Origin of the sequence: Gluconobacter thailandicus F149-1 = NBRC 100600 (genome assembly GCF_000964465.1) — a bacterium.
In the GTDB taxonomy this organism is placed as follows: domain Bacteria; phylum Pseudomonadota; class Alphaproteobacteria; order Acetobacterales; family Acetobacteraceae; genus Gluconobacter; species Gluconobacter thailandicus.
This window is the reverse complement of record NZ_BANH01000023.1, coordinates 1-52,199: the sequence shown is the minus strand read 5'-3', so window position 1 is coordinate 52,199 and position 52,199 is coordinate 1. Positions and strand designations below refer to the sequence as shown.

At 56.8% G+C, this 52,199-nt stretch carries 53 protein-coding genes and 2 tRNA genes; 29 read left to right on the top strand and 26 right to left on the bottom strand.

The window, feature by feature from the left end; all coding sequences use genetic code 11:
• The 7 genes from B7444_RS07720 to B7444_RS07695 all read right to left on the bottom strand — a co-directional run.
• Positions 1–188 (bottom strand): hypothetical protein (locus B7444_RS07720; protein WP_048855147.1); only part of this gene is annotated, 188 nt, incomplete at its 3' end.
• A 174-nt stretch (positions 189–362) separates the two neighbouring features.
• Positions 363–518: a hypothetical protein gene (locus B7444_RS16595; RefSeq protein ID WP_007281842.1), complete on the bottom strand. Its 156-nt coding sequence runs from the start codon at positions 516–518 to the stop codon at positions 363–365.
• Positions 479–1,417 (bottom strand): tyrosine-type recombinase/integrase, encoded by a 939-nt coding sequence (locus B7444_RS07715; protein ID WP_035730434.1) that lies wholly within the window; start codon positions 1,415–1,417, stop codon positions 479–481. Before B7444_RS07715 ends, B7444_RS16595 begins: the two co-directional genes overlap by 40 nt.
• Positions 1,418–1,575: 158 nt before the next feature.
• Positions 1,576–1,666: transfer RNA gene (locus tag B7444_RS07710), tRNA-Ser, on the bottom strand.
• Between the two features lie 40 nt (positions 1,667–1,706).
• Positions 1,707–2,342, bottom strand: a complete 636-nt coding sequence (locus B7444_RS07705) for a phosphoribosylanthranilate isomerase (protein WP_007281844.1) — start codon at positions 2,340–2,342, stop codon at positions 1,707–1,709.
• Positions 2,339–3,049 carry an orotidine-5'-phosphate decarboxylase gene (pyrF, locus tag B7444_RS07700; RefSeq protein ID WP_007281845.1) on the bottom strand — a complete coding sequence of 237 codons (711 nt, stop codon included), beginning with the start codon at positions 3,047–3,049 and terminating at the stop codon, positions 2,339–2,341. Before pyrF ends, B7444_RS07705 begins: the two co-directional genes overlap by 4 nt.
• Before the next feature lie 8 nt (positions 3,050–3,057).
• Complete coding sequence (locus B7444_RS07695) at positions 3,058–3,396, bottom strand: lipopolysaccharide assembly protein LapA domain-containing protein (protein WP_007281846.1); 339 nt, start codon at positions 3,394–3,396, stop codon at positions 3,058–3,060.
• Positions 3,397–3,933: 537 nt separating this feature from the next.
• Between B7444_RS07695 and B7444_RS07685 the strand changes: the two genes are divergently transcribed.
• The 5 genes from B7444_RS07685 to B7444_RS07665 are packed head-to-tail and all read left to right on the top strand — an operon-like array spanning position 3,934 to position 10,872.
• On the top strand, positions 3,934–4,497 hold the full coding sequence (locus B7444_RS07685; protein WP_007281848.1) for a protein-export chaperone SecB: 564 nt from the start codon (positions 3,934–3,936) through the stop codon (positions 4,495–4,497).
• A gap of 47 nt (positions 4,498–4,544) precedes the next feature.
• Complete coding sequence (locus tag B7444_RS07680) at positions 4,545–7,751, top strand: glycosyltransferase (RefSeq protein ID WP_007281849.1); 3,207 nt, start codon at positions 4,545–4,547, stop codon at positions 7,749–7,751.
• A 4-nt stretch (positions 7,752–7,755) separates the two neighbouring features.
• A complete protein-coding gene (locus B7444_RS07675; protein WP_007281850.1) occupies positions 7,756–9,174 on the top strand; it encodes a M20/M25/M40 family metallo-hydrolase in 1,419 nt (472 codons plus the stop codon).
• Between the two features lies 1 nt (position 9,175).
• On the top strand, positions 9,176–10,174 hold the full coding sequence (gene pdxA, locus B7444_RS07670) for a 4-hydroxythreonine-4-phosphate dehydrogenase PdxA (protein WP_007281851.1): 999 nt from the start codon (positions 9,176–9,178) through the stop codon (positions 10,172–10,174).
• Positions 10,171–10,872 (top strand): pyridoxine 5'-phosphate synthase, encoded by a 702-nt coding sequence (locus B7444_RS07665; RefSeq protein WP_007281852.1) that lies wholly within the window; start codon positions 10,171–10,173, stop codon positions 10,870–10,872. Before pdxA ends, B7444_RS07665 begins: the two co-directional genes overlap by 4 nt.
• 31 nt (positions 10,873–10,903) lie before the next feature.
• Here the strand turns inward: B7444_RS07665 and B7444_RS07660 are convergent, their stop codons facing one another.
• A complete protein-coding gene (locus B7444_RS07660; RefSeq protein ID WP_007281853.1) occupies positions 10,904–11,503 on the bottom strand; it encodes a hypothetical protein in 600 nt (199 codons plus the stop codon).
• 188 nt (positions 11,504–11,691) lie between these two features.
• Between B7444_RS07660 and B7444_RS07655 the strand changes: the two genes are divergently transcribed.
• Positions 11,692–11,916, top strand: coding sequence for a DUF3126 family protein (locus B7444_RS07655; protein ID WP_007281855.1), 225 nt, complete (start codon positions 11,692–11,694; stop codon positions 11,914–11,916).
• A gap of 9 nt (positions 11,917–11,925) precedes the next feature.
• Here B7444_RS07655 and B7444_RS07650 read toward each other — a convergent pair whose 3' ends face one another.
• On the bottom strand, positions 11,926–12,456 hold the full coding sequence (locus B7444_RS07650; RefSeq protein WP_007281856.1) for a DUF2939 domain-containing protein: 531 nt from the start codon (positions 12,454–12,456) through the stop codon (positions 11,926–11,928).
• Between the two features lie 98 nt (positions 12,457–12,554).
• Between B7444_RS07650 and B7444_RS07645 the strand changes: the two genes are divergently transcribed.
• The 4 genes from B7444_RS07645 to pyk all read left to right on the top strand — a co-directional run bounded on the left by B7444_RS07645 (position 12,555) and on the right by pyk (position 16,173).
• Positions 12,555–13,328 carry a HesA/MoeB/ThiF family protein gene (locus B7444_RS07645; protein ID WP_007281857.1) on the top strand — a complete coding sequence of 258 codons (774 nt, stop codon included), beginning with the start codon at positions 12,555–12,557 and terminating at the stop codon, positions 13,326–13,328.
• Positions 13,325–13,702 carry a DsrE family protein gene (locus B7444_RS07640; protein WP_007281858.1) on the top strand — a complete coding sequence of 126 codons (378 nt, stop codon included), beginning with the start codon at positions 13,325–13,327 and terminating at the stop codon, positions 13,700–13,702. The genes B7444_RS07645 and B7444_RS07640 overlap by 4 nt, the downstream gene beginning before the upstream one ends.
• A gap of 79 nt (positions 13,703–13,781) precedes the next feature.
• A complete protein-coding gene (locus B7444_RS07635; RefSeq protein WP_186810558.1) occupies positions 13,782–14,717 on the top strand; it encodes an SH3 domain-containing protein in 936 nt (311 codons plus the stop codon).
• Positions 14,718–14,742: 25 nt separating this feature from the next.
• Positions 14,743–16,173, top strand: coding sequence for a pyruvate kinase (gene pyk, locus B7444_RS07630; RefSeq protein ID WP_035730402.1), 1,431 nt, complete (start codon positions 14,743–14,745; stop codon positions 16,171–16,173).
• Positions 16,174–16,227: 54 nt separating this feature from the next.
• On the opposite strand, the gene B7444_RS07625 is transcribed toward pyk, so the two are convergent.
• Positions 16,228–17,106 carry a prephenate dehydrogenase/arogenate dehydrogenase family protein gene (locus tag B7444_RS07625; RefSeq protein WP_007281861.1) on the bottom strand — a complete coding sequence of 293 codons (879 nt, stop codon included), beginning with the start codon at positions 17,104–17,106 and terminating at the stop codon, positions 16,228–16,230.
• The gene (locus tag B7444_RS07620) at positions 17,106–18,275 is read right to left on the bottom strand and encodes a lysylphosphatidylglycerol synthase domain-containing protein (protein ID WP_007281862.1); all 1,170 of its coding nucleotides are present in this window, start codon (positions 18,273–18,275) and stop codon (positions 17,106–17,108) included. Before B7444_RS07620 ends, B7444_RS07625 begins: the two co-directional genes overlap by 1 nt.
• A 138-nt stretch (positions 18,276–18,413) precedes the next feature.
• Between B7444_RS07620 and hpnA the strand changes: the two genes are divergently transcribed.
• The 3 genes from hpnA to hpnC are packed head-to-tail and all read left to right on the top strand — an operon-like array spanning position 18,414 to position 21,408.
• Positions 18,414–19,409, top strand: coding sequence for a hopanoid-associated sugar epimerase (gene hpnA, locus B7444_RS07615; RefSeq protein WP_007281863.1), 996 nt, complete (start codon positions 18,414–18,416; stop codon positions 19,407–19,409).
• Positions 19,409–20,551, top strand: a complete 1,143-nt coding sequence (locus B7444_RS07610) for a glycosyltransferase (RefSeq protein WP_007281864.1) — start codon at positions 19,409–19,411, stop codon at positions 20,549–20,551. Before hpnA ends, B7444_RS07610 begins: the two co-directional genes overlap by 1 nt.
• Positions 20,548–21,408: a squalene synthase HpnC gene (gene hpnC, locus B7444_RS07605; protein ID WP_007281865.1), complete on the top strand. Its 861-nt coding sequence runs from the start codon at positions 20,548–20,550 to the stop codon at positions 21,406–21,408. The genes B7444_RS07610 and hpnC overlap by 4 nt, the downstream gene beginning before the upstream one ends.
• Positions 21,409–21,444: 36 nt before the next feature.
• On the opposite strand, the gene B7444_RS07600 is transcribed toward hpnC, so the two are convergent.
• Entirely contained in the window at positions 21,445–22,620 is a 1,176-nt protein-coding gene (locus tag B7444_RS07600; RefSeq protein ID WP_007281866.1) for a pyridoxal phosphate-dependent aminotransferase, read from the bottom strand.
• 83 nt (positions 22,621–22,703) lie between these two features.
• Positions 22,704–23,147 carry a cupin domain-containing protein gene (locus B7444_RS07595; protein WP_007281867.1) on the bottom strand — a complete coding sequence of 148 codons (444 nt, stop codon included), beginning with the start codon at positions 23,145–23,147 and terminating at the stop codon, positions 22,704–22,706.
• A gap of 135 nt (positions 23,148–23,282) precedes the next feature.
• On the opposite strand from B7444_RS07595, the gene hpnD reads away from it, so the two are divergent.
• The 4 genes from hpnD to B7444_RS07575 all read left to right on the top strand — a co-directional run bounded on the left by hpnD (position 23,283) and on the right by B7444_RS07575 (position 28,152).
• The gene (hpnD, locus tag B7444_RS07590; RefSeq protein ID WP_035730409.1) at positions 23,283–24,158 is read left to right on the top strand and encodes a presqualene diphosphate synthase HpnD; all 876 of its coding nucleotides are present in this window, start codon (positions 23,283–23,285) and stop codon (positions 24,156–24,158) included.
• Between the two features lie 4 nt (positions 24,159–24,162).
• Positions 24,163–25,458 carry a hydroxysqualene dehydroxylase HpnE gene (hpnE, locus tag B7444_RS07585; RefSeq protein WP_007281869.1) on the top strand — a complete coding sequence of 432 codons (1,296 nt, stop codon included), beginning with the start codon at positions 24,163–24,165 and terminating at the stop codon, positions 25,456–25,458.
• A 73-nt stretch (positions 25,459–25,531) separates the two neighbouring features.
• Entirely contained in the window at positions 25,532–27,520 is a 1,989-nt protein-coding gene (shc, locus tag B7444_RS07580) for a squalene--hopene cyclase (protein ID WP_007281870.1), read from the top strand.
• Positions 27,520–28,152: a phosphorylase family protein gene (locus tag B7444_RS07575; protein WP_007281871.1), complete on the top strand. Its 633-nt coding sequence runs from the start codon at positions 27,520–27,522 to the stop codon at positions 28,150–28,152. Before shc ends, B7444_RS07575 begins: the two co-directional genes overlap by 1 nt.
• Here the strand turns inward: B7444_RS07575 and B7444_RS07570 are convergent.
• The 3 genes from B7444_RS07570 to B7444_RS07560 form a co-directional block, all read right to left on the bottom strand.
• Positions 28,120–29,481 (bottom strand): sodium:solute symporter family transporter, encoded by a 1,362-nt coding sequence (locus tag B7444_RS07570; protein ID WP_007281872.1) that lies wholly within the window; start codon positions 29,479–29,481, stop codon positions 28,120–28,122. The genes B7444_RS07575 and B7444_RS07570 overlap by 33 nt on opposite strands.
• Positions 29,482–29,565: 84 nt before the next feature.
• Positions 29,566–30,366: an RlmE family RNA methyltransferase gene (locus B7444_RS07565; protein WP_007281873.1), complete on the bottom strand. Its 801-nt coding sequence runs from the start codon at positions 30,364–30,366 to the stop codon at positions 29,566–29,568.
• Positions 30,363–31,487 carry a Ppx/GppA phosphatase family protein gene (locus B7444_RS07560; RefSeq protein ID WP_007281874.1) on the bottom strand — a complete coding sequence of 375 codons (1,125 nt, stop codon included), beginning with the start codon at positions 31,485–31,487 and terminating at the stop codon, positions 30,363–30,365. The genes B7444_RS07565 and B7444_RS07560 overlap by 4 nt, the downstream gene beginning before the upstream one ends.
• A gap of 157 nt (positions 31,488–31,644) precedes the next feature.
• On the opposite strand from B7444_RS07560, the gene B7444_RS07555 reads away from it, so the two are divergent.
• From B7444_RS07555 to B7444_RS07545, 3 genes are all read left to right on the top strand, one after another.
• Positions 31,645–31,718: transfer RNA gene (locus B7444_RS07555), tRNA-Gln, on the top strand.
• A gap of 148 nt (positions 31,719–31,866) precedes the next feature.
• A complete protein-coding gene (gene guaB, locus B7444_RS07550; protein WP_007281875.1) occupies positions 31,867–33,360 on the top strand; it encodes an IMP dehydrogenase in 1,494 nt (497 codons plus the stop codon).
• 56 nt (positions 33,361–33,416) lie between these two features.
• Entirely contained in the window at positions 33,417–34,745 is a 1,329-nt protein-coding gene (locus B7444_RS07545) for an RsmB/NOP family class I SAM-dependent RNA methyltransferase (protein WP_007281876.1), read from the top strand.
• On the opposite strand, the gene B7444_RS07540 is transcribed toward B7444_RS07545, so the two are convergent.
• The gene (locus B7444_RS07540; protein ID WP_007281877.1) at positions 34,714–35,217 is read right to left on the bottom strand and encodes a GNAT family N-acetyltransferase; all 504 of its coding nucleotides are present in this window, start codon (positions 35,215–35,217) and stop codon (positions 34,714–34,716) included. The two genes, B7444_RS07545 and B7444_RS07540, sit on opposite strands and share 32 nt — an antisense overlap.
• Before the next feature lie 98 nt (positions 35,218–35,315).
• Between B7444_RS07540 and B7444_RS07535 the strand changes: the two genes are divergently transcribed.
• Positions 35,316–37,139 (top strand): cation:proton antiporter, encoded by a 1,824-nt coding sequence (locus tag B7444_RS07535; protein ID WP_007281878.1) that lies wholly within the window; start codon positions 35,316–35,318, stop codon positions 37,137–37,139.
• On the opposite strand, the gene B7444_RS07530 is transcribed toward B7444_RS07535, so the two are convergent.
• Positions 37,136–37,645 (bottom strand): L,D-transpeptidase family protein, encoded by a 510-nt coding sequence (locus B7444_RS07530; RefSeq protein WP_035730412.1) that lies wholly within the window; start codon positions 37,643–37,645, stop codon positions 37,136–37,138. The genes B7444_RS07535 and B7444_RS07530 overlap by 4 nt on opposite strands.
• Before the next feature lie 155 nt (positions 37,646–37,800).
• Here B7444_RS07530 and B7444_RS07525 point away from each other — a divergent pair, with 155 nt between their 5' ends.
• Positions 37,801–38,535 (top strand): response regulator transcription factor, encoded by a 735-nt coding sequence (locus tag B7444_RS07525; RefSeq protein WP_007281880.1) that lies wholly within the window; start codon positions 37,801–37,803, stop codon positions 38,533–38,535.
• Positions 38,536–38,552: 17 nt separating this feature from the next.
• Here the strand turns inward: B7444_RS07525 and B7444_RS07520 are convergent, their stop codons facing one another.
• Positions 38,553–39,350 carry an exodeoxyribonuclease III gene (locus tag B7444_RS07520; protein ID WP_048855148.1) on the bottom strand — a complete coding sequence of 266 codons (798 nt, stop codon included), beginning with the start codon at positions 39,348–39,350 and terminating at the stop codon, positions 38,553–38,555.
• An 80-nt stretch (positions 39,351–39,430) separates the two neighbouring features.
• Between B7444_RS07520 and B7444_RS07515 the strand changes: the two genes are divergently transcribed.
• From B7444_RS07515 to B7444_RS07500, 4 genes are all read left to right on the top strand, one after another.
• The gene (locus tag B7444_RS07515; RefSeq protein WP_007281882.1) at positions 39,431–40,438 is read left to right on the top strand and encodes a dipeptidase; all 1,008 of its coding nucleotides are present in this window, start codon (positions 39,431–39,433) and stop codon (positions 40,436–40,438) included.
• 351 nt (positions 40,439–40,789) lie between these two features.
• Positions 40,790–42,673 (top strand): excinuclease ABC subunit UvrC, encoded by a 1,884-nt coding sequence (gene uvrC / locus B7444_RS07510; protein ID WP_007281883.1) that lies wholly within the window; start codon positions 40,790–40,792, stop codon positions 42,671–42,673.
• A gap of 108 nt (positions 42,674–42,781) precedes the next feature.
• Entirely contained in the window at positions 42,782–43,384 is a 603-nt protein-coding gene (gene pgsA / locus B7444_RS07505) for a CDP-diacylglycerol--glycerol-3-phosphate 3-phosphatidyltransferase (RefSeq protein ID WP_035730418.1), read from the top strand.
• Positions 43,385–43,485: 101 nt separating this feature from the next.
• The gene (locus tag B7444_RS07500; RefSeq protein ID WP_007281885.1) at positions 43,486–44,091 is read left to right on the top strand and encodes a hypothetical protein; all 606 of its coding nucleotides are present in this window, start codon (positions 43,486–43,488) and stop codon (positions 44,089–44,091) included.
• Positions 44,092–44,143: 52 nt separating this feature from the next.
• Here B7444_RS07500 and lexA read toward each other — a convergent pair whose 3' ends face one another.
• Positions 44,144–44,869: a transcriptional repressor LexA gene (gene lexA, locus B7444_RS07495; protein WP_029495768.1), complete on the bottom strand. Its 726-nt coding sequence runs from the start codon at positions 44,867–44,869 to the stop codon at positions 44,144–44,146.
• Positions 44,870–45,176: 307 nt separating this feature from the next.
• On the opposite strand from lexA, the gene rpmG reads away from it, so the two are divergent.
• Positions 45,177–45,344 carry a 50S ribosomal protein L33 gene (gene rpmG, locus B7444_RS07490; protein WP_007281888.1) on the top strand — a complete coding sequence of 56 codons (168 nt, stop codon included), beginning with the start codon at positions 45,177–45,179 and terminating at the stop codon, positions 45,342–45,344.
• A 118-nt stretch (positions 45,345–45,462) separates the two neighbouring features.
• On the opposite strand, the gene B7444_RS07485 is transcribed toward rpmG, so the two are convergent.
• Both B7444_RS07485 and eno read right to left on the bottom strand, forming a co-directional pair.
• Positions 45,463–45,792, bottom strand: a complete 330-nt coding sequence (locus B7444_RS07485; RefSeq protein WP_007281889.1) for an FtsB family cell division protein — start codon at positions 45,790–45,792, stop codon at positions 45,463–45,465.
• A gap of 138 nt (positions 45,793–45,930) precedes the next feature.
• The gene (eno, locus tag B7444_RS07480; RefSeq protein ID WP_007281890.1) at positions 45,931–47,211 is read right to left on the bottom strand and encodes a phosphopyruvate hydratase; all 1,281 of its coding nucleotides are present in this window, start codon (positions 47,209–47,211) and stop codon (positions 45,931–45,933) included.
• A 101-nt stretch (positions 47,212–47,312) separates the two neighbouring features.
• Between eno and B7444_RS07475 the strand changes: the two genes are divergently transcribed.
• Positions 47,313–47,798, top strand: coding sequence for a DUF3429 domain-containing protein (locus B7444_RS07475; protein WP_007281891.1), 486 nt, complete (start codon positions 47,313–47,315; stop codon positions 47,796–47,798).
• Here B7444_RS07475 and kdsA read toward each other — a convergent pair.
• From kdsA to tpiA, 4 genes are all read right to left on the bottom strand, one after another.
• The gene (kdsA, locus tag B7444_RS07470; protein ID WP_007281892.1) at positions 47,786–48,610 is read right to left on the bottom strand and encodes a 3-deoxy-8-phosphooctulonate synthase; all 825 of its coding nucleotides are present in this window, start codon (positions 48,608–48,610) and stop codon (positions 47,786–47,788) included. The two genes, B7444_RS07475 and kdsA, sit on opposite strands and share 13 nt — an antisense overlap.
• On the bottom strand, positions 48,607–50,238 hold the full coding sequence (locus B7444_RS07465; protein ID WP_007281893.1) for a CTP synthase: 1,632 nt from the start codon (positions 50,236–50,238) through the stop codon (positions 48,607–48,609). The genes kdsA and B7444_RS07465 overlap by 4 nt, the downstream gene beginning before the upstream one ends.
• Positions 50,239–50,300: 62 nt before the next feature.
• The gene (secG, locus tag B7444_RS07460; RefSeq protein WP_007281894.1) at positions 50,301–50,651 is read right to left on the bottom strand and encodes a preprotein translocase subunit SecG; all 351 of its coding nucleotides are present in this window, start codon (positions 50,649–50,651) and stop codon (positions 50,301–50,303) included.
• A complete protein-coding gene (gene tpiA / locus B7444_RS07455) occupies positions 50,648–51,448 on the bottom strand; it encodes a triose-phosphate isomerase (protein ID WP_035730425.1) in 801 nt (266 codons plus the stop codon). Before tpiA ends, secG begins: the two co-directional genes overlap by 4 nt.
• A 123-nt stretch (positions 51,449–51,571) precedes the next feature.
• Between tpiA and B7444_RS07450 the strand changes: the two genes are divergently transcribed.
• Positions 51,572–52,199 (top strand): SurA N-terminal domain-containing protein (locus tag B7444_RS07450; RefSeq protein ID WP_048855146.1); only part of this gene is annotated, 628 nt, incomplete at its 3' end.

Sequence of the window (52,199 nt, the reverse complement as noted above, 5' to 3'; positions counted from 1 at the left end):
GTTGTTTTGTTCAGGCGCGCATACCAGGGTGCGATATGGCCTGGGTTGACGCCCGAGGCGAGCCCTTGAGGATCAGCGTTCTGCCCCCCAACACCTACACCGAGTTGTTCGAGAGCCATTCCGATCAAATCAGAGGCAAGATAACCGGTATTTGCAGCTGGCGTGCCGCCATTATTGGTTTCGGACATTAGGTGTGCGCCCCTTGCGCCTCATGACAGGCTTGGGCGGCGCGTCCCGGCCCGAAGGCTCAGGACGGCCAGACATACGGGCTCGCACCCGCTCTTCTTCTGCCTCGTCCCGAACGGTCACGGTTTCGTAGCCGTTCGGGTGGTGCAACGTTTTGGGATACCCCTTCACCAGCATCAGCCAGCGTCAACGATATCCGGAACGATGCAGAGCCATTCAGGGCGCAGCACACCAATCCCGAACAGCACGTCGAGGCGCGTGCCAAGCGTATCGTCAGTGCCGTTGTAGTAGGTTACCCAAGTGCGTTCTCCGACATTGGCTTGTGCGCCCATCGGGCATTGGGAAAAACTAAAGGACCACGCCCCGTCAACGGGCGAATAACCTCCAAAACTGCACGAGCCTGAGCGGATAACGGGACAATATGTTCCCGCTTCATTTTCATTCGTTCAGCGGGGACAATCCACATATCACCATGGATCTCATCCCACAGCATCCCCCGAACCTCTCCAGATCGAACAGCAGTCAGGACAAGGAAGCGAAGGGCAAGTTGCGTAACAGGGTGCGAAGGAGTGTGCTCAACCTGACGAAGCATCCTTGAGAGCGGCCCTATGTGCACTATCGCTGGTTGGCGGCCCTTAATCAAAGGAGCCATGGCCCCTTTGATGTGTTCGGCTGGATTTGACGCGCCCAACCCACAAGCGATGCCAAACGTAAAAATAGCGCTCATGCGCTGTCGAACCCTGCGCGCAGTTTCTCCTGCTTGCGCTTTCTCTATTGAGCGCACCACTTCAAGAGCAATTGGTGGCGTAATGGCATCCAAGGCCATGCTGCCAATTTTAGGAAAAGCAAATCGTTGAAGTGTGCTGGTGACCTCTGATCGGTGCTGGGGTGTCCATATTTTACCCTGCGCCGTTATCCACGCCATCGCGACAGTCTTGAACTGGTTGTCAGTACGCACAGCTTCAGCACGCTTCTGCTGGCGAGTGAGAGACGGATCTTGCCCATTCCGCAGCTCGTCCCGAGCGCTTTCACGCGCGCGCCTGGCATTGATGAGGCTAACTTCAGGATAACTCCCAAAAGACAACGTCTTCTCTTTGCCACCAAAGCGGTATTTCAGCCGCCATAGTTTCGTGCCGTTTGGCTTCACCAAAAGATAGAGCCCTTGCGCATCTGACAGTTTGTATTGAGATTCTTTTGGTGCGGCTTTCCGCACGGCAACGTCTGTCAGCACCGATACCCCCACTCCAAAAACGATACCCCCACTGGTACCCCCATTCGCATTGCAGTTCATGGTTTGTTCTCGTCATTAATGGACGCAAACCAGATGAACGAAAAGTGCGGAAATTGCACTCGTTGGTCAATAATGGTCACTAATGGTGGGGGTATCGCTGGCGGAGAGAGAGGGATTCGAACCCTCGGTACGCTATTAACGTACACACGCTTTCCAAGCGTGCGCCTTAAGCCGCTCGGCCATCTCTCCTGTCGAGCGAGGTGGTGTTTACGAAAAGGCCTTCAGGAGATCAACCCCCCAAACGAACTTTTTCGACAAATTTTTTGATTAAATCGTGAGACTTATGACCGGGACTATCTTCCACACCTGAAGAGACATCGACGGCAGGCGCTCCACTCGCATTCAATGCCTCGCGGACGTTGAAAGGATTCAATCCGCCCGCCAACATCCAGAATGCAGGCGCAGACCATTCTTTGGTCAACGTCCAGTCAAATGTACGCCCTAACCCCCCGGGACGATCGTCCCCCTTCTTGTGAGGGGCCTCGATGACATAACCGTTGACTTCGGCGGATGCAGGAAGATCAGATGATGATGCCACACCACGCGCAAGCCACGTCGGGAGACCAAAACGGTTCTTGATTGTCGTGGCTCGTTCTTCGGTGTCGTAGATCTGAAGAATATCAAGGGGAACGGACTGGAGTGTCCGTTCTATTGTTTCATCATCCGCTTTGACGAAAAGGCCAACTCGCTCAGGCCCGCCATCCCGGTAGGAAAGAGTGCTGTCATTAAGGACGCGCGCCTGTTCAGGCTGTACGTACCGAGGGGAGGCCTGATAAAAAACAAACCCAACCCAATCGACATGCAGATCAGCACAGACCTGCATGGTAGCGACATCACGTACCCCACAGATTTTGATGCCGGTCATGCGCTGGCAAGCTCGGCCATGATGTCCTGAGCAGCCAGGGCAGGGTTGGCTGCACGTGTAATAGGACGCCCTACGACAATCCAGTCGGCACCGGCCTGTGCAGCCTGAGCAGGCGTCATGATTCGTTTCTGATCATTGGATGCACTGCCGGCAGGACGAATGCCAGGGACAACAAGTACAGGCTTGTCACCCAATGCATCGCGCAAAAGTCCGATTTCATGAGCAGAACAGACCAGCCCGTCTGCACCCGATGCAATTGCCAGTTTTCCAAGTCGGAGCACCTGCTCACGCGGTGTCGCGTCCACACCTGTCTCACGAAGACCGGCCTCATCCATGCTCGTCAGCACAGTCACGGCGAGCAGGCGAGGGCGCTGTGCCTCATCCGGAAATGACTTTTCCAGAGCCTCTCGTGAGCGGGCGATCATTTCAGACCCACCACAGGCGTGAATGGTTGTCAGCGCGGGCCGTAGCGGCGCAAGGGCCGCCAAACCTGACGCTACAGTATTCGGGATGTCATGTAGCTTGAGGTCCAGAAAAAGCTCATGACCTGCCGATACCTGCCTGACAGCATCCAGGCCACAGGCATAGGTGAACTCAAGCCCAAGCTTGATGGCATCAACCGTGTTTCCAAGGGTTGAAGACCACTCCTCTGCCTGAGATCGGCTATTGGTATCAAAAGCAGCAATCAGCTTGGTACGCTTGGCCATGATGATAATCAGATCCGGTTTTCAGGTAAGGGGACTGTTGTCTTTTCTGTCGCTGCAACAGGTGGCGTCTGAAGGCGGTCAAGACGCTGATGCAACTCCACCAGCTGGCTCTCCAGCGTGCGGACATGGGCTTCCGAACGGCGTGCCCTTGAGCGCTGACGCCATTCGCCGACCCAACCAGTCAGGAAGCCGAAGATCATGCCGGCAACACCGACACCGAGCACCAGCGTTCCCACAGAAAGATGCCAGCCGAAGGAAATCAGCCAGATTGGCTCGAGATCTGTATTGCTCAAGGCAAAAACGATCAGAACAGCCAGGAAAATAACGATGAAAAGAAGTCTCAGCATAGGGAAGTCCTATCGTGCTGCCTGCAGGGCGACAAGACACCCGCAGGAGGATTGATTTCCTGTCAGCACTCATGGTGTGCTCTTGTCTTGGACCTAACCAAGCACCGATGCTGACGTTCCGTTAAGGCGATAACATTCCCCGTATCTTACTGAAAGGGACCGCCGTGCCTGAAATCATACCACTGCGCCCGTCATTGCCCAAAGCTGATACTTTATGGGCGGTGATCGCATCGCAGGGGAAACGTACCATCATCGCTGATATTCATCTTTCGCGGGAAGCAGCAGAATCAGATTGCCAATGGCGCACATCGCAGGTCAGGGCTTACGCCCATTTTCTGATCGGGGAACAACAGCCTCCACCCAGCTATCATGTCCGAAAAATTGCACGGGCAGAACTGCCGAGACGCTGGACACCGCTTCCAGCGCTCGGAATGCTTCGTGGACGCTTCATATAGGCTGATTTAAACAGCCTCTGGGTAGCCAAGATGCCACCCTCATGACACAAGATAGCGTTATGTCATTGTTCTGCGTTTTCAAATGACAACGCAGACTGTTCTTGTGCAGCTTACAGGTAAGGTCAGGATGAACGATCACAATCACGCAGATACACTTCAGGGCGCGTCTGGCAGTTCTGCCCCCTCTGAGGCCAGCGCTACGCTGGTTGTTGGTTCCCAGTACCTTCGTACGTTGTCCATTGACGTTCAGAATACTCCCGACATCTACCGCGACATCCCGGCACAGCCGCATGTGGGCATGACAGTTGATGTCACTGCCCGCCAGCTTCCAGGGGGGCAGCCAAGCTTCGAAGTCACGCTCGTCATCCGTGCTCAGGGACTGGATGCGGCTCCCTTGGAGAATGCTCCTGCGCCTCGGGTGCTGTATGAGGTGCACATCGCGTACGCAGGCCTCTTTGGTCTGTCAGGCGAGATCTCACAGGCCACGGCAGAACCACTCCTTCTTGTCGAGGCTCCGAAATATCTGTTTCCCTCGGCACGTGCAGCAATGCTGAATGTCGTTCGGGAGGCAGGTTTCCCTGTCGGAAATATCCAGCCCATCAATTTTCATGACCTCTGGCAGAGCCGTCGGCTTCAGCAGAGCTGATAGACCCTGACCTTCAAAGACCAAGACGCGCACAGGAAAAGGTCCTCATGAGCCTGAAAGACTATATCCTCGCTTCCCCGGCCTTTTCAGGCAGCAGGCCTCCCGTCTGGGGCCGCTTCGATGCAGAATGGTATCGGACCCGGTATGCGCGTCTTCTTCGCGAGGAAAAGCTTCTCCAGAGCAATGGATCGGTTCTGGACCTCAGCAATGAGTCCCTAGAAAAACACTGGCTGGAACAGGGCGCAAGCCAGGGTCTGTCGCCTAACAGGTTTTTTGATGAAGAATGGTATCTGAGACAGAACCCCGATGTTCGCGATGGCATCAGTTACGGGGTCTTCAGTTGCGGTTTCCTGCATTACTGTGAGAGCGGCTTTCGTAGCCGCTCTCCGCACTGGCTCTTTTCGGAAACGGACTATTTTACCCGCAATACCGACCTGAGCCTTCCCGTCCTGATCTCCCAGGGCTTCTGCAACGGATACGACCATTACCTGACGGACGGCGAACAGGAACAGAGACAGGCACACGCTTTTTTCAAAACATCCGTGTTCCGGATGGCCAGCCTGACGCGCGGACTGTCCTATGATTTCGGGAAAGGTGATTTCCGCCAGTTCCTGATGTCGTCAGAGGCAGGGCTTTGCCGGAGTTCCTGGTATTTCGACCCTGAGTGGTATCTCGCCACTTACCCGGAAGTCGAAAGTGCCATCCAAGAAGGCATTTTTCTCAATGCCCTGCATCATTATCTGACAAACGCCGACCCAAGTGCCTACAACCCCAACCAGTGGTTCAGCGAAGCCCATTACGCCCATCTTTATCCCGATGTTGCACAGATTGTGGCGGGCGGTGGCTTTCGGAATGGGTATGATCATTTCGTTCGCTATGGCGCCCGTGAAATGCGGACTCCCCAAATTGACGTCGATCTGAGAACCTTCTCGGAACAACCGGGAATTCAGCGTAAGCTCAGAGAAGGTCAGTTCAGAGACGTATTCGCGCTCTGGGTCCAGTCGCAGGGCAATATCGCGGTGAACCAGGTCATTCCTGATGCCTCGGCAGAGCAGTACAGAAATCTGGATCTACAAAGAGCTGGGACGCTTATTCCGTCCATTGTACGCTCTCCTCTGGATTTCCGTTTGATCCGGCCTCCCGAAATCAGTGTGGTCATCCCGGTGACCAATCAGTTTCTGGAAACGCTCTCTACTCTGGCGGCTCTACACGCGAATGGAGCAGGCGCACTCGATATCATTATTGTCGATAGTGGATCGAGTGATGAAACGACCCAGATTGAGCGCCTTGTAAGAGGGATCAGAGTCGTTCGTCCAGCATCCCGGACGACTACGACAGATCAGGTCGGTCACGGTGTGGAACTGGCCCGGGCCGGAATTGTTCTCCTGATGGAGCCCGGTACACAGCCATTTCCGAATACCCTACGCGTTGCACTGCGGGCATTCGACTCTCCGAACGTATGGGCTGTCGGAGGGCAATCCCTGGGCCTTGATGGTCGAGTTCTGGAAGCCGGCACCATTGTCTGGCGAGATGCATCAACCCTGAGGTTTGGTACAGGTCAGCGAGCGAACGAGTCTGAGATCGGGTTCTGCCGTCAGGTGGATGCCATCTCTGTTGGCATGCTGTTTTGTCGCCGCGAGAAGCTCATTGAATGTGGCGGCATCGACCAATTCTGTATTGGTTCGGAAGCCCGGCTTCTTTCCCTCTGTCTCGCCCTTCGTCAGGCAGGCGGAAAAATCGTGTACGATCCCTCCATTCTGGACCGGACACGGCCGCCAACCCCATTCCCAGAAGAATTTCTAAAACGAAACCAGACCTGGTTGAAACGACGGTTTTCAGCCATGCTGTCCCGCTGTCCCATGACCGGCACCTCTCTCTTCAGAGCGCGTTTTGCGTCCGGCGTACCGACTGTGCTCGTTCTCTGCGAGACATTGCCTCATCGTTTCCTCGGGTCACCCCATCTTCGGACTCAGGAACTGATTCTGTCGCTCAGCAGGAAAGGCTACCACGTTACGGTCTTTCCCCTGGACGTGGGCCTAACGGACCCCGTAACGGTGGCACTTGATTTTCCGTCGAATGTGGAAATCATGAATGAGAGCGATATTTCAGAACTTCCAGAGTTTCTGAACGATCGCGCGGGCTCTTTCGACTTCGTCTGGGTCACGGGAGGCAATACTCTGCACCGCACAGGCGCCATTCTGCGAGCGCATGCTGCTGTACTTCCCAGACTGAACATGGTTCTGGACCTGGACGGAACTGCTGCCGCGGAAAGTTATCTCCGCCGACGCATTGGGCTGCATGATGATCGCGAGCAGATGCTTGATGACCTTGATCGTGAACTGACAGACGCATGGATGTGCCAGGCGCTGGTCTGCTCTCACGCAGAGGAAGCGGAAAACCTGCGCGCTCTGGGGTACAGCAACGTGCTTGAACTCACACATGCGCCGCGCTCTATTCCAGCAACGGTACCGGGCTTTCATGATCGTGCCGGTATTCTTTTCGCGCTGCCCTGTGAGGCATCTGGTAGTGCGGCACATGATGGACTGGACTGGTTTGTCCATCAGGTGCTTCACGAACTGTCCAACCGCCTTCCGCCAGACGCAACAGTTCTGTTTGCGGGTCATCGTGGCCGCGACATCGATCTGACGCCATATACGCGGGCACCTGGAATCGAGCCGCTACCGGATAGCGTCGACATGAATGCGCTCTATCGCTCGCGCAGAATCATGATTGATCCTTCTCGCGTCATGGGCGCACCGGCCCAGGAAATTCTGGAAGCCGCAGCCGCTGGCCTTCCGGCGGTTCTGACAGACACAACAATGCATCAGCTTGGCTGGACAGCGGAGGCTGAAAACTGTGTTGCAGGAGGGTATTGCAATCCGGTTCTTTTCGCAGAGGCCATAATACGCCTTTACAACAATGAAGACCTCTGGAACCACGTCAGCCACAACGCCAGAAAATTTGTGGCAAACCTGTCCGAAACAGGCGTTGCTGATCGACAGCTTGATGACATTCTTGCTCTGGCTTCCGGTCAGGTACCGGTTGCAGTTCCAGCACATCTCCCTCGAATGATCAGACAGGACAAGCCACTTGTTCCTGTTGCGCCTGCACCCATCCGGCTTCAACCACGCAAAACAACAGACGAACAGCCGACACCCGCAACTCCTGAGCCTTATGAGCCACAGGAAGACACATCCGCCCCCACAACACTAGCTCCGCGCCTTGGCATTTCATTACCGCTTTCGGAACTTTGATCCCATGACGACTTCTCTGATCACCACTCTTGACGCAGTTCTGGATCACGTTGACAGCTCACTGGATAGTGCAGTGGAACGACTGTTTGATCTGCTGCGTATTCCCAGCATTTCCACCCAGCCCGCCCATGCGGCAGACTGTCGCAAGGCTGCGGAATGGCTTCGTCAGGGTCTGACAGCAATGGGCCTGTCTGCGGATGTCAGGAACGTTCGTTGGGCAGCACCCGGGCATCCGATGGTTGTGGCACATGACGGAACACAGACGGGCAAGCCGCATGTCCTGTTTTACGGACACTATGACGTTCAGCCGACTGATCCGGAGGAGCTGTGGAAAGCACCGCCTTTCGAGCCAAAACTGGTGGAAGACGCTACGGGTCGAAAGGTTATCGTCGCCCGTGGCGCTAGTGACGACAAGGGGCAGGTCATGACCTTCCTTGAGGCCTGCCGCGCGTGGAAAACGGTGCATGGTTCCATTCCAGTTCAGGTGAGCGTGCTCCTTGAAGGGGAAGAAGAATGTGGAGGAGCCAATCTGTTTCCATTCCTCAAGGAACACGCAGACGAACTGAAAGCAGATGTTGCTCTCGTTTGCGATACGTCCATGGCAGACCGCACGACACCGGGCATCACGACCTCACTGCGCGGGATGATGGCGGAAGAGATCGTCATTGAATGTGCCTCGCACGACCTGCACTCAGGTATTTACGGAAACGCCGCCGCAAATCCGATCGCACTTCTCTGCCAGATTCTGGCAACGCTGCGAGATGCCGACGGACGGGTAACGCTCCCCGGCTTCTATGACGGTATTCAGGATCCTTCTCCAGAAACACGCGCCCAGTGGAAAACCCTTTTCCCGGATGATACTGCACTCCTTGAAGAGGCAGGACTATCCATCGCTGCTGGAGAAAAGGGCTATACGGCCATTGAACAGACCTGGTGCCGCCCCAGCTGTGAAATCAACGGAATTTCCGGGGGCTATGAAGGTGAGGGGTTCAAAACCGTTCTGCCAGCAAAAGCCATGGCAAAAGTCTCCTTCCGGCTGGTTCCAGGGCAAGATCCTGACAAAATCCGTGAAGCATTCCGGGCTCATGTGAACGCAGCACTTCCGGCAGACGCGAAAGTCACATTTACGGCTCATGGTGGATCGCCGGGATTTGAAGTTGCCCGGGACAGCCAGTTCCTTGCGCCGACCCTCAAGGCCTTGACAGATGAGTGGAATGTTCCAGCAGCCACAATCGGATGCGGCGGCTCCATTCCAGTAGCAGGAGAAGTTCGGGATGCACTGGGGCTGGATGCGCTAATGGTCGGCTTCGCTCAGGCTGACGACCGTATTCACTCCCCCAATGAGCAGTACGGCGTCGAAGCATTCCACAAGGGTATCCGTTCGTGGGTCCGTATCCTTGCTGCTTTGGCAGACGCAGGCTGATATGAGTGCCCCGATCGCCCTGACCCTCGGTGATCCGGCGGGGATCGGGCCAGAGCTTACCGTTGCCGCATGGCGGGCTCTACGGAGTACTGGACCAGCCTTCTTCTGGCTGGGCGATCCTCTGCTGCTGAACGATGCCATTCCTTTCCGGCTGATTGAAAAGCCGGAGGATGCGACTGAGATTTTTCCAGACGCGTTACCTGTCATTCCGGTTACGTGCCCAGTTACCGTTACGCCGGGGCAGCCAACTTCAGAAAATGCACCGGCCGTCATTGAGAGTATTGAACGCGCCGTCAGCTATGTTCAGGACGGTCGCGCAGGCGGGGTAACGACCAATCCTATTGCCAAGCATATTCTGGCGGCTTCGGGATTTGCATATCCCGGACATACGGAATTTCTGGCGGCTCTTTGTCATACGGCAGGGCAGGAAGTGATGATGCTGGCATCACCGCAACTCAAAGTCGTACCAGTCACGATCCATGTTTCACTGCGACAGGCGCTCGAAAATCTTACAGTGGAACGCATTATCGCAGTCACACGCGCGACCCATGGGGCATTACAAAGAGATTTCGGCCTCAGCTCTCCCCGTCTTGCCATCGCGGGCCTCAACCCTCATGCGGGAGAAGAGGGGCTGATGGGCACAGAAGAGCAAACAATCATCGGCCCCGCTATTACACAATTAAAGAAAGAAGGCCTGCGCGTCTCCGGACCATTCCCGCCTGACACCATGTTCAGCGCCACGGCACGTCCGAAATATGACGTTGCAATCTGCATGTACCACGATCAGGCCCTAATTCCGCTTAAAACGCTCGATATGGCGGAAGGCGTCAATGTCACCCTGGGCCTGCCGATCATCCGAACATCCCCGGATCATGGAACGGCCTTTGACATTGCAGGCCCGGTTGGAAGCATTACTGGCCGGGCAGATCCATCCAGCCTTCTGGCAGCACTCAGACTGGCAGATTTTATGTCCCAGCACAGAAGGGGAAACAGCCAATGATCCGGCTTGGCGTTAATATTGATCACGTCGCCACATTGCGAAATGCACGAGGCGATGTTTATCCGGACCCTGTGGAAGCCGCAAGACTGGCAATCCAGTGGGGCGCAGACGGAATTACAGCACATCTGAGAGAAGATCGTCGGCACATCCGGGATGCCGACATGCCCCGCCTCAAGACTCTCTCTGCACCACTTAATTTCGAAATGGCTGCAACATCGGAAATGATCCGTATTGCCTGCCTGCTTCGTCCTCATGCATGTTGTCTTGTGCCGGAGAAGCGGGCCGAAGTCACAACCGAAGGAGGGTTGGACGTTGCCGGTCACAAAGAAATTCTGGCTCCCAAAATTGCTCGCCTGAAAGATGCCGGAATTAGGGTTTCGCTCTTCATCGACCCTGACACACGGCAGATCGAAACCGCCGCCGAACTCGGGGCACCCGTTGTCGAGTTACATACCGGCGCCTACGCCCAAGGCAAGGAGGGAGAGCTGGAACGCCTGTGTCAGGCAGCAGACACCGTCACGAAGTGTGGACTTGAACTACATGCCGGTCATGGACTGACCTATGACAACGTGCAGCCCATTGCAAAACTGCCGGGGCTGGCGGAGTTAAATATCGGACACTTCCTGATCAGCCAGGCTGTTTTTGACGGGCTGGGCCCGACAGTTAGAAAAATGAAATATCTGATCAACTGCCCATAAAAAAGCCGGGAGATTCCTCCCGGCTTTTTTCTTACCTGGCAGGCTGAATAACAGCCTGCGTGCTGTCTCCACTGAACTGCGGCACATACTTTCCGGACTGATCCGAATATGTTGCCGAGCTGCTCTGCGCAGGCGTAGCAGGCGGGTGGAAAGCAGAGACCGGGCCAAATGGGCCCGCGTTCACATGATGCATCGTCGATTCACGCTGACGGGCGCAACCACGCGTGATGATGGAGCAAATACCGTCTGTTCCGATGTATTCGTCATCATTTCCAGTGTAGTGGACTTCAGAAACGCGGTCATGGTCCAGACGAAGAACCATACGGCAGGTCGTTCCACCACCGCCGAAAGCGGACTGATAGATGCTGATGATCGACTGTGCGGGGATCAGGCCAGAGTCCGTGGAAATTGTTGGCGTGCTCTGGCTACCGTCGTACTGCCAGATTTCCGTTGTATCGTTCAGCTTCTTGGTGCTGCCTGGAAGACCTGCACAGGCCTGAAGATCATAGCCAGTCATGCCGACCATCTCGAACTGAGCCTTATGGGCACTCCGAGAATCGAAATAACCGCAGCCAGAGAGGGTAACGGTAGTGGCCAGTGCTCCAAAAATACGGAGGATGGAGGGGCGCATTCTGTCTCCTTTGCGCAAGGTCAGGATGACCCGCCCTACACCTCCGGATAAAGTCGGGGAACAGGGCGAAAGATTGGAAGAGCCCGGTTTCTACAACAGGAATCCCATTCAGGGTAGGGGAGATGGGTTTCTTTCAGGGTAACGATGAGCTACAGGGCAAGACCTTGCCAAACTCAGGAGTGCCACCGATGGCCGACATGACCCCTTCCGAAGTGACACGCCTCCAGACGACACTGCAGCGTCTGCTCGGCTCACCGAAACTGACCGTAACCAAGCCAGCACGTAAGGGAATGAGTGTTGAACTCGCCGTTGCAGGCGAAGTGATCGGCACGGTTCACCGTGACGAAGATGAAGGCGAAGTGTCCTACGCCATTCACATCACCGTTCTTGAGGAAGATCTTCCTCCGGCCTGAACGGCTTTTTCAGGACCGGGGGGCAGACTGCGGCAGTTCAAAGCGCGTGATTTTCCAGCCCCAGTGCTCGAATTTCATGTGCAGGACGAACGGCGTCTGTCCCGGCTGGTCCACCTGAGCCTCGAACTTGCTCAGGCTTACGAAATGCGCGTGCAGCCCACCCCAGACGGGCCAGCCCCCACCAGAAGATACTGCTCCGCCAGCAGGCATAAGCTGATGGGCTGTCGTCATCAGCGTACCAGGCGAAAGCTCGGTATCAATCGCATTCGATATGGCATTGTCTGCAAAAGAACTCCCGAAATCCGGAAGCTCATCATCTGATGCCGGCGCCGGCGGTTTGAACTGTTCCTTGAGGGAGTGGGTAAGAGACGTCCAGTCCACGTGCGGCACGAGACGGGCAGGATTATTACCCTTCATGGCCCGATCAATGTCCCACAGCGCCAGATACGGCGAAATGGCATAGGCAGCCAGCGTCGCGCCGATACCAACACCAAGGCCCTGCCGCGTCCGGGAAGATTTTTTCCAGAAAGAACTTTGCATGATCAAGCCTCCGCACAGGCCCCGAAAATCCGGGAAGAGGTGGACAATGCTGAATCTAACGTCTTTCCGTCTGAAAAGTCAGCAATTATCTTAAGTCCATGACCTTTGATTTTTCTGACGCCGAACTCGAGCGGTATTCCCGCCACATCCTGCTTCCTCAGGTCGGTGGCACAGGACAGGCTCGGCTGAAAAATGCCTCCGTTCTGGTCATTGGCGCCGGAGGGTTGGGCGCCCCCCTGTCACAACAACTTGCAGCCTCAGGGATCGGCCATATCGGGCTGATGGATCACGATATTCTGGAGCTCAGCAACCTTCAGCGACAGGTTCTGTACAACACCGAAGACATTGGGCGACTGAAAGTGGATGCTGCCGCGGACCATCTCCGCGCCATCAACCCCCTGATCACGGTGCAGACCCACGCCATTCGGGCTACACCTGACACTTTGGATGAGCTTGTCCCAAAATATGATCTCATCTGCGATGGGACTGATAATTTCGAAACACGCCTTGCCGTCTCGGATGCATGCGTCCGACATGGAAAGACCCTTGTTTCGGGAGCTGTTCAGGGTTTCGCGGGGCAACTTGCCGTTTTCCGGCCTCAGTATGGCGGCCCGTGCTATCGTTGCCTTTTCCCGGAAGCCGCGGAAACCGAAGCGCCCACCTGTGGTCAATCCGGAGTTCTGGGTGCTGCGACGGGTGTCATGGGAAGCATGATGGCGGTGGAAGTCATGCGGGAAATCATGGACCTTGAGGGTAGGAAGGAAACACGCTTCATGATGTGGGATGCTCTTGGGGGCAGTCTTCGAAGCTTTCCGCTTTCGAGAGATCCCAGCTGTCCGGTTCACCAATCCAATTCGGATCATCTCGCATGATGCTGCCTCTGTTCATCACGCTCGCGGACGATTCCTGGCAGCGCGCTCATTATGCGCTGATCGTCGCAGCCGGCGCATTGTCTCTGGGACGCACCGTGACGATTTTCGCGGGCGGCAGGAGTGTGCACGCTCTTGCCAAAGATTGGTCCGGACTGAAAGACATCACATCCGATGCTGAGCTCGACAGCAGAGGTGTCCCCAGCTTCAGGGATCTTCGTGACGCGGTCGTGGAACTCGGAGCACATCTCATGGTGTGTGAAACAGGGCTTGCGTTGACTGGCCTGACGCCAGACACTCTGTGCGAAACAGTTTCCGTTCGGGGAATTGTCGCTTTTCTGGAACAGGCCGGAGACCGACCAATCCTTGCACTGTGACCTATTTCCCGTATCCAAATCGCGATTTTCGTCATTTGGTGGCTTGCCGAAACTCTCCACCCTTGGCAGGGATGCGCTCATGAGAACGCTTGTCACTCCTCTGTCCCGAACCCTGCGCTGCCGTCAGCTTCTGCTGTCTTTCGCGGCTGCAACGGCCCTGATGGTCATTTCCCCCGCAGAAGCGGCCCATCATAAGCATGATCATGCGACCAAGGCCGATGCAAAAGCCGCCAAGGCCGCGCACGCGAAGAAAAAGCCTTCAAAACCCACGGGTGACACCACCAGTTCTTCCAAAAAGGCGCATCATGCTGCGCGACATACGACCGTCACGCGTCACGCTGCGCCTCTTGCGGCCGGTGCAGCAGCAGGCGCCGCCGGAGTTGCTGCCGCCAATGCGGCCCAGACGCCAGCGCCGTCACCGGATGCTCCACCAGCCGACGCGCCAACAGACAAGGGAAGCAACACCGGCCTGCCTCTGCCACGTTATGCCGCATTGAGAGCCGACAAGGTTTATATGCGTCGCGGGCCGGGTGATCGATATCCGATTGACTGGGTCTATCACCGTCGCGGTCTTCCCGTTGAAATCGAACGCGAGTTCGATGTCTGGCGTCTGGTTGAAGACTCCGATGGGCAGAAGGGCTGGGTTCATCAGGCTACCCTCTATGGCAGCCGCACCTTCGTCATCCCGGGCCTTCCTCCCGAGGGTGTAAAAGCACAAACCGGTGAGGCTTCCGAAAAAGACGGAGACCATATTGGCCGTGCAGACGCACGGGTTCTGGGTCATGTCGCGACGCAGGAAGAAGCCCGCGCGCATAAAAGTGATGTTCTCCTCATGAGCCATCCGGAGGAAGACAGCAGCGTGGTCGCTGTCCTCCAGCCGGGAACCGTGGGCAACATCAAGGCCTGCCCACAAAGTTCTCAATGGTGCCACGTCGTCGTCAAAGGCTACGAGGGATGGCTGCCACGTCGTCTGTTCTGGGGACTGCTCCCTGGCGAGACGATTCAATCCAACTGATTTTTCCTAGCGGGGACGCCACTACATGACATCCAGCTCTCATCATCGTCGTACGCGGATCGTCGCAACTCTTGGTCCAGCTTCGTCCTCGCCCGAGATGATTCGGTCTCTGGCTGAAGCCGGAGTAAACGTTTTCCGCCTCAATTTCTCTCATGGGGCCCATGAAGATCACGGAGAGCGTCACGCAGCGATCCGCGCCGCTGAAACAAAAGTCGGACGTCCTCTTGCCATTCTGGCGGATCTTCAGGGACCAAAACTGCGTGTTGGTGTTTTCGAGAATGGCCCGGTCATTCTCGAAGAAGGCAAGCCTTTCCGTCTCGACCTGGACAAAACCCCTGGCAACGTAAACCGCGTCTGTCTCCCACACCCGGAAATCATCTCCGCTGCCAAGCCGGGGAGCCATCTTCTTCTCGACGACGGCAAGCTCAAGCTGCGTGTGATCAATGTTCTGGCAGGCGCGCTTGAGACGGAAGTTGTTATCGGAGGCAAGCTGTCCGAACGTAAAGGCGTCAATGTTCCTGACGTAACGCTACCGATTCCAGCCTTGACGGAGAAGGATCGCAAGGATTTCGACTTTGCGCTCTCGCTAGGTGTTGATTTCATCGCACTCTCCTTTGTGCAGCGACCCGAAGACGTCGAAGAAGCCCGTGAAATCGCCAAGGGTCGAGCAGCGATTGTCACGAAGCTTGAAAAGCCACAGGCGATGGAAGATCTGGAGCGGATCGTACGCCTGTCCGACGCTATCATGGTTGCTCGTGGTGATCTGGGCGTCGAACTGCCACCGGAGGAAGTCCCGGTTGCCCAGAAGCGCGCCATCGCTGAGGCACGACGCCAGTGCCGTCCTGTCATCGTGGCAACGCAGATGCTTGAAAGCATGATCGAGAGCCCGACACCAACACGCGCTGAAGTTTCAGACGTCTCCAACGCTGTTTATGATGGTGCTGATGCTGTCATGCTGTCCGCCGAGAGCGCCGCAGGGCGGTACCCGATTGAAGCTGTTTCCATCATGGCCCGCATCGCCTCTCGCGTGGAGCAGGACGTCGAGTGGCGCCTGCGGATGGATCGCGCCCGTCCGAAGCCGGAAGGCACCGTTCAGGATGCCATCGTTCAGGCAGCCTGGCAGGTCAGTACTGCTCTGAGCGCGAAGACCATTGGCGTTCGGACGCAGGGTGGCGGTGGCGCGCTACGCATGGCACGTGAGCGGCCCCATTGCCCGATCCTGGCTGTCACACCTCATCAGGAAGTCGCACGCCGTCTTTGCGTTGTGTGGGGTGTATTCCCGCAAGTTGTGGAAAAAGAACACATCGCCCAGAGCATTGAAGAGCTGGCCGAGCCTACTGCGGCCATGGCGCGTTCCATGCAGCTTTGCCGCGTCGGCGATCATGTAATTGTTCTGGCTGGCCTACCTTACGGCGTTGCTGGAAGCACAAATACACTTCGCATCATAACCGCCTGACTTTAAAATATTTCTTCCATCCAGACCTTTGCTGGATGGAAGAAATTTACACCGTCAGGCCTGACGGTTTTCAATCAGCGTTCGCCTGATCCTGCGCCCGCGTTCAATACGGGCTGTAATCGCAGCTTCATCGCCTTCCCGGATCGCCTGCGCCATACCCTGAGCATCAGCAACAAAGCGATCAAGCGTTTCCAGAAGAACGTTTTTGTTGGCGATAAAAATATCGCGCCACATCACTGGGTCCGACGCAGCAATACGCGTGAAGTCCCGAAATCCTGAGGCCGCATAATCAAGCACGGCCGCCCGGATCTCTTCGGACAGATTGTCAGCCGTGTCACAAATGGTAAATGCCAGCAGATGAGGCAGGTGACTTACCATGGCGCAGATGCGGTCATGTTTGTCATCGGGCAGGATCTTCGTCCTGGCACCGCACAACTCCCAAAGTATCTGGATCTTCTGAACAGCATGATCATCTGCGCCCTCTGGCGGGACAAGCAGGGACCAGCGGTTTTCAAAGAGCGTGGCAAAACCTGCATCCGGCCCTGAGTGTTCGGTACCTGCCATTGGATGGCCTGGAACGTATTCCACACCTTCTGGCAGAAGCGCCTGAATGGTAGGACCAAGCTTCCCCCGCACCGACGCCACATCCGTCAGGATGGAGCCGGGTTTCATATAAGGGAGAATAGCGCGGGCAGTAGCCTCAACCGCGCCAACCGGCACGCAGATCATGACACAGTCCGCCTGGGCAGCCTCAGCCATGCTGTCTGTCACGACATCCGCGATGTTGAGTTCACGAACGCGATCCAGCACTGCCGGGCTGATATCAGCCGCGATCAGTGTGTCTGCCAGCAAACCCGTTTCACGAGCACGACGCAGAACAGAGGAACCGATCAGGCCAGGACCGACAACCGCCAGCGATTCAAACAGTGCCATCAGAGAATACGCGGCGCAGTCGCGAATGCGGCGTCGTCCTTTTCCTCGGTATCACGACTTGAAGAGCCGTCTTTTTTGCTGCTTCCGGACATGACGGACGTCGTGGTCTTTTTCAGAACAGAGGTTACGGTCTTGTCACGCGATGATGTGGCGCGGCCGCTCTCCTTGCGAAGACGACTCATTTCAACGAGCTGCCAGCCTAGCAGAACCGGAATACCAATCAGAATGTCCCTTCCACGGCGCAGGAGGGACAGACTTAACGAGATCTGCGAATCAATTCCAAAAATCAGACCAAGGGCAACATAGGCCGCTTCCTGCACGCCAAGGGCTGCAGGGACAAGAAAACCTGCTGACATGATACCACACACCACGCCTTCGATAGCCAGCGCAGACAGAAAGCCGACATGCGCACCCAGAAGGGTGAGGGCGATCCACGTTGCGGCGGCCCCTCCAACCCAGCAGATGAAATGTGACAGCGCACCCATCATAATACGATCAGGGCGGCTCCAGAGAGACTCCAGACGAGCCTGAAAAATATCCGTGTTTCCAATCAGACTCTCGCGCCAGTCGGCCGCAATATGGCGTCCAAAGAACATTGCTGCCTTGCGGATCATCGAACCACCGCGATGCTGGGTCCAGATAAACCCTGCAATCCCGAGTGACAGAAGAACCATGCCGCCCATCAGCGGCCAGATGAACCGTGCGGCCCCCTGATGGCCGACAAGACAGAGAATTGCGACCAGAATGAACGCGATCTGTCCCAGAACCTCAGTGGTGATATCGACCAGATTGGACGCGACACCCTCAGGCCAGTGCAGATCCTCTCCATCCAGGGCTTGTGCGCTGCGACCCGCAAGGGTTGCCCGTACCCCGAGCACCATCCCGCCGAGTTGGGAGAAGGGAAGGCAGGCACCCGCCGCATCACGCACCAAACGCGCACCGGTCAGCCTCAGAAAACCGATCTGGGGAACAGAGGCCTTCCAGGCGATCCCGAGTCCGATGTCTATAATGAGCTGGGCCAGCACCAGAAGGAAGAACCCTCCGACACCAACTTTTCCGAGTGCTTCCATGACAGGATGAATGCCTGCCTTGGCTGCGATGAATGTGAAGAGAGCCACGCCCAGAAGGGAGAGGATGATAGGGAGAGTTTTTTTCAACGTCTTCGTCACATGTCGTTTGCAACACGCTCTAACGCACAGTTCTCCAATATTCCAGTCTTGCAGACGCTTTCCCCCGAAAGCCACCGGCAGTAAGGTACCCGAAAAATTTCAACCTGTTGCTGATGAGCCAAGGAGAAGATTGCCACCATGAACGATGTCACACTCGTTACAGGGGCTACCGGGTTCGTCGGTTCTGCTGTTGCCCGCGTGCTCCGGGAACGTGGGCACCGACTGCGCCTGTTCGTTCGGGAAAACTCGGACCGATCCAACATTGCAGAGCTCGACGCAGAACTCGTCATCGGAGACCTCTCCGATCCTTCAACTCTTCCCGCGGCGCTTAAAGGCGTAAAAATTCTTTTCCACGTTGCGGCTGACTACCGACTCTGGGTCCCGGACCCGGAGGTCATGATGAAAGCCAACGTAGAGGGAACACGGAACCTCATGCTGGCCGCCCTCGACGCCGGGGTGGAAAAAATCGTGTACTGCTCTTCCGTCGCAGCACTGGGGCTCAACAAGGACGGAACACCGGCGGACGAAGAAACCTACGTCACGGAAAGCACCGTTATAGGGACCTACAAGCTCTCTAAATACCGGGCCGAACAGGAAGTTCTGAAGCTGGTCCGTGAAAAGGGGCTTCCCGCGATCATCGTCAATCCTTCGACTCCGATCGGCCCACGGGACATTAAACCCACCCCGACAGGCCAGATGATCCTCGACTGTGCCTCCGGCCGGATGCCAGCCTACGTGGAGACAGGTCTCAACATCGTGCATGTTGATGATGTTGCAGAAGGGCATGTTCTGGCGCTTGAGCGCGGCAAAATCGGCGAGAAATATATTCTCGGCGGGGAAAACATGATGCTGGGCGATCTTTTCCGCCTCACCAGTGAAATTGCCTGCGTCAAACCACCCCGCATCAAGCTCAAGCAGTCCTGGCTCTATCCGGTGGCGGTCGTGTCCGAATGGCTCGCCCGAGGCTTTGGAATTGAGCCACGCGTGACGCGTGAAACTCTCGCCATGTCCCGGAAACTGATGTTCTTCTCGTCGCTGAAAGCACAGAGGGAACTGGGTTATGCGCCCCGACCTGCGAGGGACGCCATAGCAGACGCAATTTCATGGTTCCGTCTGCATGGACGGATGCAATAATGCTCTACGGAAGTGCACTCACCAGCCTTGGCGCCTGGATCTATCTGACGCTCTTCCATGGAAAATTCTGGCAGGGTGGACCGATCCTCAAGCCTGGTTCCCCACCACCCTGTGCCCCGGACGTTGCAATCGTCGTGCCCGCACGGGACGAAGCTGAGTCCATTCAGGCCTGCCTGACGTCTCTGCTTGAACAGGACTATGACGGGAAACTGTCGGTCATCCTGGTGGATGACAACAGCACGGACGGGACAGGAGATCTGGCCCGCGCTCTGCCTGACCCACAGAAACGGCTTACCGTACTGACCGGCGCGGCGCGTCCTGCCGGATGGAGTGGCAAGCTCTGGGCAGTCAATCAGGGCGCACAGGAGGCTCTCAGCCATATCGGGCCTTATGGCTACATCCTGTTCACGGATGCAGATATCATGCATGCGCCGAAGCATCTTTCGACGCTTCTCTCCAAGGCCCGTGAAGACAATCTGGATCTCGTATCCGAAATGGTGGCTCTGAACTGCGAAAGTTCAGCAGAGCGCTTTCTGGTTCCCGCCTTCGTGTATTTCTTCGCCATGCTCTATCCCTTTGCGTGGACAGCAAATGAGCGCTCGAGGATTGCTGGCGCAGCAGGGGGAACCATTTTACTCCGTCGGCGCGCACTGGAGCGGATTGGTGGCATTGAGGCCATACGGGGCGCGTTGATCGACGACTGCACCCTTGCGGCACACGTCAAACGTTCGGGTGGGCGTCTCTATCTTGGGCACAGCGCACTGGCCTGGTCGGTCCGTCCGTATCGGGGTGCAAAAGATATCTGGGAAATGATTGCCCGGACGGCTTATGTCCAGCTCCGCCAGTCGCCCGTCCTTCTTCTCGCAACCATTCTTGGGATGATACTGATCTGGCTCCTGCCGATTGGATTGGCCCTTTTCGGCAAAGGACGCACGAGAAAAGTCGGACTACTGACCTACCTCCTGTCCTGCGCTACATTTCTACCAACCCTGCGGCGGTTCGGGCTTCCTCTCTGGCGTGCATTGCCGCTGCCGATGATTGCAGCCTTCTATATGGCAGCAACCATCGGTTCGGCGATCGACCATCACAGAGGCGTCGGCGTACGCTGGAAAAATCGTTCCTATACGGATGAGGCATCGTGACAGAAGACATCTGGGGGACGAAAGACGTCACCTCTGAAAAAGGTAAAACCGACGAAAACTTTCCTGTCGGTTCCCTGCTGATTTCCCGGCATCTACGCCCGTATGTGCATACCTACTATAATTTCGCCCGTGTGGCGGATGATATGGTGGATACATCCGAGCTTACGCCACAGCAGAAAATTGCCCGCCTGCGAGGAATGGCTGCCGTCATCAGAGGAGAGCTACAGGCTCCACAGCGAGCTGATGCCCAGACAGCGGTAAAGCTGCGAGAAGTTCTTCTGAAAACAGGCGTCCCCCTGGAAACTGCGACAGATCTTCTTGAAGCCTTCTGCATGGATGCAGAGAAAACAAGATATGAAAGCTGGCAGGAACTGCTGCATTACTGTCGTTATTCCGCCAATCCTGTTGGGCGGTTTCTGCTGCTGCTCCACGCAGAAGGGCATGAAACGCTAGCGCCATCGGATGCACTCTGCTCGGCGCTTCAGGTGATCAATCACCTGCAGGATGCCGCCAAGGACCTCCAGATTCTGGATCGCTGCTACATTCCACTGCCCTGGCTTGCGGAAGAGGGTGTCACGATCGACGATCTAAGACTGGTGCGAAGCAAGCCCGGCCTGAGACGTGTTTTCGACAGAATGCTGGACGGGGTGGATGCACTGAACCGCGAAGCACGCGGCCTTCCGATGCTTATCCGGGATCGGCGGATGCGACTTGAGGCCGCTGTTATTGTGGAACTATCGCATATTCTGGCACGACGCCTGCGCCGTCAAGACCCGGTGGCCGCACGGGTGGCGCTTACAAAAGCCGATGGAGCAAAAGCTTTGCTTCTGGCGATGCGCTACTGGCCAACACACTGAATGAAAAACGGGAGGCCTAAGCCTCCCGTTTGACTATCAGCCAATGATGCGGTCCAGGGCCGCACAGAATTTCTTCATGTCACTCATTGAGCCAACCGTGATCCGGGACGCATTCGGCCAGATTGGCCAAGAGCGACCGATGATGATGTTTTCCTTCAGGAACGCATCCTTGATCGGCCCGGCGGGCCGCTTCCAGTCAATAACGAACATGTTCGCATCAGAAGGAATGAAGCTGATTCCCTTCTTCTGAAGGTGCTCATAGGTCATGGCGCGAGCTGCGATCATTTCGCGACGACGGGCATCAATGTCCGTCGTCATGGTCAGGCTCTTTGTCCCGCAAACCACCGCAGGCACTGGCAGCATGTGCGTCTGGTTCACACCATCGTAACGCATCATTTTTTCATGCAGGGCTGGCGGAGCCATGCTGAAGCCCAGTCGCAGACCTGCCATTGCAAACATCTTCGAGAATGTCCGCAGAACAACAACGTCCTGGCCCTCGGCAACGAGCGAGGCAGCGCTCGGCGCGTTTGAGAAGTGAATGTAAGCCTCATCCACCAGAACAATGGAATCCTTCGGCTTGTTGGCAACCAGCCAGCGGATATCTTCCAGGGGCGTGATCGTGCCGGTCGGATTGTTCGGGGAGCAGATGTAGTAAACGCCCGCATTCGGGTTGGCCTTCAGCATCGCCTTCACGTCGGTCTTGTAACCGTTCGAAGCGTCCAGAGGCACTTTCACCAGAGGAATCTTGAGCCATTCCGACGCAACCCATCCTGCTTCATAGCTCGGGTCGGCCGTAACGAGACCGCGTGTCGGGGAACAGAACGTCACGATGGTGCGGCAAAGGGGGTCAGAGGACCCACCCCACGGCAGGATACAGTTCTCTGGCACGTTATCGACCTTGGAGGCCGTACGGATCAGGTCGTCGCGTGTATGACCCGTCGGATCATACCGGTTGCCTTCAAAAACAGTAGCCGCACCCGCCTTGGCAGCAGCCGGGAAGGGACCGGTCCAGCACTCGTTACTGCCAATACGGACCATTTTCGTAACGTCACCGGCGGGAAGCGCGGTGAGGGGAGAAGCTTCAGCGCGTCCAACAATAGACCGTACTGCCATGCCTGCACTCATGAGTGCAGCAACGCGGCCCAGACTACGACGGGAGTAACCGCGTGAGAGAAGATCTTCTTTTGCTTCGGGGGACAGGCAATCGGTCATGCTCGGCTCACGCTCCTGGAATGTCTGAAAACATACTAGAAACGAAACGATCTGTCTGTCAAAGGGCCAATTGCGATCCGATTTCAATATTCGGGGTTTTGCTTGTCCACCGGGATCGACGTCGGTTTTCCCTCAGCCCCCGCATATGTCAGGAGAAGAACGGTCGGCTCGTCTCCTGACACACCGCGGTGAACATCGCTGACGGATTCAGCAAAGGCTTCGCCCTGATGGAAGGTCCGGCTTTTGCCGCTTTCCCTGTCCTGAATTGTAAGAGAGCCCTGGAGCACATATCCCGCATTCGGGAAGGGGTGCGTATGCCAGGGCAGGGCGGTATGTGCCGGGATTGTCAGGCGAATCATGCTCAGTTCCGGCTGTGAGGTCGTATAGGGTGTGTAGGCTACGCCGTTCCATGAATGTGTAGCGTTCAGAAGATGATCGGCATGTGCTTTGGTTGTGGACGACACTGCTTCGGCGAGTGAAAAACTCAAACAGGCAGCGATGGCAGCAAAAAAGAGACGGAACTTCATTGGGCCTCCTTGGGGAAGGGTGTTGCCTTTTGGCATCATACAAACGTATGGCATTCCATTCTGTTCGTGCCGCCTTTGTGACAGGACCGTTTGGGGCTAGAACGCAGAATTTCTGAAACAGGACAGGGGACAGACATGGTTTTCAGCAGGGCGCGCGCTTCTTCCGGCCTTCCCTGCGCGCAGGCCGATCTTGACCATGTCGAGCATATCGTCACCGCATCCGGCACGTCCTTTGCCCGTGGCATGAGGGTCCTGCCGACGGCGAGACGTCAGGCCATGTTCGCAATCTATGCCTTCTGCCGGGAAGTGGACGACATCGCCGATGGCGACGCAGGTGTCGCAGACCCGTCACAGGCGCTGCAGGAATGGCACGAACGCATTGACCGTCTCTACAAAGGCGAGACGAGAGACGCTCTGGATCGTGTTCTCGTAGCGACCATTTTCCGCTTCGATCTTCGGGCAGCAGACTTTCACGCCATCATTGATGGCATGGCCATGGACTGCGGCGAGCCCATCGTTGCACCAGATGAAAAGACGCTAGATCTGTACTGCGATCGCGTAGCCTCTGCTGTTGGTCGACTGTCCGTCCGTGCGTTTGGAGACTCATCCCCGGCTGCCGATCTTGTGTCGAAGCATCTTGGAAGAGCGCTGCAACTCACGAATATTCTGCGGGATATTGCTGAAGACGCTGAACGCAGCCGTCTCTATCTGCCGTCGGAATTGCTGGAGCGCTTCAACGTGCCCAACGATCCGAAGGAAGCCCTGTATGCCCATGGTCTTGACGGAGTGGCTCATATTCTTGCCCGTCGCGCACATGACCATTTCCGGGATGCGCGCCGCGCGATGAAAGACTGTAACCGTACCGCGATGCGTCCCGCTCGTATGATGGCAGCATCTTATGAGCCAGTTTTGAACGCGCTTGAGAAGCGGGGATGGAAGAATCCCGAGGAGGCACCGAAAATCAGCAAGGGCTGTCGTGCGGTTCGCGCTCTGGCGGCATATGTGAAGTAAGCCGATGAGTCACGTTCATATCATTGGCGGCGGCCTTGCAGGTCTTTCTGCGGCCGTCGAACTTGCGGCACAGGCCAAGGTTACAATTTACGAGGCAGGTCCGGCATGTGGTGGTCGGGCACGCTCGTTCCATGACAAGACGCTCGACACGCTGATTGATAACGGCAATCACCTGATCCTGTCTGCAAATGGCTTGACCTTCCGTTACCTTGATATTCTCGGCGCCCGTCACACCCTGAGCGGCCCGGGTATTCCGATTTTCCCGTATTATGACCTGGAAGACGATCTGGCTTGGACGCTTCGCCTGTCCAAGGGGAAAATACCGTTCTGGGCTCTGCCGGGTGGCCGCCGTGTCCCCGGTATGAAGCTGTCAGAACTTTCGTCTCTAGGCCGCTTCCTGAAAGCCAATGACAACACGGTCGTTGAGGAATGCCTCAAGCCGGGCCAGCTCAGCCGCCGCCTCCTTGAACCCTTCGCAATTTCAGTGCTGAACACGGACCTCCATACCGGCAGTGCGCTTCTGCTGGGGAATGTGATCCGCAAATCTCTGGCGCAGGGCGGAATGGCATGTTGCCCGTGGTTCCCTGAAATCGGCCTCTCTGAAACACTGGTGGACCCGGCTCTCGCGTACCTGCAGCAATATCATGGTGATGTCCGGACCGGCGTGCGGGTCAGTGCCATCGTCCGTGAAAAAGGTCGAGTCACAGCGATCGAAACCACAGAGGGACGGATTGATCTTGGACCAGAAGATCATGTCATTGTTGCCGTGCCGGGACCTGTCGCTCAAACCCTGCTCCCGGAACTAGTGGTTCCAGACGCTTTCGAAAGCATTGCAAACGCACACTTCAAACTTCCTGCGCCTGTCCAGGCAAGAGGGGTGGTCGCCCAAGCACGATTTGTTGGCCTTGTAGGCGGCATTTCGGAGTGGATTTTCCTTAAGGGGGACGTGCTTTCCGTGACGGTGAGTGCTGCCAATCGCTATGCTGACCGGGACAGCAACGAAATGCTGGCCACGATCTGGTCCGAGATCCGCCGCGCACTCGATCCCGTCCTTCCACAGCCGCTGCCGGTCGCAATGCCTCCGGCCCGTCTTCTGCGCGAAAAACGGGCTACTTTTGCCGCCACACCCGAGCAGAACCGCCGCCGCCCTGTCGCCAAGACAGACACCACAAACATGGCGCTTGCCGGGGACTGGACGAACACGGGCCTTCCTTCGACCATTGAAGGCGCAATCCAGTCCGGGCTGACGGCCGTCAGCGCCTTGGGGTTCCGCTCAGCAGTAAAGTACACGGAAACGTGATACGCACTCACAAAATTATGTCTGTAACACCACTCCCCTTGATGAGGACTGCATGTCCCGGGAGACCTGAACGATGCTGATCTATCCAGACGAAAAGGAGGACCGCGTGAGCGAGGCCCTTTCCCGCAAGCCCATTGAGGGAGACGACGTCACTCGTGCGATCGAAGGGGCCCATGCGGCTCTCGGCAAACGTCAGAAAGACGACGGCCACTGGGTTTTCGAGCTTGAAGCCGACGCTACCATCCCGGCCGAGTACGTTCTCCTGGAACACTATCTGGATCGGATCGATCAGAACAAACAGGACAAGATCGGCGTCTATCTGCGCCGCATCCAGGGCGAACACGGCGGCTGGCCTCTCTATTTCGGCGGTGGCTTTGACCTTTCCGCGACCGTAAAAGCCTATTTTGCTCTGAAGGCCATTGGGGACAGCATCGATGCGCCTCACATGCGTCGCGCCCGTGAAGCCATTCTGGATCACGGAGGAGCAGCTCGCTCCAACGTTTTCACGCGTATTCAGCTTGCCCTGTTTGGTGAAGTTCCATGGGATGCGACACCTGTCATGCCGGTTGAGCTGATGCTCCTCCCGCGAACGGCGTTTTTCTCCGTGTGGAACATGTCCTACTGGTCCCGCGCAGTGCTTGCCCCAATGCTGGCTGTTGGCGCATTGAAGCCACAGGCCATCAATCCGCGGGGCATTCACATACAAGAGCTGTTCGTTAAGCCACCCGCCGAGGTCAAGGACTGGATCCGCGGGCCTTACCGTTCCATCTGGGGCCGCGCGTTCAAACATCTGGACACGGCATTGCGGCCAGTTCTGCCGCTCATCCCCAAGAAAATTCATGACAAGGCTCTCAAGGCTGCCATCAGTTTTATCGAGCCGCGCCTGAGCCTTGGGGGCCTCGGGGCAATCTATCCCGCCATGGCGAATGTCGTCATGCTGTATCGCGCGCTTGGCGTGCCCGACAGCGATCCTCGCGTCGTGACAGCATGGCAGTCCATTCAGGATCTTCTGGTTCACAAGGAAGACGAGATCTACTGCCAGCCCTGCGTTTCTCCCGTCTGGGACACAGGATTGTCAGGGCTGGCCATGATGGAAGCGGCCTCGGGGGCTCATCCCACAAAACGCGATGAAACGCTCGCGAAGCTGAAGAAAAGTGCTGAATGGCTGCGGGATCGCCAGATCCTGGACGTCAAGGGAGACTGGGCCGTCAACACGCCAGATCTGCGTCCCGGCGGATGGGCTTTCCAGTATGAAAACGACTACTACCCGGATGTAGATGACACTGCCGTCGTCGGCATGCTCCTTCATCGTGTTGATCCCGAAGAGAACCGTGAGGCGATTGAGCGGGCCCGCGAGTGGATCATTGGGATGCAGAGCACGAACGGGGGCTGGGGCGCGTTCGACGTCGATAACGACCTTGAGATGCTAAACCATATTCCGTTCTCGGATCATGGCGCACTCCTTGACCCGCCTACAGCTGACGTCTCGGCACGATGCATTTCCTTCCTGTGTCAGCTTGGCCATCCGGAAGATCGTCCTGTGATCGACAAGGCGCTGGATTACCTGCGCAAGGAGCAGGAAAAGGAAGGCTGCTGGTTCGGTCGCTGGGGTACGAACTACATCTATGGAACCTGGTCCGTTCTCTGTGCCCTGAACATTGCGGGCATTTCCTATGACGATCCCATGGTGAAACGCGCCGTGAACTGGCTGGAAGATATTCAGCGTTCGGACGGTGGCTGGGGCGAAGATTGTGCCACCTACGAAGGCGCACCTCCGGGAATTTACAAGGAAAGCCTACCGTCCCAGACAGCCTGGGCCGTTCTGGCTCTCATGGCCGTGGGGAGACGAAACAGCGAGGCCGTCAAGCGCGGCATCAACTTCCTGATGTCCAGACAGGATGAAAACGGCGAATGGCAGGAAGAAGCCTATAACGCTGTTGGCTTCCCGAAGGTCTTTTACCTTCGTTATCACGGCTACAAGCAATTCTTCCCGCTTCAGGCCCTGTCCCGCTACCGCAATCTGGGCACCAGCAACACGGGCCGCGTGGAATACGGTTTCTGATGCTGGGTGTACTGGTTGGAATGAAACAGGAAGCGCGCATTATCCGTCGCTTCCTGCCCGATGCTCCCATTGCCCTGAGTAACGCGACAGCCGCGGGTGCAGTGGAGGGGGCCGCACGACTGGTCCGGGCTGGCGCGACCCGACTGTTATCCTTTGGCTGTGCCGGAGGACTATCGTCCAGCGTTGTGCCGGGAACGGTCATCGTTGCAGACCGGGTTGTTGTTCAGGACAAGTCCTACGACGCAGACATCGCTCTGAGCAGAAGCTTCGGGGCCGACCATGCTCGACGTGGAGGCCTTCTGCACAGCGATAGCCTTATCGAAACGGCAGAAGAAAAGGGCCGCCTTTACGACCAGACCCGCTGCGTGGCGGTCGATATGGAAAGTGGCGCAGTTGCACAGACGGGCAAACCCTTTGCTGTCTTACGGGTCGTTTGCGATGACTCGGACCGAAATCTACCACCTGCTGCCCGGGATGGCCTGAAAGACGGTGCCATTTACCTTCCCGGACTGCTTGGCTCCCTCATAAAACATCCCCGGCAAATTCCAGCATTGATGGAATTGGGAAGAGACGCAGCAGCAGCTGAGAAGGCCATTGCCTTATTTCTGGAAACGTATCCGCCGCAGTTTTGAGAAGACCGTTGCACCGATAAACGCAGCGATAACACCTGCCGGAACCAGCCAGGGAAAGGCGATGGGGTGGCCACCAAGACGCACCATCGCCAACAGACCCAACGCGACAATCGATACCAGAAAACCAGCAATTCCGCTCGCTTCGTCCCTGGAATGTGCAAGCATAGCCAGCAGAAAAACACCTAACGTCGCCCCGTAGCTGTAGGACGCGATGGAGAGACCGAAGACAACCGTAGATCCGGTTGGATGCGAGAACATCAAGGCGGTTACAACCAGGAAAACAGCCCAGAAAGACGTTGCTGTCCGCAGGGAGAGCGTGTTTTTGGGAAAGAAGTCGCTTCTGGTTGCCGCGGCCATGGAATTCATGGCGCTGGAAAGCGATCCCATCGTCGCCGCCAGAATTCCCGCAATCAGCAAGCCGCGAAGAATTGGCGGTAACGTCAGGATAAACTGCGGGAAAAGAGCATCCGGTGCGCCATGATACTCTGGCCACAGAACATGCAGCCCCACACCGATAAAAGAGAGCAATGCGAAGAGAAGCGCCACGACAAAGACGCTTCCAATCATCGCTGCACGTGCACCTCCAAGGGTTCTGGCAGCGAGACAACGCTGTAGCATCAACTGGTCCGTCCCATGAGACGCCAGAGAGAGGATTGCGCCACCAACAACGGCACCCGTCACCGAAAAGGGGCTGGTGAAGGCCGGGAGACCGGATGTAAAAAGTGGGGCGGCATGGAAGACGGCTGGGCCAACACGGTCAAACAGCACAACACCGCAGGCGGCACTTCCTCCCAGATAAAGAACAAGCTGCAGCGTATCGGACCACACCACAGCCTTCAGCCCCCCTGCCAGCGTATACGCCAATGTCAGAACCACAATACCCATGAGCAGAGCAAAGTCAGGGACGGGGTAGCCGATACTTGCAAACAGCAGGGACACAGGGAGCATACCTGCATAGAGGCGTACTCCTTCAGCCAGAAGGCGTGTCAGAAGGAATGTGCCTGAAACAAGCTTTTGAAGACGATGCCCAAAACGCTGCCCGACATACCGGTAAATGGATGTAGCACCACGCTCATGAAGCGGCAGAAACCATATTGCAACGGCGACGCGCCCAAACAGGTATCCCAGAGCAAGCCCGAGGAAAACGTACCCGTGCAGAAAGGCGACACCTGGAACGCTGACGATTGTAAGTGTTGATGTTTCTGTGGCCACCAGTGAAAGGCATATGGCCCAGGGCGGCAGATCCTTGTGAGGCTGCCGCGCCAGTGTAAGCGCGAAAACGGGCAGGGACGCCAAATACAGGAGGATTACGGTCAGGCTCTGGATCATCCTGTCCGTTCTGTAGCTGCAACGTATTCTGGTCAAGCGCTCAAAATGATGAGCGCTTTTGAAAAGCACTCATCAAGAGCCGTGTCAGCCTTCTTCGGTCAGACGCTCCGGACGGAAACCGGTGGCAATCACATAGAGCTCGCTTGATTCTTTTCTAGAAGCAGGCGGCTTCACGTGTTTGACGGAAGCAAAAGCCAGCTTCATGGAATCAAGCATCTGTTTTTCAGAGCCGCCCTGAAAGACCTTGGCAACAAAACTGCCACCTTCGGCCAGAACCTGCATGGCGAAATCCAGAGCCCCTTCTGCAAGGCCCATGATGCGCATGTGATCCGTTGCGGCATGGCCGGTCGTGTTCGGAGCCATGTCCGACATGACAAGGTCTGCAGGACCTCCCAGGATTTCCTTTAAGCGATCCGGCATCTCAGGGTCCGTGAAATCTCCCTCGATGATCTCGGCACCGCTGACCGGATCAACAGGCAGAAGATCTACACCGGCAATGTGTCCAGCACCACGCTTGACGGCCACCTGCGACCAGCCACCCGGCGCGGCACCAAGGTCAATGACGCGCGCGCCCGGCTTGATGATGTGAAAGCGGTCATCAATCTCAATCAGCTTGAAGGCCGCACGGGACCGCCAGCCCTGCTTTCGGGCTGCGGCCACATAGGGATCGTTCAACTGACGGTTCAGCCAACGCTGCTGGGCCGTCGTACGACCACGGGCCGTTCTAAGCGTGACGACCTTGTTACGGGCCGTTTGTGACGTCGAGGCGTCCTGTGTTGCATCTGCTGCCCCTGGTGCAGCTGCGCTCTTAAGAGCTTTTCCAGGGATGCGCTTGGGTCCCGTATCCTTTTTGGAAGAACCGGAGCGGGATCTGGGCGGCTTCATATCGTGGCGTAATTCCCGAGAGGGCCCCTTGAACGGGGCGTGACATGACGATGGGGCCTGCGGCGTTCCCGTGTGAAACGCTGGCCATGATCGCGGGCCATACGCAGCAGCATGCCGTCACGCAACCCCCGATCGGCAATCGTGACCTCTTCTATAGGCCATGCGCGATGAATTGCTTCGAAAATCGCGCAACCCGGGAGAACATATTTTACACGATCCTCTCCTACACATGGATGCGCGGAAAGGTGATCTCTCGAAAGTCCACGCAGCGTCTTGATGGCATCCCGCATGACATCGCCCGGTAGGGTAAGGCCATCAATAGCGGCACGATTATAACGGGGAAGGGACAGCGCCACTCCAGCAAGCGTCGTAACCGTTCCGGACGTTCCCAGAAGGCAGGCCTTACCCTGAGAGATTTCCCGCCGAATACGGTGAATGTTTTCAAAGCCCGACAGGTGGCTCTGCACATAGGAGACCATCTCTTCATAAGAAGAGCCGTGGCCCTCTCCGAACATTTCCTGAAGGGTGATAACGCCGACAGGCATGCTAGTCGTACCGATCAGGGTCTGGGACTTGCGAGCCTGATCCACCCGGACCCACGCCACTTCCGTTGAACCACCACCAATATCGAACAGGACGCCACGCTCAGCCCGTGCTGGCGCATGTGACGGCAAACGAAAAAGCGGCGAGCAGCTCTCGAGAGCCAGCTCAGCTTCTTCGCGGGCGGTAATGATATCAATGGTCAAACCGATTTCATTCTGAACGCGCTCAAGGAACTCCCGGCCATTCGCCGCCTTGCGACAGGCTTCCGTTGCAACAGCCCGGACATGGGAGAGTGGCCACTGCTTCATGCGTTCCACACAGATCCGCAGGGCATCCAGCGCGCGCATCATGGACTCTTCCGCCAGACGGCCGCTCAGACGCAGTCCTTCGCCGAGGCGAACCGAGCGATTGAAGCTGTCGACCACACGGAAACCATTGGCTGTTCCCGCAGCAATCATGAGACGGCAGTTGTTGGTTCCAAGGTCGATGGCACCAAAGAACGGTCCGGCCTGACGGGTTCCAGACGTCCGTACTGACGCCTGACCTGATAGCCTGTGCTCCGTTCCTTGCCTCATCATCTTGTTTAGGCTCCCGATTTGCCCGGTTTGGGACCTTGGATAAGCAGCATGAGACGGGAAAACGTCTTACCGCAAGAAAAATATCAGTTTTTCTAAAAAAAATGGAAATGCCCCCTTGCGTCACTCAGCCGTGATGGGTAAACACCCACTCACCGCTTGGGAGATAGTTTAGCGGTAGAACTACCGGCTCTGACCCGGTCAGCCCTGGTTCGAATCCAGGTCTCCCAGCCAACAAATTCCTTAAAATCTACCGCAAAAAGAGACTTCCCCTCCAGGGGGAAATTAGTCTATGAGGACCCGCCAACGGCCGGTCGGGCCTTTTGGCTCCCGGTTCTGATTTCAGCGTCTTACGACGCATGACCAACGGGGGCCAGCGGGCATGACATCTTCTTCCTGCACAACTGATCTAAGCGCACGCATTCGCGAGGCACTGGCATTTGACGATGTTCTCGTCGAGCCAGCTGAATCGTCCGTGCTTCCGGCCCAGACATCGACGCGCACACGCCTCACACGTACCATCGAGCTGAACATTCCCCTGATGTCCTCCGCCATGGACACGGTGACGGAAAACGGCATGGCGATCGCCATGGCTCAACAGGGCGGAATGGGCGTCATTCACAAGAACCTGTCCATTGAAGAGCAGGCGGAGCAGGTTCGCCGCGTCAAGCGCTTTGAATCCGGCATGGTGGTGAACCCCGTCACCGTTGGCCCGGACCAGACACTGGCAGACGTCAATGCCATTATGGCTCGCCATGGCGTCTCGGGCCTACCGGTCGTTGAAGATGGGACGGGCATCCTCGTCGGCATCCTGACCAACCGTGACGTCCGCTTCACGACAGATCTGAATACCCGCGTTCGCGACCTGATGACGAAAGAGAACCTTGTCACGGTTCTGAACGGCGCCGCACCGGAAGAAGCCCGCGCACTCCTGCACCGCCACCGCATCGAAAAGCTGCTGGTCGTTGATGAGGGCGGTCGCTGCATCGGCCTGATCACCGTCAAGGACATGGACAAGGCCACCACTCATCCGCTGGCCATCAAGGACAGTCAGGGCCGCCTGCGTTGCGCTGCCGCTGTCGGCGTTGGTGAAGATGGCCTGAACCGCGCTGCGGCTCTTGTGGAAGCAGGCGTGGACGTCATCGTTGTTGATACGGCTCACGGCCACTCACACGGCGTTCTGAACACGGTTCGGACACTGAAAGAGCGTCATCCTGGCCTGCAGGTCATTGCTGGCAACGTTGCTACGCCTCAGGCGGCTCGCGCTCTTATTGAAGCTGGAGCCGACTGCATCAAGGTCGGTATCGGTCCGGGGTCCATCTGCACGACGCGCGTTGTTGCCGGTGTCGGCGTTCCTCAGTTCTCGGCCGTCATGGAAACTGCTGCCGCCTGTCATGAACTTGACGTCCCGGCAATCGCGGATGGTGGCATCCGGACATCCGGTGACATTGTGAAGGCCATTGGCGCTGGCGCGGACGTCGTGATGGTTGGCTCGCTGCTGGCTGGCACGGATGAGAGCCCAGGCGAGACGTTCCTGTATCAGGGCCGCGCTTACAAGTCTTATCGTGGCATGGGTTCTCTTGGTGCCATGGCCCGCGGCTCTGCGGATCGTTACTTCCAGGCGGAAGTTCGCGACACGCTGAAGCTCGTGCCGGAAGGGATTGAAGGACAGGTTCCTTATAAGGGCGGCATGGCTCCCGTCGTGCATCAGCTCGTTGGCGGTCTGAAGGCTGGCATGGGCTACACGGGATCTGCCACAGTTGCTGATCTTCAGGTCCGCACCATGTTCCGTCGCATCACGAACGCTGGCTTGCGTGAAAGCCATGTTCATGACGTGACAATCACGCGCGAAGCCCCGAACTACCGTCGGGACTGACATTTCATACGCATTGGCCTCTCGCTTTGAGAGGCCAAACCGGCTACGGGGGCGATATGACCCCCGCAGCTCGCCTTTCCGGCGCCATTGATCTGCTTTGTGCGATCCAGAATGCGCCCCGCCGTCCCGCAGACGCTACTGCCAACGCTTTCTTCCGTGAACGCCGTTATATCGGTGGCGGAGACCGACGCGCCATTTCCACACTAGCCTGGGATGTGCTCCGTGGCTGGAGACGGCTGCACTGGCACCTGGAAGGCAGTCAGGGCGAGATTTCTCCACGTCTGCTCTGCGCGGCCTCCATGCTGCTGTCTGGCACGACGATGGATCAGGTGCGGATGCTGTTCAGCGGTGAGCGCTACGCCCAGAACCCTTTGACCCCACGTGAGGATATCAACCTCAAGCATCTGGAAGGAAAAGAACTTTCCAGCCAGAAGCAGCCGATCGCCATACGTCTGGAATATCCGGACTGGATCGAGCCCGCACTCCGCGAGACTTTCGGCTCCCGCATGGCTGATGAGATGGAAGCCATGCTGGGCGCGCCCACGCTGGATCTGCGCGTGAACCTTCTGAAAGGCACACGGGAAGATGCTCTGCGCGCGCTGAAGCGGGAAGGGCTGAATGCGGTTCCGACCAAGCTTTCCCCATGGGGTCTGCGCCTTGATGGACGCCAGCCCGTCACGGCAGCACAGGCGTTCAAGGATGGCCTGGTCGAGATTCAGGATGAAGGATCGCAACTGGTCGTCGCTGCCGCTGATGCACGGCCAGACAACCGCGTTCTGGATTACTGTGCCGGGGCTGGCGGCAAGACGCTCGCCCTTGCCATGACCATGGAAAACAAGGGTCATATCGTGGCGTGCGATGTTCACGAAAAACGCCTCGAAGGCGCCGTGAAGCGTCTGCGTCGGGCAGGGGTCCACAATGTCGAACGCCACCTGCTGGTGACAGGCGACAAATGGGCCAAGCGACGTGCGGGGAGTTTTGACCGTGTTCTGGTGGACGCACCGTGTTCAGGGACAGGCACGTGGCGCCGCAACCCGGACGCACGCCTACGCCTGACGCCGGAGGACATTCAGGAACTTGTTATCAAACAGTCCGAAATCCTTGATCGTGCAGCATCTTTGGTCAAACCCGGCGGCCAGATGATCTATGCGACGTGCTCTCTTCTGGCCGCTGAAAATGGACAACAGATTGACGCGTTCCTGAAGCGCCGGACGGATTTCGTTCGGGTTCCAACGGAAGACCTGCCGGAGCTTCTGCCTACTGAGCTGCGTGAGAAAGCCCAGTTCTCGCTTACGCCGCTCCGTGACGGAACAGACGGTTTCTTTGCCTGCGTCATGCAGCGGCTTGAGCCTGTCACTCAGACCGAAGAAGCTCCTTCCACATAACAAACGCATCCACATAGCCGCGCTGGGGGTGGTTGAATGCACCAGGAAGTGTTCCAACCACCCGGAAGCCAAGCCGCTTCCAAAGCGCGACTGCACGGTCATTGGTGCTTACGACAAAATTGAACTGCATGGCCCTGTAACCGAGGGTCTGCGCTTCTTTCAGGGCGAACTCGCCCATCTGGCGACCTGCACCGTATCCGGAACACGCAACAAAACCCGCATTCCCGACGTGTTGGCCGCCGCCCAACTGATTGTCCTGAAGATAAAAAGTTCCGACGATTTCACCTTCAGGGCTTTCTGCCACGTACACCCGATGCTCGACAGCCATCCAGTACCCGAGGGCCTGTCGGCGCCCCCATGTTCTTGGTAGGGCATATGTTTCGCCAGTCTTGAGAACAGGCGCAATCACACGCCAGATACCCTCCCGATCCAGCGACTGCGCAGGACGGATAATGAGCTTCGATTCTGACACGCAGATACTCCCTGCAAAATGAGACGGTTAGGCCCGGACCATGATCCGGGTTATGATGCCGGTTTCCAAGTCAGTACGGGACAGACGCGCTCTTACACATGCAGTATGATATCTTCCTCGGCATAGCTCTGACATTCGGGGCCGGAATGCTGGCCCAGTGGGTCGCCTGGCGGTTTCGCCTTCCCGCGATCGTCCTTCTGTTTACCATGGGACTGCTGTTCGGCCCCGGCCTCGGTATTCTCCACCCGTCAGAAACGATGGGATGGGTCTTCCGTCCGCTGGTATCGCTCCTTGTGGCCATCGTGGTGTTCGAAGGAGGAATGGCGCTGGACATTCGCCAGCTTCGGGAAGCCGGAGAAGGCGTCGCGCGCCTGACAATGCTTGCCCTGCCCATCAACTGGGTTCTGGGATCGCTTGCAGCTCATTACGTTGCCCATCTTGAGTGGGGAACGGCCATGCTGTTCGGAGCTATCATCGTCGTGACAGGGCCGACGGTAGTTCTTCCGCTTTTACGCAGCGCAAAGCTACAGCCTAGAGTAGCCGCGTTCCTGAGGTGGGAAGCCATCGTCAATGACCCGCTGGGAGCAATTCTTGCCGCAGTCGTTCTACAGCTCATGCTCCTGCATGTGGATCTGCATACCGGCGTTTTCTTCACCCACACATTGCCAGACCTTCTGGCAGCCGCAACAGAATCCATCTCGGCAGGCATCCTTCCGGCCTATCTGATCCGCTATCTTTTCACGCGCGACATGATGCCGGAGATTCTCAAGACGCCGGTTCTCATTTCCATGGCGCTGGTGATCTTCACGGCCTGCAATCTGGAAATGGAAGGAGCAGGACTGGTCGCCGTGACCATCTTCGGCATGGCTCTGACCAATCTTCATATTCCAGGCGTTGCAGAACTGCGCCGCATCAAGGAATCCATGGTGGTTCTTGTCGTGTCGGTCCTGTTTATCCTGCTGACGGCCGACCTGCATCGTGAAGTACTCAAGCATCTCTCCATCCCGATTCTGATGCTGACGCTGGTCGTGCTGTTTGTTGTCAGGCCCGTGGGAATTTTCTTTTCCACGCTGGGAACAAGCATGCCGTGGAAAGAGCGGCTTTTCGTTGGATGGATTGCACCCCGCGGTATCGTCGCCGCCGCCGTCGCTGGCGCCGCCGGTATTCGCCTGAAGGAAACAGGATACCAGTCTGCCGATCTGATCATGCCGGCTGTGTTTGCAGTCATTGCCGTGACGATGATCCTGCATGGCTTCTCGCTCCGCCCCATTGCAAGAGCGCTGAAGCTGACCCTTTCGAACGATCCGGCGATTGCCATTCTTGGTGCCAGCGGGTGGTCCGTTGATCTTGCAGCCTGCCTGCACCGGGAAGGCATTCCAGTCCTTCTCGTGGACAACAGGTCGAGTGCCCTGATGCCAGCAGCACAGATGGATATTCCGGTTCTGCGCACTGAACTTCTGTCTCAACACGGGCAGGAAGCCCTTGAGGAACGCCCTGCAGATTACCTGATCGCAACGACGGGTGATGGTATCTATAACGGGATGATCTGCGGCCATCTGGCCCCGGCCATGGGACGCGAGCGCGTCTTTCAGATCAGTCCGGGCGTGGCGAGACTGGATTTTTATCACGGTCTTTCACGTGATTCGCGCGGCAAGGTCCTCGGGGAACCTGCCTGGAACTACACGCTGTTTGATACGCTGTTCGAGCAGGGGTGGCGCTTTACGTCCCGCGTTGCAACGGAAGCAAACGCACATAGCTTCGGCACGGATGATAACAGACTCGATATTCTGGTCAGTCGACGGACAGCTCTTCTCATTCGGTCTGCGGAAGACTCTACAACAGTTGTCCCCATGCCCGGAGATCTGATGATCTCCATGGTTCCACCTACCGATCAGACCGGAACGGAACGAGAAGCGCCTTAAGGCGCTTCTACCACAATTGACGTCAGACCCTGTGCGAGCACCCGTCGGAGATCGCGTTCCTGAAGCGCGATACAGCCCTCCGTGAACCCCGTCACAGTCGGCAGATGCAGAAAGATTGCTGATCCACGCCCCGACTCGGGTGTTATGTCATTCCACCCCATCACAATACAGAGATCATAGGCATAGTCATCCCTCCACATTTTTTCACATGAAGCAGGGTGGGGAAGAGTAACCGGGCGGTTGTAATCAGAAGAGGCCGGGTCGTCACACCAGCCATCGGTGGGGGCAATTGGCTCTACTGGCAAACCGGCACCAGAAACCGGCCTTTCTGTACGGTCAGCACGGTAGAGAATGCGCCGTAGAGGCAGTTCTCCAACAGGGGTCGCGTGATCGCCTTCGCATTTGTCAAGGCGTATGCCGCCAGATCCAATCAAAGCCGGAATGATTTCGTTTCGGAAGTGGAGAAAAGCCTGGTTTTCAGCGATTCTCAAATTAGCTTTAGTCATCTTGCTGTTCCCTTTTCAATTTGTATTTGTCATATTTCGTGTTGCAAGTGTGCTTCCGCTTTCAGCAATGGGAGGGGAAGAATTGGATGCGTGGCTTATTAACGCGAACACACGCGGATGTGCGTTTTCCGCCCAGATAAAACGAGACAGGTAATATGGCAGGTCCCCGCCCCATCCTCGTAGTTGATGATGACGATACGCTGCGACACTTGCTGGCGGAACAGCTCCAGCACGGTGGCGAACTTGAGACGATCGAGGCGACATCCGTTGCTTCGGCCAGAGAACTGCTGAAGAAGCCTGGTGCGCGCTACGATGCCATGCTGCTGGACATCACCCTCCCGGATGGAGACGGCCGTGATTTCTGTGCTGAGCTGCGCCGCGAAGGTGTTCGCATGCCAATCATCATCCTGACAGGTTCAGACGATGAAAGCGATATTGTTCGCGGCCTGGATGCGGGTGCCAACGATTACGTGGCAAAACCTTTCCGGATTGGTGAGCTTCTGGCCCGCCTTCGCGCACAACTCCGGATTTTCGAAAACAGCGAAGATGCCGTTTTTGAGATCGGCCCCTATGCGTTTCGTCCTTCTGCCAAGCTTCTGATCGAGACAGCGCGTAACCGCCGGATCCGCCTGACGGAGAAGGAAGCCGCGATTCTGAAGTATCTTTACCGTGCAGGACATCGTCCCGTGGCACGTCAGGTTCTTCTCAACGAGGTCTGGGGCTATAACGCCGCGGTCACTACGCATACGCTTGAGACGCATATCTACCGTCTGCGTCAGAAGATCGAACCGGATCCGACCAAGACCTCTCTGCTCATCACGGAAGGAGGCGGTTATCGTCTTGATCCGGAAGGCAAGACAGTCGCTACAGCGGAATCCCTCCCGGCCTGAGGCCGGGAGCAAGCCGGTCAGGCTGGATCGAAGTCCAGCACGACCGGCACATGATCTGACGGGCTTTCCCAATCCCGGACATCCCGACGAATACGAATATCCCGTAGGCCCGGCATCAGGTCAGGCGTCATCCAGACGTGATCGAGACGACGCCCACGATCAGATTTTTTCCAGTCCTTGTTCCGATAAGACCACCAGGTATAGAGCTTGGTCGGCTCGGGCGTGATGCGCCGCATGGCATCCTGAAAACCCGCTGCCATCCAGGCATTCAGCCGTTCTGTCTCGGGCGGAGTGTGGCTGACAATTTTCAGAAGCTGACGGTGACTCCAGACGTCATGCTCCAGAGGCGCAATGTTGAGGTCACCGACCACAATACTGCGGGCAGGGGGCGTTTCCGAAAACCAGGCGGCAGCTTCCTCCACAAACGCAAGTTTGTGGGCAAATTTCTCGTTCTCTTCCGGATCGGGAATGTCACCACCCGCGGGAACGTAAAAATCATGCAGCAGAACCGGACCAGCAGGGGTTTCGATGGAGGCCGCGATGTGCCGACAATCCTCACGGCTACACCAGTTGGGCGTATTCGCAACGGACGTCAGGGGGAGGCGCGAAAGAATCGCCACACCGTTATAGCCCTTCATACCCCGATAGAGCTGATAGGGCAGTCCGAGCGCCTTCAGCGCTTCAGCCGGGAAGAGCGGATCGGGAACTTTCGTCTCCTGCAGGCAGACGATGTCCGGATTTTCCTCCTCAACCAGCTTCTTCAAAAGGGGCAATCGAAGCCGGAGGGAGTTGATGTTCCATGTAATCAGACGCATCACCTCTGGATCGACTGAATTGCCCTCTTTGACAAGCACCTCTTGCGTCAAGAAAGCCTGCACCCGATCTAGGACGGATCATGACTGACCTTCACGACACGCTTCTTACATTTGACACGCATATCGACATTCCATGGCCTGACATGGCCGATGCCTGGTCTTCGGATACACCCCGGAAAGTAGATGTCCGCAAATGCCACCAGGGCAAGCTGCGATCAGTCTGCCTTGCCGCCTATATTCCTCAGGGACCACGCGATGAAGCGGGCCATGAAGAAGCCTGGGAGCGCGTGCAGGCCATGCTGAAGGTCATTGCTTCTCTTGGGGGGAAGCAGGACGGACTGGCGGCTCGTGTCTGCCGGACAGCTCAGGACGTTCGTTCAGCCTTTGAAAACAATGCTCTCGCCATTGTACCCGCTATCGAGAATGGCCACGCCCTTGGCGGCGTCCCCGCCCGAATCGGCCAGTTGGCCCGGGATTTCGGTGTTCGATACATGACGTTGACCCATAACGGACATAATGTGCTGGCGGATGCAGCCATTCCTCTCAAAAGCCTGAACGATGTTCCCGCGCTTCATGGTGGCCTGTCGGAACTTGGCCGCGAGACAATTCGTGAGATGAACCGTCATGGCGTTCTGGTGGATGTCTCGCACACTGCAAAATCCACGATGATGCAGGCTTCCGAACTCTCCACGACCCCCATCTTTGCCAGCCATTCCTGCGTCCGCAGTCTTTGTGATCACCCCCGTAACCTCGATGACGAACAGCTGGATCGTCTCAAGGAGACGGATGGCCTGATCCAGATCACCGCCATGGGCTCATTTCTGCGAAAGGGAGGCGGTGGGACCGTCGAAGATCTGGTCCGCCATGTCGCTTACGTTGCGGAACGCATCGGCGTGAGACACGTGGGCGTCTCGTCCGACTTCGATGGTGGCGGGGGCATTCCAGGATGGGAGGATGCGACTGAAACGCGAAATGTGACGCGCGCTCTGGAAGCTGCAGGCTTCGGACCGGAAGACCTTTCTGCCATCTGGGGTGGTAATATGCTCCGACTGATGGAAAAGGCAGAACAAGCATCAATTTCAGCCTGAAAACCGTCTTTAATTCAGCAAAAAAGTTCTCTCAAACGGGAACAGAACGGGACCATGGAGACTTAAAGCAGAGTGCAATCATCCACCATGCTTTTAAGAGTCAATACGTCCCGTTCATCTAAAGCCAAGGTTAAGGAAATTTTCTGCCCCATCCATGCAACGGAAAGAATTTATAAGCCTTTTCAGTAAGTTACGTTTAATGATTAAAAATTAGGCAATCTGATGGCAGGGCTTGCAAACCTTGGCCTTCATGATTCTGTCATGGAGCAACCCACAGACTTGTCCACAGGTTCAGTGGATGACTGAAGAACCGGCATGAATGACCTCACGCCCAGGGAGATGAAAACAAGAATGACGGCTGAGGAAGTCCCTGTTCCAACTGTTAAAAAGCAGGGTGTGGACGCAATCCGTGAGGCATTGAAGACCATTCCCTACAGCTCTGGCGTGTACCGCATGCTGGGAGAGAAGGGGGAGGTTCTGTATGTCGGCAAGGCCTTGAGCCTCAAGAAACGTGTGTCGTCCTATACGCGAATCAACCAGCTTCCTGAACGTCTTCGCCGCATGGTGTCCATGACGGTCTCAATGGAGATCGTCATTACCAGAACGGAAGCAGACGCGCTTCTACTGGAAGCAAACTACATCAAGCGCATGAAGCCGCGCTTCAACATCCTGCTGCGGGACGACAAAAGCTATCCCTGGCTGATGCTGACGGAAAATCATGAGTTCCCGCAGATCACCAAGCAGCGCGGAAAACCGGTCAAAGGCGCAACCTACTGGGGACCGTTTGCATCGGCGTGGGCCGTCAATCAGACGCTTAACCTTGTGCAAAAAACCTTTCTTCTCCGTTCCTGCTCAGACTCTGTACTCAACAGCAGGACGCGCCCATGCCTGCTATTCCAGATCAAGCGCTGCTCTGCTCCCTGCGTGGACCGCATCTCCAAGCCCGATTACGCCGAACTGGTGACTCAGGCGAAGCAGTTCCTGTCAGGCAAAAATACCGAGTTGCAGCAGGAACTGGCTATCGAGATGGAGCGTGCTTCCGAAGCCATGGAATACGAGAAGGCAGCAGCCATCCGTGATCGTATCCGCGGTTTCGCCAGCATTCAGAACTCGGGAATCATCAATCCGGCGTCGATCAATGACGCCGATATCGTGGCAATCTGGCAGGAGGCTGGTCAGACCTGCATTCAGGTCTTCTTCATCCGAGGCAGCCGCAACAACGGAAACCGGGCTTTTTATCCGGTTCATGCCGAAGAAGAAGCACCAGCAGATGTTCTGTCAGCATTCCTTCTTCAGTTCTATGACAACAAGCCTCCGCCGCCGTCCATTCTGGTAAATCACGAACTGCCAGAACAGAAACTCGTAGAGGAAGCCCTCGGCATCCGGCGCGAGCAGAAGGTTGAAATTTCCTTCCCACAGCGTGGCGAAAAAAAGAGTGTTGTCGATCACGCAGCCCTGAACGCACGGGAAGCGCTGGAGCGGAAACTTGCCGAAAATACCGGCCAGAAAAAACTGCTCGAAGGCGTAGCGAAGGTCTTCAACCTCCCGGAGACGCCCCAGCGCATCGAAACCTATGACAACTCTCACATCATGGGGCAGGCGCCTTATGGCGTCATGGTCGTGGGCGGTCCGGAAGGATTTGAGAAGAGATCCTACCGGAAATACGCCATCAAGGGTCCAGTCACGCCAGGCGATGACTTCGGCATGATGCGAGAAGTCATGGAGCGCCGGTTTGGCAAGAACCGGGAAGACGGCGAGAGGCCGGAAGACTGGCCGGATCTTCTACTGATTGATGGTGGTCTGGGACAATTCAATGCGGTCCGCGCCGTCCTGAATGAACTGGATGTAACTGGCATCCCCATTGTAGCCATTGCCAAAGGACCAGATCGGGACGCGGGCAGGGAGTGGTTCTTCACTGAAACACAGCCACCGTTTCAGCTCCCACCACGGGATCCCGTTCTGTACTACCTTCAGAGACTGCGTGATGAGGCTCACCGCTTTGCCATCACCACACACAGAGCAGGTCGCTCCAAAGGGCTTCGCAAGTCCGAACTGGATGACGTGGCGGGAATCGGTGGTGCCCGCAAGAAAGCTCTGCTCAATCATTTTGGCTCAGCCAAAAGTGTACGGCAGGCGAGCCTTGAAGAGCTTGAAACCGCTCCAGGAATCAGCTCGGGCATCGCCAGAGCAATCTACGGACATTTTCATCCTGAATGGCTCAGGACACAGAGCTGACAATTCCGTGAGGATCGGGACAGTGTCTCTCTTTGGCACAAAAAATACACACATCCTGAGCAGATTGGCGCATACCGGAACCAGCCAAACTGTTCTAGACTGTCTTCGATGCTCACTGACCTGCCCAATGTCCTGACCCTGCTTCGCATAGCGGCCATTCCAGTTCTGGTTGCTCTGCTGGCACTGCATTCCGCCCTCGGAAATGTAGCTGCGTGCGTTGTCTATACGGCAGCCTGCAGCACGGACTATCTGGATGGCGCTCTGGCACGCCGGTGGCAAATGCTGTCCGAGCTGGGGCGGATGATGGACCCCATCGCAGACAAGCTTCTGGTGGGGGCATTGTTACTGGCTCTTGCCGGCCTGACGGTCTTGCCAGTTTTTTCCCTGTATGCGGCAATCATCATCATGCTGCGCGAGATTCTCGTGAGTGGCCTGCGTGAATATATGGCTTCGCAGCGTGAGACCCTGCCTTCCACCCGTCTGGCAAAATGGAAGACAGGTATTCAGATGGTCGCCATTGGCTTCCTGATTGGTGGAGACAAGGCCGCTGTCGCCCTCCACCTGACTTTCCTGCCTGCCACGCTGATCGGTGGTATTCTGCTGTGGATTTCAGTTATTCCGACAGTTCTTAGCGGCTGGGGCTACCTTACAGCCGGCCTTTCCAGAATGATGGCATCTGATCCACGCAAGTCCTCGAAGATCGTCTCCTGATCTGGACTGTGCGTGATTATTATTGCAGTTATCAGCCCATCATCTGGCGCTTTCATGCAATGACCGCTAAAGGTCAAGGATCGACCTTATGGGAGTACGCAATGCGTAAGGCCGCTCTATTGGCATTACCTCTCGCCCTGAGTGGCTGTTCGGGCATGGGCAAGTTCATTAACGACACGTCTCTGTGGTCCGGGAGCAATCCCAACGCGCCGCGGGGGGATAGCGAGAACCTGCGCCGTGCGCGGGGGGAAACTGTCGCTTCAACGCCCATCCTTCCGGCAAGTGGCAACATGTGGCCGGGTTCACCGCAGCCGCTACCAACACTAAAAGACGTCGAAAATCCTGATAGCGTCTTTAACCGCGCTCTGGGAGATCCCGCGACCTACTTCGGGGGCGCGTCAATTGATAAGACATTCATGGGAGGAATCGCGGGCTCGGGTGCTCTCGGGACGATGGGCCATCAGATGAAACCGGGCGACAGCATCTCAGTTGGTGAAACTTCCGATACACATCTCGGCGTTTCTCAGGATCGCAGCAATCTCATCCCGACGCTTCCGACGAGTGTTCCGGATAACGCATCGCGCTTCCTGTCGAAAAATCCCGACAAGACGATTATTATTCCTAATGGGGATGGAACGAGCACACTGATTGCGCCGGATGGAACGGTGCGAGTTGTGCACGGCGTCCCGGCCGCTCCGAAAAAATAATCGGATCTCCTGTCCCTGCGCCCCCTTCAAAGGATTGCAGGGACAAGAGGAATTAGTACTGCCGGAACAGCGCCACCAGGCGGCCCTGTATGCGAACGCGTGATGCAGGCAGAATACGGGTTTCGTATTCCCGGTTGGCAGCTTCGAGCGCGATGGTTGATCCACGCCGACGCAGTTTCTTGAGCGTCACTTCCTGATCATCGATCAGTGCCACGACGATCTGGCCATTGTCCGCCAGATCTCCGCGGCGAATAATAGCCACATCTCCGTCCAGAATTCCGGCTTCGATCATGGAATCACCTGCAACGGTCAGGGCATAATGTTCCCCTGTTCCGAGAAGGGAAGATGGCACCTGAATATGAGCACTATCATCCTGCAAGGCCTCGATCGGCAGACCTGCCGCGATCCGGCCATAGAGAGGAATCTGAATGCTCACATCCTCGACAGGGGAACGGGGCGCCTCCGAAAAAGTGCCCTCCATAGCCTGCCGTCCACCCTCAAGGACCGTTGGGACAAACGGCCCCTGCGGAACAACCCCATCAGCATGCGGCGCGTCCGTCCCCATGTGAGGCAGGCGCAAAACTTCAAGCGCTCTTGCGCGATGATGATGCCGCCGCAGAAAACCCCGTTCTTCAAGAGCCGAAATCAGACGGTGAATTCCGGACTTGGAGCGGAGTTCGAGCGCATCCTTCATCTCGTCAAACGATGGGGAATACCCGGTCCGGCGAAGATGCTCGTCAATATATAGCAAAAGCTGGTGCTGCTTGCGCGTCAGCATACAGGCGCTCCCATGCGCCTCGGTGGAGGCATGATCCTGAAAACCGGCAGACACATGACCAGCATGTATCTCCCTTTTGTTCCTTATAGGTTCCCCTTTACCCGACGACAAGGAGATCAACACCCTGAAAACGAAGCTTTTACCACGCCAAAACAATGCTTTTTTTGGAAAAAGAGACGTTATTGGCGGATTTTCACGAGAAAGCCTTGACCTGAGACAGACAAATCAGCATGGTGCGCCGAACTAGATCAACCTGCTGCTTTGGCACTTGCGAGCGGCATCAGGACGGCGCAAGCCCGAGGGTATCATGGCAAAAACCAACGTTATTCAGATCCGTCTCGTCTCGTCGGCTGACACCGGCTACTTCTATGTTACGAAGAAGAACGCACGTTCTGCTACGGGCAAGATGGAAGTCCGCAAGTATGACCCGGTCGCTCGCAAGCACGTGACCTTCCGCGAAGCCAAGATCAAGTAAGATCTCGCGGATCATACGAGTTTAAAAAAGGCGACCTTCGGGTCGCCTTTTTTGTTTTCAGAACTCACAACAAGCCAACAAAAAAGAGCCAACTAAGCGGCTCTTTCAAAAACTTGCTTCAGAAAAGTTTGTCATGTGGGCCGTAGGGCACAACAATGTCGCCGTTCCGGGTCAGGTTCAGCATGGCGCGTGACCGTTCATCGAGAATATCAGCATCAAGCGCTTTTTCCTTGAGAGCCAGTACACGCCGATGCCAGACCGCCTGCTCATCCTTGGCATCCTGCTGCGACTGGATCGCCTGCTGCTGAAGAACCAACTGATCCTGATAGGCGCGGATACCATGAGCGCCATGCAGGGCGTTCCAGCCGAAATAAGCGGTCAGCGATAGAAACAGGACTGGGGGCGCAACCGTACGGATGGCGCGCTTGATGAGTCGAAGAGGTCTCACGCGGGGTACAGTCTCCCTTGGCATTCAAACGTTCCACCAGCCTACCTCAGAGAGACAGGGCGAAACAATCATTCATGTCAAAAGACACCGGATTATTTTGGCAAAAAAAGCCGGCCCAATAAAGGGCCGGCTACCTGATCAGGCGCTTTTGAGAATGCTGCGACCTGCATAACGTGCTGCACTCCCGAGCTGCTGCTCGATGCGGATCAGCTGGTTGTACTTGGCCGTACGGTCAGAGCGGGAAAGGGAGCCCGTCTTGATCTGACCACAGTTTGTAGCAACAGCCAGATCCGCGATCACGGCGTCTTCCGTTTCACCGGAACGATGGCTCATCACGGAGGTATAGCCAGCCTTGTGAGCCGTCTCGACAGCTTCCAGCGTTTCCGTCAGCGTGCCGATCTGGTTGACCTTCACGAGCAGGGAGTTGGCCGTGCCAGCCTTGATGCCACGACGCAGGCGCTCAGGGTTCGTCACGAACAGATCGTCACCAACCAACTGAAGCTTGCCACCCAGACGTGCGGTCAGCTCTGCCCAACCTTCCCAGTCATCTTCTGCCAGACCGTCTTCAATGGAGACGATCGGGTACTTCTTTGTCAGCTCTTCCAGGTAGGAAATCATGCCGGAAGAATCGAATTCCTTGCCTTCACCCTTCAGGTTGTAGCGGCCATCGGCATAAAATTCTGTTGCGGCACAGTCGAGCGCGAACGTGACATCATCACCCGGACGGTAACCCGCAGCCTCAACAGACTTGGTGATGAAGCTCAGGGCTTCGTCAGCAGACTTCAGACCCGGAGCGAAACCACCTTCGTCACCAACATTCGTGTTGTGACCAGCAGCAGACAGACCTTTCTTCAGCGCAGTAAAGATTTCAGAGCCCATGCGGACAGCATCAGCAATCGTCGGCGCCCCAACGGGCTGGATCATGAATTCCTGAATGTCGATCGGGTTGTCTGCGTGCTCGCCACCATTGACGATGTTCATCATCGGAACGGGCAGGGTATGCGCGAACACGCCACCGACATAACGGTAGAGCGGCAGTTCCAGTTCTTCTGCTGTGGCCTTGGCAACCGCAAGGGAAACACCAAGGATGGCGTTCGCACCGATCCGAGACTTGTTCGGCGTACCATCCAGTTCGATCATCGCATTGTCGATGGCGATCTGGTCTTCAGATTCGGCGCCCTGCAGCACTTCAAGGATTTCGTCCTCAACGAACCCACAGGCCTTTAGAACACCTTTGCCGTTGTAGCGGGACTTGTCCCCGTCACGCAGCTCGACAGCTTCGTGGGCGCCAGTAGAAGCACCAGAGGGAACGGCGGCGCGACCGCGGGCACCAGACGACAGCTCAACCTCAACCTCAACGGTCGGGTTACCACGGCTGTCCAGGATCTCGCGGGCAGTGATATCAACAATGGCGCTCAATGGAAGCTCTCCTGGAGATGCGTGAACCGGGGGTGGCTCATAACCGTTCGGGACGGATCACCGTTTCGTCTCAAAATCAGAACATAAGGTCAATCGACGACATGCGTCTTCCTTTCTTCGCCCTGATCCTTGGCCTCGCGGGACTCATCCCGTTCATGGCACTGGGAGGCTGGATTTTCCTGGCTGGGCTCTTTTCTCCACTGCCGCACCTGACCATCATTCTTCTGGCGTATGGCGCGTGCATCCTGTCTTTTCTGGGGGCGGTACACTGGGGGCTGGCCATGGAGCGGCCCGACATCATCACAGTTCAGGGAACGACGGACCGTGACCGTCAGAGACTCCTCCTGGGAGTCTGCCCTGCGCTCTGGGCATGGCTTTCATTGTGTGTCGGACTGCTTGGCGGTCTGCGTGCCGGATACCTACTGGAAGTCATCGGCTTCATTTCCACATTTGCTGTGGAACGGGTGGCCTGGAAGCATGGCGCGCTGCCACCCGGTTACATGCCCTTGCGGGCCGTTCTGACAGTGGGGGCCGTCATAAGTCTCCTTATGGCGGCCCTCGCACCGTTACAGAATTATACGTTGTAGGATTTTGCCAGCACGTCAAACGCCTTCAGACGCGTCAGAAGGCCCCGCATTTCCGAAAGCGGAACCATCGTGGGGCCATCACTCGGAGCGTTGTCAGGATCCTGATGCGTTTCAATGAAGACAGCAGCAACACCGATGGACAAAGCAGCACGGGCGAGAGGTTCAACGAACTCTCGCTGGCCACCTGTCGATGCCCCCAAACCACCCGGCTGCTGGACCGAGTGGGTCGCATCGAAAACGACTGGATACCCCGTCTGCGCCATGATCGGTAGCCCACGCATGTCACTGACGAGCGTGTTGTAGCCAAAGCTCGTCCCACGATCACAAAGCATGATGCGCTCATTCCCCGTCGAAGCCAGCTTCGCCGCAACGTTGGCCATGTCCCAGGGAGCTAGAAACTGTCCCTTCTTGACGTTGATGGCACGGCCCGTCTGACCCGCAGCCAGTAGCAGATCGGTCTGCCGACACAGGAAAGCAGGGATCTGCAGGACGTCCACTGCTTCCGCAGCGATCACGCACTGCTCGGCAGCATGCACGTCCGTCAGAACTGGAACATCAAAGCGCTCACGGATAGAGGCCAGAATATCCAGCCCCTTTTCCATACCCACACCACGTGCAGCATTCACGGAGCTACGGTTCGCCTTGTCGTAGCTGCTCTTGTAGATCAGCCCGATGCCAAGCTCCCGACAGAGCGTAGAGAGGGCATCTGCCATCTCCATGGCATGGTCCCGGGATTCGATCTGACACGGCCCTGCAATCAGGGTGAAGGGCCGATCCTGACCAATCTCGAGGCTGCCAATCCGGAAGCTCACTTGCTTTCCGTCCGCTTGCGGGCTGCACCGATGAAGCCTGCGAAGAGAGGGTGCGGATCAAATGGCTTGGACAGCAGTTCCGGATGATATTGCACGCCGATGAACCATGGATGATCCGGGTATTCCACAACTTCCGGAAGAACGCCGTCCGGAGACATACCCGAGAAGCGAAGGCCCGTCTTTTCCAGACGATCCTTGTAATGCAGGTTCACTTCCCAACGGTGACGATGACGTTCCCGCACTTCCGTCTTGCCGTAGATTTCCGCAACGCGGGAGCCAGGAGCAAGCTTAGCCGGGAAAGCGCCCAGACGCATCGTGCCACCAAGGTCTCCACCTTCGCGACGGCGCATCAGTTCGTTGCCGTTTGCCCATTCCGTCATGAGTCCAACCAGTGGTTCGCTCGTCGGGCCAAACTCGGTTGAAGAGGCCTTTGGCAGACCAGCGAGAGAACGCGCGCATTCGATCACGGCCATCTGCATGCCGAAGCAGATTCCAAGGAACGGAATACCGTTTTCACGGGCATAACGAACGGCCTGAACCTTGCCTTCCGCGCCGCGCTCACCGAAGCCGCCTGGCACCAGAATGGCATCTGCGTCTTTAAGGCGCTCGGCAATGTCAGCCGTTTTCTCAAACTCTTCCGATTCGATCCAGTCGAGCTTCACCCGCACATTGTTCGCGATCCCGCCATGCAGAAGCGCTTCGGCCAGCGACTTGTAGCTGTCCAGTAGGGCCGTGTACTTGCCCACAACAGCAACATTCACTTCGCCCTCAGGCTCGCGAATCGCGTGGACGATCTTTTCCCAGCGCGTCAGATCCGGCGAACCTTCAAACGGCAGACCGAAATAACGCAGGACTTCACGGTCCATGCCTTCGTTATGATAGGAAATCGGGCACGCATAGATCGTGTCCACATCCAGCGCAGCAATCACAGCTTCCGGGCGCACGTTACAGAAATTGGCGATCTTGCGGCGTTCGTTTTCCGGAATCGGACGATCCGAACGGCACAGCAGAACCTGAGGCTGAATACCAACATTCTGCAACTCCTTGACGGAATGCTGCGTCGGTTTCGTCTTCAGTTCACCCGCTGACGGAATATAGGGCAGGAGCGTCAGATGGACGCACATGGTCTGGCTATGGCCGAGATCATTGCGAAGCTGACGAATGGCCTCAAGGAAAGGCAGGCTCTCGATATCGCCAACCGTTCCGCCGATTTCCACCAGAACGAAGTCATAGTCTTCCGTACCAGCCACCACGACGTCCTTGATGGCGTCCGTGATATGCGGAATGACCTGAACGGTTCCACCCAGATAATCGCCGCGGCGTTCGCGGGCGATGACATCAGAATAGATACGGCCTGTCGTGGTGTTGTCAGCACGGCGGGCGTGGACGCCCGTAAAGCGCTCATAATGACCGAGATCGAGGTCTGTTTCAGCCCCGTCATCGGTGATGAACACCTCACCATGCTGATACGGGCTCATCGTGCCCGGATCCACGTTCAGGTAGGGGTCCAGCTTGCGCATGCGGACCTTGTAGCCGCGTGCCTGGAGGAGAGCAGCAAGAGCCGCAGAAGCGATGCCCTTGCCGAGAGAAGATACCACACCGCCGGTGATGAATACGAAGCGCGTCATGGGCGCTCCTCATACACCGAAGGTGGGGGCGAGGGGAAGCGTCGAGATGCTTCCCGACTCAGTTAGTGAGCAGGCGTCTCGGCAGAAGCCGGAGCAGCGGGGGTTGCAGGCGCAACAGGAGCCGTCGTTGAAGCAGCCGGAGCCGGCGGATCAGCAAGAATGTCATGACCGCCAACGCCAGAGGAGGCACCACGGTTCAGAAGGGCCAGAACAAGGCACAGCAGCATGAAAACGCCCGCAAGAACGGAAGTCGCACGCGTTAAAAGCGTTGCCGTTCCACGGCCAGTCATGAAGGAGCCCATGCCCTGACTGCTGCCAATACCAAGGCCGCCGCCCTCGCTGCGCTGGATCAGGATCGTACCGATCAGGGCCAGTGTGACCAGCAGATTGATGACAAGCAGGAATGTGGTCATGAACGATAGGGTCCGGACAATGGTTGGGAGGACAGGCGGAGCGATGCGGCTTCAGCAATGCGCAGGAAGCTTTTCGCTTCCAGGCTCGCACTACCCACCAGCACTCCGCCCAGCACCCCGATGGAAAGAATGGTCGGCGCCTGGGCCGGTGTTACGGAGCCGCCATACAGGATTGGCACGCGAATGTCATCCATCTTGAGGCGGGACTGCAACAATCCCCGCAGAAGAAACAGCGTCCGCTCCAGTTCATCACGGGACGGCGTAACACCACTTCCGATAGCCCAGACGGGCTCGTAAGCCAGCACTCCATTGAAATTGTCGGTCAGAGAACCGTCAATCTGGCTGGCCAGAACAGTCGCCGCACGCCCGTCCTGACGCTCGGCCATGGTTTCGCCAATACAGACGACCGGTATCAGTCCCGCCGCCTCAGCCGCCTGTACCTTGCGACGAATGAGCGTGTCAGTTTCACCACAGTTCTGGCGCCGCTCGGAATGCCCCAGCAAAACGTACTTAACACCGACATCAGCCAGCATGTCCGCTGAAATTTCGCCCGTATGCGCGCCGGAAGATGCGGTATGGCAGTCCTGTGCGCCTAACTGAAGCTTCGGATCAGGACCGATTTTTTCAAGAATATCCGACACGCGCTCCAGCTGAGTGAAGGGCGGGCAGATAACCAGTCTCACGTCATCAGGCAGGGAGCGTGCGCCTTCGGCTACGGCAGTTGCAAGCTGTACGGTCTGTTCCCGCAAGCCATTCATCTTCCAGTTACCGATTATGAGTTTCGGCGATACGTCCATGCTTCCTCCTGAGGGTGAGCCGTCCGCTTACTGGTCAAGCGCGGCTCACGACATTATGGTGCCGCAAGTTTAGCGGGCCTTCCGCGCCCGCACCATCCCGCCATCCGGATCCGTCCTGACCCTATGATTACCACCCTACGCCATCTTCTCGTTGACTCCTGGGCCGGCCGCGCCGCCGCAATCCTGATCTTCCTGGCCTTTATCGGGTGGGGTGTAGGAGATGTTTACTCCAATATGGGGACCAGCAGCTCCAATACGATTGTGCAGGTCGGAAGCCGCAGCATCACACCGGATGATCTGGCACGGGCGCTATCCACCCAGCTTCCAGCCGCAGCGCAGCAGATGGGTCTGGCAGATGCGTCCCACCTTCCGGATGGAACCAAACAGCAGATCGCCCGGCAGGTTCTTCACAATCTTGTGATTCAAAACGAAGTCCAGCTTGCAGGTGAACGGGCAGGGATGAACGTACCTGGTGAACTGATCCGGAAAGAAATTTTTGCGATCCCGGCCTTTCACAATGCTGCTGGCCAGTTCGATCGCGCGATGCTCAATGATCGCCTGACGCGCATCGGCATTACCGAAAAGCGTCTGATCCAGATGATTCGCGAGGACATCATTTCCCGTGGTCTGCTTCAGGGCATGGGAGCGTCAGTACAGGCACCCACATCCCTGATGGATCGTCTGTTTGCATTTGATGCAGACCGGCGTGTTCTGGATGTTCTACGCCTGCCGTTCACGGCGGGTACAGTTG

Excerpts from the sequence above, each read along its gene's own strand:
- B7444_RS07565 (WP_007281873.1), bottom strand. The coding sequence starts at position 30,366 with ATGAAGCCGCCCAGATCCCGCTCCGGTTCTTCCAAAAAGGATACGGGA.
- tpiA (WP_035730425.1), bottom strand. The coding sequence starts at position 51,448 with ATGGACGTATCGCCGAAACTCATAATCGGTAACTGGAAGATGAATGGC.
- B7444_RS07545 (WP_007281876.1), top strand. The coding sequence starts at position 33,417 with ATGACCCCCGCAGCTCGCCTTTCCGGCGCCATTGATCTGCTTTGTGCG.
- B7444_RS07625 (WP_007281861.1), bottom strand. The coding sequence starts at position 17,106 with ATGGCACTGTTTGAATCGCTGGCGGTTGTCGGTCCTGGCCTGATCGGT.
- hpnE (WP_007281869.1), top strand. The coding sequence starts at position 24,163 with ATGAGTCACGTTCATATCATTGGCGGCGGCCTTGCAGGTCTTTCTGCG.
- pyrF (WP_007281845.1), bottom strand. The coding sequence starts at position 3,049 with ATGGCCAAGCGTACCAAGCTGATTGCTGCTTTTGATACCAATAGCCGA.
- uvrC (WP_007281883.1), top strand. The coding sequence starts at position 40,790 with ATGACGGCTGAGGAAGTCCCTGTTCCAACTGTTAAAAAGCAGGGTGTG.
- B7444_RS07560 (WP_007281874.1), bottom strand. The coding sequence starts at position 31,487 with ATGATGAGGCAAGGAACGGAGCACAGGCTATCAGGTCAGGCGTCAGTA.
- B7444_RS07475 (WP_007281891.1), top strand. The coding sequence starts at position 47,313 with ATGCGTCTTCCTTTCTTCGCCCTGATCCTTGGCCTCGCGGGACTCATC.
- B7444_RS07635 (WP_186810558.1), top strand. The coding sequence starts at position 13,782 with ATGAGAACGCTTGTCACTCCTCTGTCCCGAACCCTGCGCTGCCGTCAG.
- B7444_RS07610 (WP_007281864.1), top strand. The coding sequence starts at position 19,409 with ATGCTCTACGGAAGTGCACTCACCAGCCTTGGCGCCTGGATCTATCTG.
- B7444_RS07575 (WP_007281871.1), top strand. The coding sequence starts at position 27,520 with ATGCTGGGTGTACTGGTTGGAATGAAACAGGAAGCGCGCATTATCCGT.
- lexA (WP_029495768.1), bottom strand. The coding sequence starts at position 44,869 with ATGCTGACGCGCAAGCAGCACCAGCTTTTGCTATATATTGACGAGCAT.
- B7444_RS07645 (WP_007281857.1), top strand. The coding sequence starts at position 12,555 with ATGACCTTTGATTTTTCTGACGCCGAACTCGAGCGGTATTCCCGCCAC.
- hpnA (WP_007281863.1), top strand. The coding sequence starts at position 18,414 with ATGAACGATGTCACACTCGTTACAGGGGCTACCGGGTTCGTCGGTTCT.
- pdxA (WP_007281851.1), top strand. The coding sequence starts at position 9,176 with ATGAGTGCCCCGATCGCCCTGACCCTCGGTGATCCGGCGGGGATCGGG.
- secG (WP_007281894.1), bottom strand. The coding sequence starts at position 50,651 with ATGACCACATTCCTGCTTGTCATCAATCTGCTGGTCACACTGGCCCTG.
- B7444_RS16595 (WP_007281842.1), bottom strand. The coding sequence starts at position 518 with ATGGGCGCACAAGCCAATGTCGGAGAACGCACTTGGGTAACCTACTAC.
- B7444_RS07695 (WP_007281846.1), bottom strand. The coding sequence starts at position 3,396 with ATGCTGAGACTTCTTTTCATCGTTATTTTCCTGGCTGTTCTGATCGTT.
- B7444_RS07570 (WP_007281872.1), bottom strand. The coding sequence starts at position 29,481 with ATGATCCAGAGCCTGACCGTAATCCTCCTGTATTTGGCGTCCCTGCCC.
- B7444_RS07525 (WP_007281880.1), top strand. The coding sequence starts at position 37,801 with ATGGCAGGTCCCCGCCCCATCCTCGTAGTTGATGATGACGATACGCTG.
- B7444_RS07675 (WP_007281850.1), top strand. The coding sequence starts at position 7,756 with ATGACGACTTCTCTGATCACCACTCTTGACGCAGTTCTGGATCACGTT.
- rpmG (WP_007281888.1), top strand. The coding sequence starts at position 45,177 with ATGGCAAAAACCAACGTTATTCAGATCCGTCTCGTCTCGTCGGCTGAC.
- shc (WP_007281870.1), top strand. The coding sequence starts at position 25,532 with ATGCTGATCTATCCAGACGAAAAGGAGGACCGCGTGAGCGAGGCCCTT.
- B7444_RS07595 (WP_007281867.1), bottom strand. The coding sequence starts at position 23,147 with ATGAAGTTCCGTCTCTTTTTTGCTGCCATCGCTGCCTGTTTGAGTTTT.
- B7444_RS07705 (WP_007281844.1), bottom strand. The coding sequence starts at position 2,342 with ATGACCGGCATCAAAATCTGTGGGGTACGTGATGTCGCTACCATGCAG.
- B7444_RS07465 (WP_007281893.1), bottom strand. The coding sequence starts at position 50,238 with ATGACGCGCTTCGTATTCATCACCGGCGGTGTGGTATCTTCTCTCGGC.
- B7444_RS07680 (WP_007281849.1), top strand. The coding sequence starts at position 4,545 with ATGAGCCTGAAAGACTATATCCTCGCTTCCCCGGCCTTTTCAGGCAGC.
- B7444_RS07500 (WP_007281885.1), top strand. The coding sequence starts at position 43,486 with ATGCGTAAGGCCGCTCTATTGGCATTACCTCTCGCCCTGAGTGGCTGT.
- pyk (WP_035730402.1), top strand. The coding sequence starts at position 14,743 with ATGACATCCAGCTCTCATCATCGTCGTACGCGGATCGTCGCAACTCTT.
- B7444_RS07600 (WP_007281866.1), bottom strand. The coding sequence starts at position 22,620 with ATGACCGATTGCCTGTCCCCCGAAGCAAAAGAAGATCTTCTCTCACGC.
- B7444_RS07685 (WP_007281848.1), top strand. The coding sequence starts at position 3,934 with ATGACAACGCAGACTGTTCTTGTGCAGCTTACAGGTAAGGTCAGGATG.
- B7444_RS07535 (WP_007281878.1), top strand. The coding sequence starts at position 35,316 with ATGCAGTATGATATCTTCCTCGGCATAGCTCTGACATTCGGGGCCGGA.
- hpnD (WP_035730409.1), top strand. The coding sequence starts at position 23,283 with ATGGTTTTCAGCAGGGCGCGCGCTTCTTCCGGCCTTCCCTGCGCGCAG.
- B7444_RS07530 (WP_035730412.1), bottom strand. The coding sequence starts at position 37,645 with ATGACTAAAGCTAATTTGAGAATCGCTGAAAACCAGGCTTTTCTCCAC.
- B7444_RS07515 (WP_007281882.1), top strand. The coding sequence starts at position 39,431 with ATGACTGACCTTCACGACACGCTTCTTACATTTGACACGCATATCGAC.
- guaB (WP_007281875.1), top strand. The coding sequence starts at position 31,867 with ATGACATCTTCTTCCTGCACAACTGATCTAAGCGCACGCATTCGCGAG.
- B7444_RS07520 (WP_048855148.1), bottom strand. The coding sequence starts at position 39,350 with ATGCGTCTGATTACATGGAACATCAACTCCCTCCGGCTTCGATTGCCC.
- B7444_RS07665 (WP_007281852.1), top strand. The coding sequence starts at position 10,171 with ATGATCCGGCTTGGCGTTAATATTGATCACGTCGCCACATTGCGAAAT.
- B7444_RS07640 (WP_007281858.1), top strand. The coding sequence starts at position 13,325 with ATGATGCTGCCTCTGTTCATCACGCTCGCGGACGATTCCTGGCAGCGC.
- B7444_RS07655 (WP_007281855.1), top strand. The coding sequence starts at position 11,692 with ATGGCCGACATGACCCCTTCCGAAGTGACACGCCTCCAGACGACACTG.
- B7444_RS07660 (WP_007281853.1), bottom strand. The coding sequence starts at position 11,503 with ATGCGCCCCTCCATCCTCCGTATTTTTGGAGCACTGGCCACTACCGTT.
- B7444_RS07650 (WP_007281856.1), bottom strand. The coding sequence starts at position 12,456 with ATGCAAAGTTCTTTCTGGAAAAAATCTTCCCGGACGCGGCAGGGCCTT.
- pgsA (WP_035730418.1), top strand. The coding sequence starts at position 42,782 with ATGCTCACTGACCTGCCCAATGTCCTGACCCTGCTTCGCATAGCGGCC.